Raw genomic sequence first — 57671 nt, 5'->3', positions numbered from 1 at the left:
CGTCGCGCTGATGGTCGCGCCGATCCAGTGCTCGGTGATGCGCGAGGTCTTCTCCCAGGCCCCCGCCGGTGAGCGCGAGGGCGCCTACGCGCTCGGCGCCACCCGCTGGGGAATGATCCGCAGCGTCGTCCTGCCGTACGGCAAGGGCGGGATCATCGGCGGCACCATGCTGGGGCTCGGCCGGGCACTCGGCGAGACCATCGCGGTCTACCTGATCATCTCGCCGGTCTTCGTCATCCAGCCGCACATCCTCCAGACCGGCTCCAACTCGGTCTCCTCGCTGATCGCCCTGCACTACGGCGACTCCTCCGAGTTCGGCATGTCCGCGCTGATGGCCGCGGGCCTGGCGCTGTTCCTGCTCACCCTGGCGGTCAACTTCACAGCCTCCTCGGTTGTGGCCCGCTCCCGGTCCGGCGCGCAGAGCGAGGCATGAGATGACCGTTCTGGAAAAGACTCCCGTCCTGGTCGCCGAGCCCGCGCCGCCGGCGCCCGCGCTGCCACCCGCCCAGCCGCGCCGCATCGGCGGCGTCAGCCGCTCCGGCGTCCTGGCACTCACCGGCGCCGCCGCCTCCGGGCTGTGCGTCACGATCCTGCTCTTCGGCGAACTCGCTCCCTTCTCTGGTGGGTTGGGCTTCGCCGTCACGTCCTACCTCGCTTTTCTCATCATCTACGCGGTGTTGACAGGGATTGAGGAGGACCGGCAGGCCGTACGCGACCGGGTGATGACCGTCGTACTGTGGACGGCGGCCACGCTGCTGTTCACCGCGCTCGTCATGGTCGTCGGCTTCACGGCCTGGCGCGGCCGGGAGGCGCTGCCGCACGGCAACTTCTTCACCCAGGACATGCAGGCGGCGGGCCCGCTCGACCCGCTGACCAACGGCGGCATCGCCCACGCGATGCTCGGCACGCTCATCATGATCGCCATCGCGCTGGCGATCACCGTGCCGCTGGGCCTCGCCTGCGCGGTCTATCTGAACCAGATCCCGGGCAGGTTCTCGCGGTTCGTCCGCACCATCGTCGAGGCGATGACCGCGCTGCCCTCGATCGTGGCCGGCCTGATGGTGTACGCCACCTGGATCCTCGGCCTCGGCATGCAGAAGTCGGGGCTCGCGGCCGGGTTCGCGATCAGCGTGATGATGCTGCCGATCGTGATCCGCGCGGCCGACGTGGTGCTGCGGCTGGTGCCGGGGAACCTGACCGAGGCCGCCGAGGCGCTGGGCGCGCCCCGATGGCGGACCGTGTGGCACGTCGTGCTGCCCACCGCCCGCTCCGGGCTCGCCACCGCCGTCATCCTCGGCACCGCGCGCGGTATCGGTGAGACCTCGCCCGTGCTGCTGACCGCCGGCTACACGGTGGCGCTCAACGCCGACCCGACCAGCGGGCCGATGGTGTCCCTGCCGCTCGCGGTCTTCAACTTCGTGAAGTCGCCCGAACCGGCGATGATCGCCCGCGGGTTCGGCGCGGCGGCCGTTCTGATGGCCCTGGTCCTGGTGCTGTTCGTGATCGCCCGCGTGATCGGCGGTCGCGGTCCCGGCCACCAGACCAAGCGGCAGGCCCGTCGCACCGCCCGCGCCTCGCGCCGCGACGTCTCCCGCTTCGAGGACCTGCACGGGGCCGGCCTCTCGCTGTTCGAGACGCCGGAAGCCTTCGAGATGCCCAGGGTCTCCGAGGTCCCGGAACCCTCCGACGAGCCGCAGTCCTCCGACGCACCGGAAGCCTTCGAGTCACCCGGGGCCCCCGTCGAGCCGCAGTCCTCCGACGTGCTGGAAGCCTGCGAGTCACCGGAGCCCTCCGGAGCCTTCGAAGCACCGGAGCCCTCCGAGATGCCGGAAGCCCTCGAGGTCCCGGAGACCCTGGCGCCCGCCGGCGGCACCCCGCCCGGACCCGCCGCCACCCCGCCGGGGGCCGCCACCCCCGGCCCCGCCCCGTCCGCTCCCGCCGCCCCCACCCCCGTCCCCGGAGAGAACGACTGATGCGCAGCCACCTCACCACCGCTCTTCGGCCCCTGCGGGCGCTGGGGACCTTCGGCGCGCTGCTCGGCATCATCGCCGGGCTGCTGGCCGGTCCCGCGGCCGCGCCTGCCGCGGCCGAGAGCTACACGCCGATCGCCGGGGCCGGTTCCACCTGGGCGGAGAACGCCGTCGACGAGTGGCGCCGAGCCGTCAACCAGTACGGAATGCGGATCAGTTACGCCGGTGGAGGTTCCTCCGACGGACGCCGTCAGTTTCTCAGCGGAACCGTCGACTTCGCGGTCTCGGACATCCCCTTCCAGACCGACCCGACCGACGGTTCGGCCGCCGAGCACCCCGCTTCCGGGTCGTACGCCTACATGCCGATCGTGGCCGGCGGGACCGTCTTCATGTACCACCTCACCGTCAACGGCAAGAAGGTCACCAACCTCCGGCTCTCCGGAGACGTGGTCACCAAGATCTTCACCGGTGTCGTCAAGACCTGGGACGACCCGGTGATCAAGGCCGACAACCCGGGGCTCCAGCTGCCGCACCGCACCATCGTGCCCGTCGTCCGCTCCGACGGCTCGGGCTCCACCGCCCAGTTCACGATGTGGATGGCCAACCAGCACAAGTCGCTGTGGCAGAACTACTGCGGTCGCGTCGGCCGCTCGGGCGCCTGCGGTCAGACCTCGTACTACCCGACCGTGTCCGGCATGATCGCCCAGTCCGGCGACCTCGGCGTGGCCGGATACATCGCCCAGAACTACGGCGAGGGTGCCATCGGCTACGTCAACTACTCGTACGCCAAGAACGCCCACTATCCGGTCGCCAAGGTCCTCAACCGCGCGGGCTACTACACCGAGCCGACCCCGGAGAACGTCGCGGTCTCGCTGCTCAAGGCGAAGATCAACACCAACAGGAGCTCCGCGGACTACCTCACCCAGAAGCTCGAAGGCGTCTACAACGACACCGACAAGCGCAACTACCCGCTGTCCAGCTACTCGTACATGATCCTGCCCCTCAAGGAGCAGGGCACCTTCACCAAGGCCAAGGGCAAGACGCTCGGCGCCTTCTCGTACTACTTCATGTGCCAGGGCCAGCAACAGGCGCCCAAACTGGGCTACTCACCGCTGCCGATCAACCTGGTCCAGGCGGGCTTCGACCAGATCCGCCGCATCCCGGGCGTGCAGACGAAGAACATCAACATCAAGAACTGCAACAACCCGACCTTCACCACCAGCGGCCGCAACAAGCTGGCCGAAACCGCGCCCTACCCCGCCGCCTGCGACAAGAAGGGCGCCGCGCCCTGCACCACGGGCAGCGGGGGTGCCAAGTCGGGCTCGACGTCGGGTGGTTCGACCGGTGGGACGGGCAACTCCGTTTCCACCGGCGGTACTTCGGCGGGCGGGGCCTCGGCCGGTGGCTCGGCCGGGAGCGGTTCGACGGGCGGCGGTGACGCGGCGAGCGGCGGAGGGAAGGCGTCCGTCGATCCCGACACCGGACAGACCCTGTCGCCGGACGGCTCCGGAGCGACCGGCGCCGCCGGGGGAACGGCCGCCGACGGCACCGTCGCCCTCGCCCAGCCGGTCAGCGTGGCCGGGCGGACCGGCTGGACCGGCACCCAGACGCTGATGCTGCTCGCCGCCGCCCTGATCCTCGGGCTCATCCTGCTGCCCTCCCTCGTCTCGCGGGCGATCACCGGGCGCGGTGACGGCACGGGGAGCGGCGGCACCAGGGGCAACCAGGCCGGCAAGGGTTCCGGAGACTTCCAGGACCTCACCGACGGGAGTTCGCGATGAGGACGAACCGGATACGCGGCCTGCTGGTGCGTCTCGTCGCCGGCGCGGCCGTGGGCGCCCTCGCGGGGCTCGCCGTCGCGCAGACCGCACAGCCCGCCACCGCGGCGAGCGGCGACCGGAACACCGAGTCCGCCGTCACCGTCTCCGGACGCGAAGAGTTCAAGGACATGCGGTTCACGGTCGGCCAGACCACCCACCTCACCAGCCAGGCGATCAACGTCTCCTGGACCGGCGGCACCCCCAGCACCTTCGCGGGCACGGCGTTCAACACCGACTTCGTGCAGATCATGCAGTGCTGGGGCGACGACGACGGCACCGTGCCGGACAACCCGGGACCCTCGCGCACCCAGTGCCAGTACGGCGCCTCCCCGACCACCGGCCGGGGCAGCTGGCCCGGCAACGACTTCGACGACACCCGCCAGGTCTTCCACAACCCCGAACCCACCGTCTACGGCGAGGACAACCGGTACGGCGCCGGCAACTCCACCGGCGTCGGCGAAGTGCCCTTCAAGGCCGTCGACGGCACGCTGATCACCACCAACACCCAGAACAACGCACTGTTCAACTACAACACCACCAACGAGGTCGACTTCGCCCGCACCAGCGCCGACGGCACCGGGCAGGAGTTCTTCGAGGTGCAGACCGCCAACGAGGCCCCGCACCTGGGCTGCGGAACTCCGGTGACGAAGGGCGGCCGTACCACCCCCCGCTCCTGCTGGCTGGTGATCGTCCCGCAGGGTCACCTCGACCTCGACGGCAAGCCGTACGCCGACGCCAGCAAGGTCAACGCCGGCTCACCGGTCTCCTCCACCAACTGGCAGAACCGGATCGCGGTCGAACTCGGCTTCAACAGCGTGGGCGTCAACTGCGCCCTCGGCTCCGACGAGCGCGCCACCACCGGCAGTGAGCTCGCCGCCGACGCCATGACGAGCTGGCAGTCGGCCCTGTGCCCGACCGGCAGGGTGTACGGCTACACCGAACTCGGCGAACCCGACACCCGCGCCCGCCTCATCGACGACGGCTCCTCCGGACTCGCCTTCACCACCCGGCCCCTCGGCGCCGACGAGGGCACCACCGCTCCGGGCGACACCACCGTGTACGCCCCGACGGCGCTGTCCGGCACGGTGATCGGCTTCACCATCGAACGCAGACCCAAGCCCGCGGCCGCCTCGGACGCGATACGCGAACTCGCCGGAACCAAGGTCCAGTCCATCGACCTCACGCCCCGGCTGGTCGCCAAGCTGCTCACCGAGTCCTACCGCAACTCCCCCTGGGGAGCGGTCGCCGGCTCGACGGTCGCGGACGGCTACGGCTGGGCGAAGAACAACCCGGCGGGCCTGGCGACGGACCCCGAGTTCGTCGCGCTCAACCCGGAGTTCGCGGAACTGTCGGTGGCCGAGACGCCGGCGACCGACACGGACCTGCTCACCGCGCTCGGGCACAGCGACTCGGCGCGTGCGGTGTGGCAGTGGATCGTCGCGGACAAGGACGCCCGCAACTTCCTCGCCGGTGTCTCCGACGACTACGGGACGCACGTCAACCCGTACTACAGCACCAACGTCGACCTGAACCCGACCGGCTTCGCCTTCGACCCGGCGGACACGGACACGTACCCGAAGAGCGATCCGTGGTGCATGGTCCCGGCGAGTACCGGCGCCACCGCCCAGCAGTGCATGATCGATTTCCATCCGTACGTGGAGGACATGCACTCCGGCGCGCTGCACACCCGTCGCACCGACACGTTGTGGAAGGCCGTCTGGGACCCGCTGGCCAGCCCGCCCGCGTTCAAGAGCCCAGGCCCGCAGACGGTGGGCGACCGGTTCGTGATCACCGTCACCGACGCGGCGTCCGCCGCGCGTTACGGGCTCCAGACGGCGCGGCTGCGGAACGCGGTGGGGGAGTTCGCCGCGCCGACGAACGCCTCGCTCACCGCCGCGGCGGCGAGCGCGTCCGGGGACAAGGCACCCGAGATCAGGCCGGCCACGGCGACCGCGAAGGCCGCGTACCCCCTCGCGCAGCTCGTCTACGCCGCCGTACGCCCCGCCAAGATCGACTCGGCCGCACGCAAGGACTACGCGGCCCTGCTGACGTACGTGGCGGGCGACGGCCAGGTCAGCGGCGCCGACCCGGGTCTTCTCCCGCCCGGCTACGCCCCGTTGTCGAAGACCCTGCGCGCGAGGACGGCCGCCGCGGCGGACACCCTCGTCCACTACACCGCGCCGTCCTCCGCCGAGGAAGGCTCCTCCGGCGCGGCGGGCGGGGGCGGTACCGGTGGCTCCGACGACACGTCGGGCGGGGGAGTGTCCGGCGGCGGCACGGGGGGCGACGGCGCCGTGGCGCCGGACGGCGGCGGGAGCGCGAGTTCCACTCCCAGCGCCGGGCCCTCCTACGACGGTGGCAAGGCCGTCGAGACCACCGCGGCCGGCACCACACCCGCCGACCCCGCGAACGCCCTGCGCTACGCCGTCCCCGTCGGTGCCGCGCTCGGCGCCGTGGCCGGTGCGGGCGCACCCTTCGCGGGCGGCAGCAGGGCGCGCCTCCCGCTACGAGTCCCGCTCCCCGGCGGGCGCGCTCTCACCATCCCCGCGCTCACCCTCCCGGAACGGCTGCGCAGGCTGCTGCCACCGGGGCGGGGCTGAGCCCCTGGGCCACGGCCCCCGAGGCCCACGCGGGAGGGAGCCGACCCGGTCGGGCCGAGGGCTCCTGCATGAGGGAGCAGGCCCTCGCGGGCCGGCTTCCCACAGGACGGAGCAGGCCCGACGGGGCCGCGACTCCCCACGGACGGAGCCAGGCCTTGACCGGCCGGGGTTCCCGCAGGACGGAGTCTGGCCCGTTCGGGCCGAGGGCTCCTGCACGAGGGAGCCGGGCCGACCGGGTCGGGGCTCCCGTTGGACGGAGCCGGGCCTTCGCGGGCCGGGGTTCCCGCTGAAAGGAGCCGTGGCCCACGAAGGGCCCGGGTTCCCGCACCAAGGAGCCGGGCCTTCGCGGGCCGGGGTTCCCGAATCGCAGAGTCACGCGGCCCCTGGAGGCCGGGGGCTCTCCACAGGCGGCCGTCCGCCCCGAAAGGCAGTCGGGGCGGACGGCCTGCACCACCCTGCCAGATCGCAGACGCACCCGACGTACTACCTCAGGAGACCCTCGATGCGCAGAATGCGCCTCACCGCGGCCATGGTCGCCGCAGCCGTGGTGTCCGGCACGCTGGCTCTGGCGAGCCCGGCGTCCGCCGACCCCACCCCCGCCGGGACGTTCCGCAAGCTCGTCGGCGTGGGTTCGGACACCACGCAGGACGTGCTCAACGCCCTCGCCGGCGACGTCGTCAACGGCACCGACTACGCCCCGACCGCCGTGAAGTCGGCGTCCGGCGCGGGCGTCGCCTCGTACGACGCGATCGTCACCGGGTCCACCACCATCCAGACCCGCTCCGGCGGCCCGACGTTCACGCGTCCCAACGGCTCCGGCGCGGGCCGCACCGCGCTCAGCATGGCGCTGACCGGCGACCTCTACCCGGCTCCCGCCACGGGCGTCTCCGTCAAGGGCCAGGTCGACTTCGCCCGGTCATCGAGCGGCCCGAGCGTCTCCGGCAACGCCCTCACCTACATTCCGTTCGCCCGGGACGCGGTGGGCGTCGCGGTCCGCGGGTCGGGCCTCGACAACCTGACGGTCGACCAGCTGCACGAGATCTACAAGAAGGGCGGCGACCGTGTACTGAACGGTCAGGCCCTGCACCCGGTCATTCCGCAGGCCGACTCCGGTACCCGCAAGTTCTTCCTCGCGGCCATCGGCCTCACCGCGACCACGGTCGACGACCAGCTCCCGGTCGTCCAGGAGAACCAGGGCGACGCCGCGCTCACCCAGGACGGCGCCCTCGTGCCGTTCTCCGTGGGCAGCTGGATCGCGCAGTACAACGGCATCGCGCCCAACAACAGCGAGGACGCGGTCGCCGCCGGCGCCCGGCTGGCGAGCGTCACCCTGCCCAGCCAGACCGGCGCCACCAGCCCGGTGACCACGGTCAACGGCAAGCTCACCCCGGTCAGCGGCTACTACGAGAACGCCACCTTCGGCCGCGACGTCTACAACGTCGTCCCGACCCGGGCGATCGACCCGAGCAGCATCTTCTTCGACAAGGACCTCTACGACGTCTTCGTCACCAGCGGCACCCACGAGGCGGCCCTCGCCTCGGAGAACTCCGAGAAGGTCATCGCCGACTTCGGCTTCCTGAACGAGTCGTACAACGGCTCGGTCAGCCAGGCCAAGCACGCCAAGGTCGGCGGCCTGGAGCTCTCCACCCCGCCCGCCGTGCCCGCCAAGCCCGCCACCCTCGCGGCCACCCTCGGCGACGCGAGCGTCAAGCTGACCTGGACGGCGCCCTCTCCGGCCCCCGCGCAGCCCGTCACCGACTACCGCGTCACGCTGAAGGACGCGGAAGGCGTGGTCGTCGCCACCAAGGACGTCCCGGCCACCACCAAGAGCTACACGTTCACCGGCCTGGCCAACGCCAAGTACACGGCCACCGTCGCCGCGGCCAACGTCGCGGGCACCGGCGCCGAGGCCTCCTGGACCGGCGTCGCCAAGTACGCGAGCACCACCAGGGCGAGCGCCGCGACGACCGCGTACGGCAGGACCCCGAAGGTCGCCGTCAGCGTGACCGGTACGCACGGTGTCGTCGCCACCGGCAAGGTCACCGTCAAGGAGGGCTCCACCACCCTCGGCACGGGCACCCTCAGCGCCGGCAAGGTCTCCGTCCCGCTGTCTAACCACCTCAAGGTCGGCTCGCACAGCCTGACCGTCTCCTACTCGGGCGGCAGCAAGCTCAACGCCTCCGCGACGACCGCCAAGCTGACGGTCGGCAAGGCGACGCCGACCGTCACCAAGACGGCGCCCGCCTCGGTCAGCCACACCGCCCGCGCCAAGGTCGCCGTGAAGGTCACCGCGACCGGCACCACGCCGACCGGCAAGGTCCGCATCTACGAGGGCTCCCGGCTGATCGCCACCGCCACGCTCAGCGCCGGCAAGGCGACCGTCACCCTGCCCAAGCTCGGCAAGGGCAGCCACACCCTGCACGCGAACTACGCGGGCTCCACGACGGTGAACGCGCGCAACGGCGCCAACTTCGTCATCAAGTCCACCTGATCCACGGCCAGTCGGCAGACGCCCCCCGGGGAGACCGCGACCGCGGCCTCCCCGGCGGGCCCCGCCGAACGCACACCAACGAAGGAGACGGGCCGCCGTGACGGTCGCCGTACAGACCACGCTCGCAACCCCCGTGCCACGGCCGCGCGTCCGGAGCATCACCGCCGTCCGGCACCTCGCCCGGGGCGGCCTGCTCACCCTGGCCGCCCTGCTGCTCGGCCTCACCGCACAACTGCTGTTGGTCAGCGGCCTCCAGGAACGGGCCGCCCAGCACGCCGCGTTCGACGAACTTCGCGCCCAACTCGCCCTGGGCACCGCCCCGGTGTCCCAGACCGACCAGCAGGGGCACCTGCTCGCGCCCGGCACTCCGGTCGCGCTGATCGACATCCCCGCCGTCGACGTCCACCAGGTCGTCCTGGAAGGAACCGACTCCGCCGTCCTCACCGACGGCCCCGGCCACCGCCGGGACACCCCGCTGCCCGGTCAGACCGGCACCAGCGTGCTGATGGGCCGCGCGGCCGCGTACGGCGGGCCGTTCGGCCGGCTCTCCGAACTCGCCGCGGGCGACACGTTCACCGTGACCACCGGTCAGGGGAGGGCGACGTACCGGGTCCTCGGCGTGCGCCGGGCCGGCGACCTCGCGCCGGGCACCGTGGCCGCGGGCAAGGGCCGCCTGGTCCTGGTCACGGCCACCGGACGGGGCTTCATGCCGGGCGGTCTGCTGCGCGTCGACGCCGACCTGGTCTCCGCGCCCGCGCGGACCCCGGCCGCCGTCATCCGCCCCGGCACGCTCCCGGAGGCCGAGCAGCCGCTGGCCCGCCCGGCAGGCGTGCCCTGGCCGCTGGTGATGTGGCTCCAGACGCTGGTCGCCGCCGCGGTCGCCGCGGTGTGGACCTGGCACCGCTGGGGCCGCCACCAGACCTGGATCGTCTTCGCCCCGGTCGTCGCGGTCCTGGGCCTCCAGGTCGCCGTACGCACCACCGAGCTGCTGCCCAACCTGCTGTGAACCTCCCCGAGACCCACGATCACCACGAGGTGTGCGACGTGACCGAAGCGACCGCTTCTCCCTACACCGCGGTGCCCGCCACCGCCGGCACCGCTTCCGCCAGGACAGGGGTGGCGGGCACCACCGACACCGCCGTCCTGCCGCCCGTCGCGGCCACCGGGACCGCGGCCCCGGCCCCCGCCACCCTCGAAGCGCGTGCCGTCTCGGCCTGGTTCGGCGACCACCAGGTCCTGGAACGGGTCTCCCTGACCATGCCCGCGGGCCAGGTCACCGCGCTGATCGGCCCCTCCGGCTGCGGCAAGTCGACCTTCCTGCGCACGCTCAACCGGATGCACGAGCTGATCCCTGCGGCCGCGATGGGCGGCGAGGTGCTCTTCGAGGGGGAGGACATCTACGCCCCCGGGCGCAGGCTGACCGACGCCCGCCGGCTGATCGGGATGGTGTTCCAGAAGCCCAACCCGTTCCCCGCCATGTCGATCTACGACAACGTGGTCGCGGGCCTGCGGCTGACGGGCACCCGGGTCGGCCGTGGCGAGAGGGACGTACTGGTCGAGGAGAGCCTGACCCGGGCAGGTCTGTGGAAGGAGGTGCGGGACCGGCTGCGGCAGCCCGGCGGCGCGCTCTCCGGCGGTCAGCAGCAGCGCCTGTGCATCGCCAGGGCCCTGGCCGTACGCCCCCGGGTGCTCCTGATGGACGAACCCTGCTCGGCGCTCGACCCCACGTCCACCCGCCGGGTCGAGGAGACCATCCAGGAACTCGCCGGCCAGGTGACCGTCGTGATCGTCACCCACAACATGCAGCAGGCGGCCCGCGTCTCCCAGCGGTGCGCGTTCTTCCTCGCCGAACAGGGCACCCCCGGCGGCATCGTCGAGCACGGTCCCACCGGCCACATCTTCGGCACCCCCGAGGACCGGCGCACGGCCGACTACGTGGCGGGCCGCTTCGGCTGAGGCCCCACGGGGGAGGGGCGGTCACGTTCCGTGTCCGCCCCGCACGGCCGCGGTGACGTTCCGGGGCCCGCAGGTGTGCTGTGAGACCGTGGGGAAACCAGTACGGGAATGGGCCCGGCCATCCCGGGCGTTCACGCCGGGGAGTCCATGGGTGATCCCCGGCGGATCGATTCAAGATCCAAACGCCTGGAAAGCCGGGTGAGTTTACCCATTCCCATCGACAGCTATGCGCCGTGCGGCCAGATTTTCTTCCCCTAACGGGTTGAACTTTTGTTGATCGTGGGTCAGTTGGCCGCCCGATCGCCTTACCCTTCAGAGGGTGAACCAAGTGACGTCCCGAGAGTCCGAGGCCGATCTCCCCGGGGAAGCCGTGCTCCCCGGCGCGCTGCCCGAGCTGCTGCGCGCCGAACTCGTCGCGTTCCGCCGCGACTTGCACATGCACCCCGAGCTCGGCAACCAGGAGTTCCGCACCACCGCCGCGCTCAAGGCCCGCCTGGAACTGGCGGGCCTCAAGCCGCGCGTGCTCGACACCGGTACCGGGCTCATGTGTGACATCGGCGACCAGGACGACGTACGTCCCATGCTCGCCCTGCGTGCGGACATCGACGCGCTGCCCATCCCGGACACGAAGTCCGACTGCGCCTACCGGTCGACCGTGCCCGATCGCGCGCACGCCTGCGGACACGACGTGCACACCTGTGTCGTGCTCGGCGCCGGTCTCGTACTCGCGGAACTGCACCGCCAGGGGCGGCTGCCGCGCCCGGTGCGGCTGATCTTCCAGCCCGCGGAGGAGGTGCTCCCCGGTGGCGCCCCCGACGCGATCGAGTCGGGCGTCCTCGAAGGCGTGGGGCGGATCATCGGCGTGCACTGCGACCCGAGGGTCGACGCGGGGCGCATCGGACTGCGGCACGGCGCGATCACCTCCGCGTGCGACCGGCTCGAGGTCGCACTCGACGGCGCGGGCGGCCACACCGCGCGCCCGCATCTCACCACGGACCTCGTCACCGCCGCCGCCCGGGTCGCCACCGACGTCCCGGTCCTGGTCGCGCGCCGCACCGACGCGCGCAGCGGGCTCGCCGTGACCTGGGGACGCATCGAGTCCGGGCACGCCTGCAACGTGATCCCGAACCACGCGGAGCTCTCCGGGACCGTGCGCTGCCTGGACCTCGCCACCTGGCGCGCGGCGCCCGACCTGGTGCACGCGGCGATCGACGAGATCGCCAACCTGTACCGGGCGAAGTCGGAGATCAACTACATCCGCGGTGTTCCGCCGGTCGTCAACGACCCGGCCGTCACCGACCTGCTGCGCGACGCCATGACCGCCCGGCGCGGCGCGCACTCCATCGAGGACACCGAGCAGAGCCTGGGCGGCGAGGACTTCTCCTGGTACCTGGAGCGGGTGCCCGGCGCGATGGCCCGGCTCGGCGTGCGCACCCCCGGCGAGCGCGCTCCCCGCGACCTGCACCAGGGCGACTTCGACGCCGACGAGTCGGCGATCACGGTGGGCGTGGAGCTCTTCACCGCGGCGGCCCTGCTCGACGGGACGCCCGTCCTCGACCTCGGAGCGTGACGGAAGGGAGGGGCGCGACCCCCGTTCGCCCGCCGGGTCGCGCCCTTCCCGCAGGTGTTCGCGGCCCCGCTCCGGTAGCGCGGCGCACCCCTCCGTCGTAGCGTGGTGAGCGGCCGGGCAGCACTGCCTGCCCAGTCACACACAGCGCGTGACCGGCACACGGATCGTCACCGACGGAGCAGGTGCTCTGTCCCCAAGTGCACCCTTCGACCCCATAGTTCACAGGGACGTAACCGGCCATCGGCACGAATGGATAACGGCCAGGCGAAACCCCGTTCCCTGGAGGGTCTACGCGCGTTAATGTGCGCCGAACTCAGCACCCACTGCGGGGCTTTGGAGAATGGGGAACCTTCAGATGCGTCGGATATCCAGACTGACCCGTGTCGCGGTGGGGGTCGCGTCGCTCGCACTCGCGGCCACGGCCTGCGGCGGTACCAGTGACGAAGCGGACAGTGACAGCAGCAGCGCGAGCAGCGGTGGCAAGGGTCTCGCCATCGCCTACGACATCGGCGGCAAGGGCGACCAGTCCTTCAACGACGCGGCGTTCTCCGGGCTGGAGAAGGCGAAGGCCGAGTTCAAGTACGAGACGGCCGACATCGAGCCCACCGACGGCGAGACCGACGCCGACAAGGAGCAGCGGCTCGCCTCACTGGCCAAGCAGGGCTACAACCCGGTCATCGGCATCGGCTTCGCCTACGGCCCCGCGCTGACCGCCGTCGCGTCGAAGTACCCGGACACCACCTTCGGCATCGTGGACTCGGTGGTCGAGGGCGCCAACGTCGCGTCCCTGGTCTTCGCCGAGCAGGAGGCCTCCTACCTCGCGGGTGTCGCCGCCGCCAAGGCCACCAAGACCAACACCGTCGGCTTCGTCGGCGGTGTGGACATCCCGCTGATCCACAAGTTCGAGGCCGGCTACAAGCAGGGCGTCCAGGACACCAACCCCAAGGTCAAGGTCCTCTCGCAGTACCTGACGCAGACCGCCGAGGAAGGCGGCTTCTCCAGCCCCGACAAGGGCAAGGCCGCCGCCGAGGGCCAGCTCGAGAAGAACGCGGACGTGGTCTACCAGGCCGCGGGACTCTCCGGCCAGGGTGTGATCGAGGCCGCCGCCAAGGAGAAGAAGTGGGCGATCGGCGTTGACTCCGACCAGTACAACCAGGCCGCCCTCGCCCCGTACAAGGACTACATCCTGACCTCCGCGCTCAAGGACGTCGGCGGCGCCGTGTACGCGCTCGCCAAGTCCGTCGAGGACGGCAAGCCGCTGACCGGCACGCAGACCTTCGACCTGAAGGTGGACGGCGTCGGCCTCGCCGACAGCAACCCGAAGATGGCGGAGATCGCCGGCCTCACCGACGCGGTGGCCAAGGCCAAGGCGGGCATCATCGACGGCTCGATCAAGGTCAAGACCGAGTAACGGGCCCCCTGTACGGGCGAACGCGAACAAAGTCACACAAGGCGGGCGGGTGCCGGAAGGCGCCCGCCCGTCGTCGTGTCCGCGCCGCAGGTCACCCACCGCCACCGCGCCTTTGCGGTCGGCAAGACCGGACCCGGCGAAAGGGTGCCGTCGGGCACAGCCGGATAACAAGGTGGACAGAAGGGGTTTTCTAGAAGGTCTACGCGCGTTAATCTGCGGCGAAGCCAGCGCCGAAGCCGTTCCGTCAGGCGCTTGTACGACAGGAGCACAACTCATGCGCCGGGTTCCCCGCATCGCGCTCGCAGGCGCCGCGACCGCGTCTCTCGCCCTCGTCATCTCCGCCTGTGGTGGTACCTCGACCTCGTCGGGCTCGTCGGAGTCGAAGGGGGACCTCGGTCTCGCCATCGCGTACGACGTCGGCGGCAAGGGCGACCAGTCCTTCAACGACGCCGCCTACGCGGGCCTGGAGGACGCGAAGAAGGAGTTCGGTTACAAGACCGCCGACGTGGAGCCCACGGACGGTGAGACGGACGCCGACAAGACGCAGCGCCTTGTCTCGCTGGCCAAGCAGGGCTACAACCCGGTCATCGGCATCGGCTACGCCTACGCGCCGGCCATCAAGGAGGCCGCGGCGAAGTACCCGGACACCACCTTCGGCATCGTCGACGACTCCACGGTCGAGACGGCGAACGTCGCGGACCTGGTCTTCTCCGAGCAGGAGGCCTCCTACCTCGCGGGTGTCGCCGCCGCCAAGGCCACCAAGACCAACACCGTCGGCTTCGTGGGCGGCGTGGACGTGCCGCTGATCCACAAGTTCGGCGCGGGCTTCGAGCAGGGCGTCAAGGACACCAACCCCAAGGTCACCGTCCTGTCGCAGTACCTGACGCAGACCGCCGAGGAGGGCGGCTTCTCCAGCCCCGACAAGGGCAAGACGGCCGCCGAGGGCCAGATCGAGAAGAAGGCCGACGTCGTCTACGCGGCGGCCGGTCTGTCCGGCCAGGGTGTCATCGAGGCCGCCGCCGCCAACAAGGTGTGGGCGATCGGCGTCGACTCCGACCAGTACAAGCAGGAAGCCCTGAGCAAGTACAAGGCCTCCATCCTGACGTCCGCGACCAAGGACGTCGCCAAGGCGGTCTACAACCTCGCGAAGTCGGTCGAGGACGGTAAGCCGGAGACCGGTATCGTTCGGGGCGACTTGAAGTCCGGCGAGGTCGGCCTCGCCGACTCCAACCCTGAGTTCAAGAACGACACCGCTATCCAGGACGCCGTAGAGGCAGCCAAGGAGAAGATCATCAGCGGCGAGATCACGGTCAAGACCAGCTGACGAAGCAGGACCTCAGGAGCAGCCGAGCGGCTCCGGGGAAGTTCAGGAAGGCTCTTTCGGGCCGCCCGCTCTTCCCCGGAGCCGCTTGGTAACCGCGGGGTTACGTCCGCTCAACGGGATACGGGGAGTCTGGCTCTCCGTATCCCGTTCTCGCGGCTCGCCGCCCCTCAAGTTGCCGTAGGGGCGCTACGCGCGTAGACGACCCCCCTTCCCTCAGGAGATGCGCCATCAACGCGTCCAGCAGCCCTCCGGCCGGCGCGGTCAACGGCCAGGTGACCGCAGTCGAACTCGCCGGGATCACCAAGCGATTCCCGGGCGTCGTGGCCAACCACGACATCCACCTCAGCGTCCGCAAGGGCACGGTCCACGCCCTCGTCGGTGAGAACGGCGCCGGCAAGTCGACGCTGATGAAGATCCTCTACGGCATGCAGAAGCCGGACGAGGGCACCATCGCCGTGGAAGGCGACCAGGTCACCTTCTCCTCGCCCGCTGACGCCATCGCCCGCGGCATCGGCATGGTCCACCAGCACTTCATGCTCGCCGACAACCTCACCGTCCTGGAGAACGTCGTCCTGGGCAGCGAGAAGCTGTACGGCATCGGCGGCAAGGCCCGCCGCAAGATCCTGGAGCTCTCGACGAGGTACGGCCTCGGCGTGCGCCCCGACGTCCTGGTCGAGGAACTCGGCGTAGCCGACCGGCAGCGCGTGGAGATCCTCAAGGTCCTCTACCGCGGCGCCCGGATCCTCATCCTCGACGAGCCCACCGCGGTCCTCGTCCCGCAGGAGGTCGAAGGGCTCTTCGCCAACCTGCGCGAGCTCAAGGCCGAGGGCCTGTCGGTCATCTTCATCTCGCACAAGCTGGGCGAGGTCCTCTCCGTGGCCGACGACATCACCGTCATCCGCCGCGGCACGACGGTCGGCACCGCCGTCCCGTCCGAGACCACCCCGCGCCAGCTCGCCGAGCTGATGGTCGGCAGCGAACTGCCCACCCCGGAGACGGCCGAGTCGACGGTCACCGACCGCCCGGTGCTCACCGTCACCGACCTGCGGCTGGTCGCCCCCGGCGGCAAGGCACTCCTCGACGACATCACCTTCACCATCCACGCGGGCGAGGTCCTGGGCCTCGCCGGTGTCGAGGGCAACGGCCAGACCGAGCTCATCGACGCGCTGATCGGCCTCAAGGGCGCCGACTCCGGCACCATCACGCTGGCCGAGGAGGAGATCACCACCTGGGCCACCCGCAGGCGCCGCGAGCAGGGCATCGGCTACATCCCCGAGGACCGGCACCGTCACGGCCTGCTCCTGGAGGCCCCCCTCTGGGAGAACCGCATCCTCGGCCATGTCACCGAGAAGCCCAACGCGAAGGGCGTCTGGCTCGACATCAAGGGCGCCCAGGCCGACACCCGCCGGATCGTCGAGGAGTACGACGTCCGCACCCCCGGCATCGACGTCACGGCGGCCTCGCTCTCCGGCGGCAACCAGCAGAAGCTGATCGTCGGCCGGGAGATGAGCTCCAAGCCGCGCTTCCTGATCGCCGCCCACCCCACCCGCGGTGTGGACGTCGGCGCGCAGGCCCAGATCTGGGACCAGATCCGGGAGGCCCGTCGCGAGGGTCTCGCCGTCCTGCTGATCTCCGCCGACCTGGACGAGCTGATCGGTCTGTCCGACACCCTCCGGGTGATCTACAACGGCAAGCTGGTCGCGGACGCCAACCCGGCCACCATCACCCCGGAGGAGCTCGGCACGGCGATGACCGGCGCCGCCACCGGACACCTGGAGAACGAGGAGCTCGCCGAGCAGGTGGAGCTCGAAGAGCAAGCCGGGCAAGCCGAACCCCGGCAAGCCGCCGATCGAGCCGAGACCACGGCACAGACCCCGGACGCCCCGGAAGACGAGGCCCGCTGATGAAGAAGTTCGACAAGGAGCGCCTGCTCCTCGCGGTGGCCGGACCGGTCATCGCGCTCGTCGTGGCCGTGGCGCTGACCTCGGTCGTGCTGATCGCCTCGGGGAAGAACCCGATCGAGCCCTACACGCTCATGTTCGAGCAGGCCGGGTTCGCCGACATCCAGGTCCTGATCATCAACCAGGCCTCGATGTACTACATCGCGGCCCTCGCGGTGGCCATCGGCTTCCGGATGAACCTGTTCAACATCGGTGTGGACGGCCAGTACCAGCTCGCCGCCATGATGGCCGCGGTCGTCGGCGCCCATGTCGCGCTGCCCGCGGTCCTCCAGGTCCCGCTGCTGATCCTGACCGCGGTCTGTACCGGCGCGTTCTGGTCCGGCATCGCGGGTGTCCTCAAGGTCACCCGAGGGGTCAGCGAGGTCGTCGCGACGATCATGCTGAACGCGATCGCGACCTCCGTCATCGCCTACCTCTGGCTGCCCAGCGTCTTCGGCGTGAAGGTCGGCAACAACAACACCACCGGCGAGATGGACAAGTCCGGCTGGGTGCCCGGCTTCGACATGGGTGACGCGGGCGAGATCTACGGGCTCGTCGTCCTCGCGGCGCTGCTCGGCATCGGCTACTGGATCGTCCTCAACCGGACCCGCTTCGGCTTCGACCTGCGTGCCTCCGGTGCCTCGGAGACCGCCGCCGCGGCCAGCGGTGTGAACCCCAAGCGCATGGTGCTCACCGCCATGCTGGTCTCCGGCGGTCTGGCCGGCCTCGCGGGCCTGCCGATCCTGCTCGGCGACTCGCACACGTACAGCCTGAACTTCCCCACCGGCATCGGCTTCCTGGGCATCGGCATCGCCCTCCTCGGCCGCAACAGCCCCACCGGTATCGCCTTCGCGGCCCTGCTGTGGGCCTGGCTGGACAAGGCGTCCCCGGAGCTCGACTACAACGGCTACGACAAGGAGATCGCGGTCATCATGCAGGGCCTGATCGTGCTCTCGGTCGTCGTCAGCTACGAGGCCGTACGCGAGTGGGGTCTGCGCCGCCAGCAGCGTCGCGTCGGCGCGGAACTGGCCGCCGGCCACGTCCTCGGCGCCTCCTCCGACAACAACACCCAGAAGGAGGTGGCGGGCCGATGACCACCGCAACCGACGTCAACCAGCCCTCGCTGAAGACAGAGGCCCCCAGCGGCCGCCGGCTGTCGCTCCCCGTCCTCCTGCTGGTCATCGCGGGCGGCCTGGCGCTGACCTCGATCGTCCGCATCATCACCGGCGCCGACGGCATCACCAACGTCAGCCAGATGTCGACCGCCCTCGAACTGGCCGTCCCGATCGGTCTCGCCGGTCTCGGCGGTCTGTGGGCCGAGCGCGCGGGCGTCGTCAACATCGGCCTCGAAGGCATGATGATCCTCGGCACCTGGTTCGGTGCCTGGGCCGGCTACCAGTGGGGCCCGTGGACCGGCGTGCTCGTCGGCATCATCGGCGGCTGCATCGGCGGTCTGCTGCACGCGATCGTCACCATCACCTTCAACGTCAACCACATCGTCTCCGGTGTGGCCATCAACATCCTGGCCCTCGGCGCCACCCGCTACCTCGCCCCGCTGGCCTTCGAGGGCGTCCAGGGCGGTTCGGCCAAGCAGTCCCCGCCGGTCGACTCGCTCGGCAACTTCACCGTGCCAGGGCTGTCCGACTGGCTCACCACCCTCAACTCCAAGGGCTGGTTCTTCCTCTCGGACATCGCGGGCCTGCTCGGCGGACTGGTCACCAACGTCTCCTGGCTGACCCTGATCGCCATCGCCCTGATCCCCGCCACCTGGTGGATCCTCTGGCGCACGCCCTTCGGCCTGCGCCTGCGGTCCTGCGGCGAGAACCCGGTCGCGGCCGAGTCGCTCGGCGTCAACGTCTACAAGTACAAGTACCTCGCCGTGATCATCTCCGGCGGACTGGCCGGCCTCGGCGGCGTCTTCCTCTCCATCGTGGCCAACCCCTTCTACCTGGAGGGCCAGACCAGCGGGCGCGGCTACATCGGTCTCGCCGCGATGATCTTCGGCAACTGGATGCCGGGCGGACTCGCCATCGGCGCGGGCCTGTTCGGCTACACCGACAGCCTCAACCTGCGCGGCGGCTCCGAGAACGTCCACGCGCTGCTGCTGCTCGCCGCCATCCTGCTGGTCATCGGCGCGGTCTGGCTGGTGATCAGGAAGAAGTACGTGCCCGCCGTGATCACCCTGGTCATCGGCGTGCTCGTGTTCCTCTGGTACGCCCTCACCAACGAGGTCCCCAACCAGGTGGTCTCCGCGACGCCGTACGTCATCACGCTGCTCGTGCTCGCGCTGTCCGCGCAGCGCCTGCGGATGCCGAAGGCGGACGGTCTGCCCTACCGCAAGGGGCAGGGCAAGTGACGGCCGCCGTCGACTGGGACGCCCTGCGGGAGGTGGCCCGTGCGGCCATGTCCCGTGCGTACGCGCCGTACTCGGGGTATCCGGTCGGCGTCGCCGCCCTGGTGGACGACGGCCGGATCATCTCGGGCTGCAACGTGGAGAACGCCTCGTACGGCATCGGGCTGTGCGCCGAGTGCGGTCTTGTCTCCGAGCTGCACAACACCGGCGGCGGCCGGCTGACGCACTTCACCTGCGTCGACGGGCGGGGCGAGATCCTCGTCCCGTGCGGGCGCTGCCGTCAGCTGCTGTTCGAGTTCGGCGGTCCTGATCTGGTCCTGGAGACCCCGGCCGGGATCCTGCCGCTCTCCGAGATGCTGCCGCAGGCCTTCGGGCCGGAGCACCTCACCAAGTAACTCCGTGCGGCCCCTCGCGACCGGCCGATCGACTGATCGACCGGTCGGGTGAGGGGCCGTTCACCTTTCGGAAGGAAAGCCATGACTGTGTTGTCGATGGATGCCGTCTCCGTCATCCGCACCAAGCGGGACCGCGGTGAGCTCAGCGACGAGCAGATCGACTGGGTCATCGACGCGTACACCCGAGGCGAGGTCGCCGACTACCAGATGGCCGCCCTCAACATGGCGATCCTGCTCAACGGCATGGACCGCCGCGAGATCGCCCGCTGGACCGCCGCCATGATCGCCTCCGGCGAGCGGATGGACTTCTCGGCGCTGTCCCGCCCGACCGCCGACAAGCACTCCACCGGCGGCGTCGGCGACAAGATCACGCTCCCGCTGGCGCCCCTGGTGGCGGCCTGCGGCGCGGCGGTCCCGCAGCTGTCCGGGCGCGGCCTCGGCCACACCGGCGGCACCCTGGACAAGCTGGAGTCGATCCCCGGCTGGCGCGCCCTGCTGTCGAACGAGGAGATGCTCTCCGTACTGGACGGCGTAGGCGCCGTGATCTGTGCGGCGGGCGACGGTCTGGCCCCCGCCGACAAGAAGCTGTACGCCCTCCGGGACGTCACCGGCACGGTCGAGGCGATCCCGCTGATCGCCTCCTCGATCATGTCGAAGAAGATCGCCGAGGGCACGGGCTCGCTGGTCCTGGACGTGAAGGTCGGCACCGGCGCCTTCATGAAGACGATCGAGGACGCGCGTGAACTCGCCTCCACGATGGTCGGCCTCGGCACCGACCACGGGGTGAAGACGGTCGCGCTGCTCACGGACATGTCGACGCCGCTGGGCCTGACGGCGGGCAACGCCCTCGAGGTCCGCGAGTCGGTGGAGGTCCTCGCGGGCGGCGGCCCCTCGGACGTCGTCGACCTCACCATCGCGCTGGCCCGCGAGATGCTCGACGCGGCTGGCGTCAGGAACGCCGACCCGGCGAAGGCACTGGCCGACGGCTCCGCGATGGACGTCTGGCGCCGCATGATCGCCGCGCAGGGCGGTGACCCGGACGCCGCGCTGCCCGTCGCACGCGAGCAGCACGTGGTGACGGCCCCCTCCTCCGGTGTCCTGACCCGCCTCGACGCGTACGACATCGGCATCGCCGCCTGGCGCCTGGGCGCCGGCCGCGCCCGCAAGGAGGACCCGGTCCAGGCCGGAGCGGGCGTCGAACTCCACGCCAAGCCGGGCGACACCGTCACCGCGGGCCAGCCTCTGCTGACCCTCCACACGGACACCCCGGAGCGCTTCGAGTACGCACTCCGGTCGGTCGAGGGCTCCTACGACGTCGCGGCACCGGGCACCGACTTCAAGGCGACGCCCGTGGTGCTGGAGCGCATCGCCTGAGCAGGCGTTTCCTCGCGGAACCGGCGGGCGGTACCCCCTGCGGGGGTGCCGCCCGTCCGGCGCGGATTCCGGGCACCCCGATGAGTTCCGCGCCTCCCGAGGGTCTACTCACCGTGGATGCCAATACACCCGCCGTACTCGTGCTGCCGCGGCCCGTCACTCGCGACGAGCTGCCGGGGCTGTGTGATGACGTGCGGGTGCGGCTGGAGGCGTCCGGGGGCGGGGTCGTGGTGTGCGACGTCGCGGGGCTCGGGCCGCCCGGGCTGGGGGCCGTGGACGCGCTGGCCAGGCTGGAACTCGCCGCGCGGCGGGCGGGGGGACGGGTACGCCTGCGGAACCCGGCCCCGTCCCTGCGCGCCCTACTCGACCTGGTCGGCCTCCGCTTCGAGATGGAGGGGCAGCCCGAAGAGCGGGAACCAGCGGGGGGTGTCCAGGAAGCAGTGGAACCCGGTGATCCGGCCCTTTGAGATCTCCAGCACCTGCACGGCCCAGGGCGAGAAGCCGCCCTTCTCCGGATCCGGCTTGTAGTGGGCGAAGCCCGGGAGGCCGTTGACCTCCACCGGCACCAGGCGCGAGTTCGCGCAGCCGGCGCCCAGGGTCGTCATGAAACCGGTGATGTCCTCCGTGCCGACCAGCCACAGGTCGAACGGCGGCATCGTCATGATCGCGTCCTCGTGGAGCAGCGCCGTCAGCGCCGTCATGTCGTACCCCTCGAAGGCGGCGACATAGCGCTCCAGGAGCTTCTGCTGCTCCTCGTCGAGCGGGTCGGAGGTGGCGGCGTCCGCCCCGGCCCCCTCGCTCTCCGCGAGGGTCGCACGGGCCCGCTGGAGCGCGCTGTTCACCGACGCGACCGTCGTGCCGAGCAGCTCGGCGACCTCGGCGGCCTTCCACGCGAGGACCTCGCGCAGGATCAGCACCGCGCGCTGTTTGGGCGGCAGCTGTTGCAGGGCGGCCATGAAGGCGAGCCGCACCGACTCCTTCGCCACCGCCGCCTCGGCCGGGTCGGTGGTCTCCGGCAGGACGCGGGCGCTGGGCATCGGCTCCAGCCAGGTGTGGTCCGGGAGCGGGTTGAGGGCGGCCTGTGCCAGTGGTGAGGGTGCCGTCAGGTCCATGGGGCGCGCCCTTTTGTTGCCCGCGTTCAGCATGTCCAGGCATACGTTCGTCGCGATCCGGTAGAGCCAGGAACGCATCGAGGAGCGGCCCTCGAACTTGTCGTAGCTGCGCCAGGCGCGGACCATCGTGTCCTGGACCGCGTCCTCCGCCTCGAAGGAGGAGCCGAGCATCCGGTAGCAGTACCCGGTCAGCTCGGTTCGGTGTTTCTCCAGGCGGACGTCCAGGTCCGTCGTCGTCGCTGTGCCGTCGCTCATAGCCAACCCACCCCTGTGGCCGTTTCCGCCGCGCCTTCGCGACGTACCTCGGAAGCTACCGCAGCCCACTGACAATGGCCTGGGGAGTGGGGAAAGGCGCAGGTCAGATGGGGGCGCGGTCAGCTTTTTGTCGCCCCCTCCGCCCCTTCCCGTCCCGTTCCTGGGGGCTGCGCCCCCAGACCCCCCTGTCGCGCTTCGCGCTCGTCCTCAAACGCCGGACGGGCTAGTGGATAGCCCCTCCGGCGTTTGAGGAGCGGGGGTTCGGGGGCGGAGCCCTCGAGTGACGGGACGGGAAGGGGCGGCGGGGGCGAGGAAGGCCTCTACCGTGCCAGCGCCGGCCTCCGCCGGGCCTGTACGCGGGCCGCGTGGGAGCCAAGCACCGTGATCGCGACGACGCCGAGGACGGCGAGGAGGCCGAGGGAGACCGTGCCCGCCCAGCCGCCGGAGTGGTATGCCACCGCGCCGAGCGTGCTGCCCGCGCTGGAGCCGACGTAGTAGGCGGACTGGTAGAGCGCGGAGGCCTGGGCCCGCCCGGAGGTCGCCGTGTGGCTCACCGACGACGAGGCCACCGCGTGCCCCGCGAAGAACCCCGCGGTGATCAGCACCAGACCGAGCAGGATCAGGGGGAGGACATCGGCCAGGGAGAGCAGAAGACCCGCGGTCGTCGTACCGCCCGCCAGGTAGAGGGCACCCCGGCGGCCGAGACGGGCGACCAGCTTCCCCGCCGTCGACGCCGACACCGTACCGACCAGGTACACCAGGAAGATCGAGCCGATGATGCCCTGGGGGAGCGAGAAGGGCGCGTCGGTGAGGCGGTACCCGATCACCGTGTAGACCCCGCCGAAGACCATCATGAACAGCGCGCCGATCGCGTACAGCCGGCGCAGCAGCGGGTTCGAGAGGTGGTCACGGACCGTGTGTGCCAGCACGCGGGGCCGCAGCGACCCGGTCACGAAGTGCCGCGGAGCGGGCAGCAGCAGGCGGAAGGCGACCGCGCACGCCACCGCGAGCAGACCGATCACTCCGACGGCGACCCGCCAGCCCCACTCCTGCGCGATCCAGCCGGTGATGACCCGGCCGCTCATGCCGCCGACGCTGTTGCCCGCGACGAACAGACCGATCGCGGTGATCAGCGCCTTGGGCCGGACCTCCTCGGCCAGATACGCGGTCGCCGACGCAGGCAGACCCGCGAGGGCCGCACCCTGCACGGCCCGCAGCGCGATCAGCGTGCCGATCGACGGGGCGAAGGGGACCAGGAGTCCGACCGCCACGGCCACCACCAGCGACGCCGTCATCAACGTACGCCGCCCGAACCGCTCCGACAGCGCGCTCATCGGCAGCACGAAGAGCGCCAGCGCACCGGTCGCGGCCGACACCGTCCAGCTCGCCTGGCTCGCGCTCACCGTGAAGTCGTCCGAGATGAGGGGGAGGAGGGCCTGCGTGGAGTAGAGGAGCGCGAAGGTCGCGACGCCGGCGAGGAAGAGGGCGAAGCTCATCCGGCGGTAGCCGGGTCCGCCCGGCGCCAGACGGGAGTCGGGGGCGTCGGGAGCGGGGGTGGAAGGAGCGGCGGCGGGAGCGGGGACGGACGAGGAGGCGTCCAGGGTGGTGGACGCCCCGGTACTGGCGGAAGGCATGCTTCGAAGCTAAAGTCCCGCCGCTCATCCGTCCAATGCACGAAAACGCCATAATCGTTCCCGTGATGCATGAGCAGAGGTCAGAAGCGCACCTGTCACCGTCCAGTGACACAGAAGACAACGCGGACATGGCGAGACTGCTCGCCCCGCGCCTCGCGTACTTCGCCGGAGTGGCCCGCACCGAGCACGTCACACGCGCCGCGCAGGAGATGGGCGTACCGCAGTCGACGCTCTCGCGGGCCATGGTCCGGCTCGAAAAGGACCTGGGCGTCGACCTGTTCGCGAGAAGGGGACGGACGGTCTCGCTCACCCCGGCCGGCCGTACGTTCCTCGGCTCCGTCGAACGTGCCCTCGGCGAGATCGAGCGTGCCGCCGACGAGGTGCGCGCGGACGCCGACCCGGCCACCGGGAAGGTCGCCTTCGGCTTCCTGCACACGATGGGCTCGGAGACGGTCCCCGAGCTCATCCGCGCCTTCCGCGCCGACCACCCCCGGGTCCGCTTCAGCCTCGTCCAGACCTACGGCGAGGCGATGCTGGAGCGGCTGCGCTCCGGAGAGCTCGACCTCTGCCTCACCTCACCGGTGCCGGACGCGCCCGACCTGGTGGCCCGCCGCCTCGACGAGCAGAAGCTCCGGCTGGTCGTCCCCGCCGACCACCGCCTCGCCGCCCGCAAGCGGATCCGGCTCGCCGAGGCCGCCGACGAGACCTTCGTGACCCTCGAACCCGGCTACGGCCTGCGCCGTATCACCGACGCCGTCTGCGGGGAGGCGGGCTTCAAGCCGCGGGTCGCCTTCGAGGGCGAGGAGGCGGAGACGCTGCGCGGACTCGTCGCCGCCGGCCTCGGGGTCGCCCTGTTGCCGCCACCGGCCTTCGCCCGCCCGGGAGTTGTCGAGCTGACGGTCACCGCCCCGCGCGCGGTGCGCGAGATCGGCGTCGCCTGGCTCGACGGCCACCCGGACACCCCGCCCGTCGCCGCCTTCAAGAGGTTCCTGCTGTCACGGCGGGGTCATCTGCTGCCCGACTGAACCCTGTCGGTAGGTGTCGTACGCGGCGGAAGCCGGCGCCTACCGCCGCAGTGACTGCCCGAAGCCCGCCGCCAGCGGCATCCGCAGTCCCAGTGGCGGCGGCGCGGCGAACGCGTCCTCGACCGGGCGGGAGAAGGAGCGGCCGAACAGTGAGCCCAGGACGAAGTCCTCGGCGAGGGCCAGGACTTCACCGCGGTGCTGTTGCAGCGCGTGCCCGTCGGAGTGGACCTCGAAGCGGCAGATGTCGCGGTTGGCCTTCTTCGCGCGCGCCGCGAGACGGAAGGACAACTCCGGGTCGGTGCGCTCGTCGTTCGTGCCGTGCACGATCAGCACGCGCCGCCCGGCGAGCTGTTTCACCGGTTCGGGTGGCGCCGCCACATCCTCCTCGGGCAGCCAAGGGGCCAGCGCGAGCACGGAGTTGACGGCGGCGTGACCGCCCGCGCGCAGCGCCGCGCGCCCGCCCATGTCGACGCCGGCCAGGCACACGGGGACGTCTCCGTACCGGCGTACGACCTCGTCGGCGCCCCAGGCCGCGTCCGCCGCCAGTTCCGCCTCGCTGCCGTTCCAGCCCCGGACCCGGTAGTGCACGACATGCGTGACCAGGCCCTCCGTGCGGCCGGCGCGCGTCAGGCGACGCCCCAGCGCGTGGACGGAGGCGGCCGCCCACATCGAGGACGGTCTGCGGGCGGAGATCTCCTCGCCGCCGGGGAGCAGCAGGACGACCCCGCTGACCGACGTCGGCTCCGAGCCGAGCGCCCTCCCCAGCCGTGCCCTGCGAACCGGCGTCGCTTGGTGTGCCATGACAGAACAGTCTCAGAAGCGGCGGTGTACGCGACCCGTCCGCAGGGTCACCGTTACGTATCGACGGTTCTGCCCGGCGAGAGATCTACGCGCGTAGGGGCTAGAGTGCGGAAATGACGAGCCAGATCCGGAACACCCCGAGCTCGGAGCAGATCCGCCGGGCGCCCAAGGTCCTGCTGCACGATCATCTCGACGGGGGTCTGCGCCCCGGGACGATCGTCGAACTCGCCCGTGACACGGGCTATTCCGGTCTCCCCGAGAGCGACCCCGACAAGCTCGGGGTCTGGTTCCGCGAGGCCGCCGACTCCGGTTCCCTGGAGCGGTATCTGGAGACCTTCGCCCACACCTGCGCCGTCATGCAGACCCGCGATGCGCTCGTCCGGGTCGCGGCCGAGTGCGCCGAGGACCTGGCCGAGGACGGCGTCGTGTACGCCGAGGTGCGTTATGCGCCCGAGCAGCACCTGGAGGCCGGACTCAGCCTCGAGGAGGTCGTCGAGGCGGTCAACGAGGGCTTCCGGGAGGGCGAGCGGCGGGCCCGCGAGAACGGCCACCGCATCCGCGTCGGCGCCCTGCTCACCGCCATGCGGCACGCCGCCCGCGCGCTGGAGATCGCCGAACTCGCCAACCGTTACCGGGACCTGGGCGTCGTCGGCTTCGACATCGCCGGTGCCGAGGCCGGGTTCCCGCCCACCCGGCACCTCGACGCCTTCGAGTACCTCAAGCGCGAGAACAACCACTTCACCATCCACGCCGGAGAGGCCTTCGGGCTGCCCTCGATCTGGCAGGCGCTCCAGTGGTGCGGCGCCGACCGGCTCGGGCACGGGGTGCGGATCATCGACGACATCAAGGTCCAGGAGGACGGCTCCGTACAGCTCGGACGGCTCGCCTCGTACGTACGCGACAAGCGCATCCCCCTTGAGCTGTGCCCCAGCTCCAACCTGCAGACCGGTGCCGCCGACTCGTACGCCGCCCATCCGATCGGGCTGCTGCGGCGGCTGCATTTCCGGGCCACGGTCAATACCGATAATCGGCTCATGTCCGGTACCAGTATGAGCCGGGAATTCGAGCACCTTGTCGATGCGTTCGGTTATTCGCTCGACGACATGCAGTGGTTCTCTGTCAATGCTATGAAGTCAGCATTCATTCCTTTCGATGAACGACTGGCCATGATCAATGACGTGATCAAGCCCGGCTACGCCGAACTGAAGTCCGCATGGCTGTTCCAGCAGACCGCTTCCACCAGCGGTTCTGTGGAGGACGAGAGCTGACCGGACGGGACGGGAAGCGGTCGGGTCTTCACTGGTTCTCCATGACTCGGCCGTTTCTCGATGTTTGCGGAAGGCCGCTTCGCGTGTTTACGGTCTTGGACCGCTCACATCCCTGTCTCACGTATCCAAGGACGCATTCAAGATGAAGCAGTCTGCTGCCAAGACCCTCGGCGTCGCCGCTCTCGGTGCCGCTTTCGCCGCCGCGGGCGCGGGTGCCGCGAATGCCGCTCCGGCCGTTCCGGACCTCTCCTCGGCCCTGGACACCGTCACCTCGACGCTGCCCGCGGAGAACGTGGCCAAGGCGCTCCCCGGTGCGGGCGAGGCGCTCACCCAGGGACAGGGCGCGCTCGGCGCCGGTGTGGCCGCCGCTGGGCCGGCCGCCGCCCGCGTCCTCGCCGACGGTCCGACCGCGCCGGTGGCCGGGCTGCTCGGCGGACTGCCGCTGCAGGGTCTGCCCACCCACGGCCTGCCGGTGAACGGCGTGCCGCTCGGCTGAGGCAGCCGCACAGACGAACGCCGGTGGGGCGCACCCGATCAGGGTGCGCCCCACCGGCGTTTCGCCGTGCGGGCGGGTGACTACCAGGACGTGGCGCGGGCCTTGTCCTCCGAGGGGAACAGGAACCACAGCGCGATGTAGAGCAGGAACTGCGGGCCGGGCAGCAGACACGACACGACGAAGATCACGCGCATCGTGGTCGCGGAGGTGCCGAAGCGCTGTGCCAGCGCTGCGCACACTCCGCCGATCATGCGGTTGTTGGTCGGGCGGGCAATGGCGCTCATCGGATCTCCTTCGCGAACCGGGGGCCAGGCGACCTGTTCGCCGTGGCGGCTGGGACTCTGTTGCTCTGAGGCCGAGTGACTCTGTGGCCGAGTGACCCTGTGCCTACAAAGCTACGGAGGCGAAGCCCGCGACGCGTCGCTCTACGGTGCGATCCGGACCCTGGGAATCGTCGGGGTCCGCCCCTGAGCCATGTCCTCCCGTTGGAGCACGGCGCGTCGTCGCCTCTGCTCCCGGCGGCGTAGACCGGACCGGACGGCGGGTACGACCGCGAGGTGGGCCAGGGCGACACCGGCCGTGTTGAGCAGCAGCGAGTCGACGTCCACCACCTGACCGGGCACCCCGGTCTGCAGGAGCTCGATGCCCAGGGACAGCAGGGCACCGGCGGCGACCGTCCGGACGAGGGAGCCGAGCGGCGAGCCGGCGAGCTTGCCGCCGGCCAGCGGGAGCAGGACACCCAGCGGGGCCAGCAGCGCCAGACCCTCGCCGATCCGGCAGACCGCCTCCCGTGGGCTCAGCGCGAGATCCGCCCTGATACCGGCGAAGGGCCGCAGGTTGGCGGCGCTCACCCAGGGCACGTCCAGGGGACGCAGCGTGATCCAGGCGACGAGGACGAGATGTGCGACGAGGAGGACACCTCCTGCCACACGGACGCGGATCGCGGCACTGCCGCCGCCTGAACCTTCACGCTGCACGCTCCCCAAGACGCGAGGCGCGGCGCGATCGGTTCCGCCTTGGTGGGGAGGTTGGGGCTGAGGCATACGCCACACACGCGTTCGCCGGGTCCTGGGACTCCCCGGGACGCGGCGGCGCCTTCGGACTCCCCGGGACTCAGTTCTCCACCGTCGTCGAGGGCGGCGACTGCGTGCCCGGGCTCGAGCGGACGTCGCCGGTGCACTCGTAGCGCCGGAGCTGGCTGGTTTCCGGGCCGCCGAGGATGACAGAGCCGTCGTCCTGGGCCGCCGCGGAGTCGGCGAAGGTGCAGACGATCTGGGCGAGGGCGAACCGGGTGAGGTCGTCCGGCGGGGTGCTCAGCCGGAGGGTGTCCTCGGGGTCCCTGGCCTCGGGGCCGCTCACCGTCATGCCGCCGCGTACGTCCGAGGCGTAGCCCGCCTGCCGCTCGGCCGCGGACGGCGTCTCGGCGAGCTCGTCCAGCAGCCCCTGGGCCACCAGGACACGCCGCGCCTCCTCCGCCGTACCGGCCGGGATGGCGACGGACCGGTCGACCGTGACGAGCTGCGCGGAACAGAGCAGGAAGACCTGGACCGGGACGCCCCCGGAGGTCTGCGTGGAGATGTCGCCCGACAGGGCGCACGGGACCCGGGACGGCGCGGGGCCGAAGTCCGTGGGCACCTGGGTGGGGCGGATGCCGCAGCCCGCGAGCAGCGCGGCCAGCAGACCGAGGGCCGCCCAGGGGCGGACGGACCGGCGTCGTACGGTCGTCATCCGGCGGTCGCCTCCGTGCCGTTCCCGTCCTCGTCGTCCGGGTCGTCGTCGAGCAGTACCGGCGCGTCCTGCGGGAGGCGGAGCGTGAAGACCGCGCCGCCCTCGGGGGCGTTCGCCGCGGTGATCCCGCCGCCGTGGATGTGCGCGTTCTCCAGGGCGATGGACAGCCCCAGTCCGCTGCCCTCCGAACGGGGGCGGGACGCGCTCGCCTTGTAGAAGCGGTCGAAGACGTGCGGCAGTACGTCCTCGGGGATGCCCGGACCGTGGTCCTGGACCTCGATCAGCAGGGCGTCGGCCTCGACGCGCACCGAGACCCGGACCGGCGAGCCGCCGTGCTTGAGCGCGTTGCCGATCAGGTTCGCCAGGATCACGTCCAGGCGGCGCGGGTCCAGACGCACCATCACGCCGCGCTCGGCGTCCAGGTCCACCGCGTCCAGCCAGGCGCGCGCGTCGATGCACGAGGTGATCAGGTCGGCGATGTCCACGTCGTCCACGACGAGCCGGGCGGTGCCCGCGTCGAAACGGGTGACCTCCATGAGGTTCTCGACCAGGTCGTTCAGCCGGCGGGTCTCGCTGACGACGAGCCGTACGGCCGGCTCGATCATCGGGTCGACGCTGCCGGTCTCCGCGTCCAGTTCCTCTTCCAGGATCTCCGTCACGGCGGTGATCGCGGTGAGCGGCGTACGGAGTTCATGGGACATGTCCGCCACGAAGCGGCGGGAGGCCTCGTCGCGGGCGCTCATGTCGGCCACGCGTTTCTCGAGGGCCTCCGCGGTGTGGTTGAACGTCCGGGAGAGGTCGGCGAGTTCGTCCGTACCGGAGACCCGCAGACGGGTGTCGAGCTTGCCCTCGCCCAGGCGGCGGGCCGCGATGCCCAGGCGGTGGACCGGCTTGAGGACCGTGGTAGCGGCGGCCTGCGCCAGCAGCGCCGAGCCGATCAGGGCCAGACCGGTCGCGATACCCAGGGACCAGGCCAGGGAGTTGAGATCCTTCGCCTCGGGTTCGAGGGACTTGAGCAGGTAACCGGTCGTGGTGCCGCCGATCACCTTCGCGCCGCCCACCAGATACGGCTTGTCGTCGTCGGAGACGCGCTGCCAGTACAGGTGGTAGGCGGACTTGTTGTTCGAGGAGAGCGACTGCTTCTTGTTCACCGCCTTCTGGAGGGACTTGGGTACGTCCTCCAGGGTGAAGGTGTCCAGTGCGGAGTTGCCGGTGATCCGCCTGCCGTCGGCGTCCTCGGCGACCAGGAGCACGCTGAAGCGCTGGCTGCTGGCCGACATCTGCCCCGCCGTGCGCTGGAGTTCGGCCTGCGCCGGGTTCACCGGGAGCATGCTCGCGCGGTTGTTCATCTCCTGCTGGAAGTCGCGCAGCACCGCGTCCTGCGTACGGGTCAGCACCGCCTCGCGGTTGAGCCAGTACGCGATGCCCGACGCCGACACGGCGGCCGTCAGCGCGACGAGTCCGAACACCACCACCAGACGCAGCCGCAGACTGGTGAAGCGCAGCCCGGACATGATCGCCTTGCGCGCCGCGGCCCAGCCGCGGAGCTTGTCCTGCGGTTTGGTCACTGAGGATTGTCCAGCCGGTAGCCGACTCCCCGGACGGTACGGATGAGCGTGGGGGAGGAGGGCACGTCCTCGACCTTGGCGCGCAGCCGCTGCACGCACGCGTCGACGAGACGTGAGTCACCGAGGTAGTCGTGCTCCCACACCAGCCGCAGCAACTGCTGCCGGGACAAGGCCTGTCCGGGCCTGCGGCTCAGCTCCAGGAGCAACCGCAGCTCGGTGGGCGTCAGTTGCAGGTCCTCGCCGTTCTTGGTGACCGTCATGGCGGCACGGTCGATGACGAGGGAGCCGAAGGACGCCGAGTCGTTCGCCTCGCGCTCGCCGCGGCGCAGCACGGCACGGATCCGGGCGTCGAGCACCCGGCCCTGCACGGGCTTGACCACATAGTCGTCGGCGCCGGACTCCAGCCCCACCACGACGTCGATGTCGTCGCTGCGCGCGGTCAGCAGGATGATCGGCAACTGGTCTGTGCGCCGGATGCGTCGGCACACCTCGAATCCGTCGATGCCCGGCAGCATCACGTCCAGCACGATCAGGTCGGGCCGCTGCTCACGCAGCAGCTTCAGACCGTCCTCGCCGGTGGCAGCGGTGGCGACACGGTGCCCCTGGCGGGTCAGCGACAGCTCCAGGGCCGTGCGAATGGCGTCGTCGTCTTCGATCAGCAACAGGGAAGGCACGGACGTCATTCTGGCCCATCGAACGGTGGTGTATCGACCTCCCCCGAACTTCGTTCGGGAGGACTCCGCCGCTCCTGTCCATCTCCCGCACACGAGGAGTCCTCGAACCGGCCCCGGATCGGTCATCGCGTAGCGCTACCGCTCTTCTCTGTGACCGGCCTGTATCCCCGCCCTGCCGCGCCTGCGGACGGGCCCTGTGACAGGTCTGTGACAGTCGGGGGACACCGTCATGAAGTGGCCCGGGCAAGCTTCTCGACACAAGCAGGACAGCACGACGGACGAACCGAACAACCGGGACTCCACGACGGGGGGCGCGAGATGAACACGCTGCACAGCACCAGCACTAGCGCAGTTGTCACGCGTCTGCACGACGTCACCGCATCCCGGAACACGGAGAAGTCCGGTGCCGTGAGCGGGCGGGGGTGCGCTCGCGGCGCCGGGCGTCAGCACACCGGGTCGTACATGACGGTGGTTGACGCGGGGGGACAGGCTCACGGGGGAGCCGCGTACGGGGAGGTCACAGGGGAGCGGCACTCGGTGTCGGAGGTGGAGTTCACCGCCTACGTACAAGAGCGCCGCGCCTCCCTGTACGCAACCGCCTATCACCTGACCGGTGACCGCTTCGAGGCCGAGGACCTGCTCCAGAGCGCGCTGTTCTCGACGTACCGGGCGTGGGACCGGATCAGTGACAAGGCCGCGGTCGGGGGCTACCTCCGCCGCACCATGACCAATCTGCACATCAGCGCGTGGCGCCGCCGCAAGCTGAACGAGTACCCGACCGAGGAACTGCCGGAGACCGCCGGTGACACGGACGCGATGCGCGGCACCGAGCTGCGCGCCGTGCTGTGGCAGGCGCTCGCCCGGCTGCCCGAACTCCAGCGCACCATGCTGGTCCTTCGTTACTACGAGGGCCGCACGGACCCGGAGATCGCGGAGATCCTCGACATCAGTGTCGGCACGGTGAAGTCCAGCATCTGGCGGTCGTTGCGCCGGATGCGGGAGGACGAGGTCCTCAGCTTCGGACGTGACGAGGAGGAGTCCTTCGGGGAGTTGGTCGCCTGAAGGTCTGGGGGGGGGAACAGCGGGGGAGCGGTTCCGGGGGGAACCGCATGGGGTCGGGGGACCCCACCGAGGCCGGGGGGCCTCGGAGCGGTACGGGGTCGGGGGACCCCGGGCACGACAGGGTCGGGGGGCCCTGAGCAACACGGGGTCGGGGGACCACGGGGGAAACGGGAAAGGTCCAGGCGGACGGGGGGTCCGCCTGGACCTCTTTTCGTTGTGCGCGCACGCCCGTCGACGATTGCGTCCGTGCGTCCGTGCGTATGTCGTCCCGCGCGGCGCGTGTCCGTCCGTGCCGTTACGCCGCCGCCGGGCGCGGGGTCGCGCACCGGCCGGCGGCCGCGGCGGTCAGGCGGCCCAGGGCCTCGTCCTTGTCGCAGGGGTGCGCGCCCAGAGCGGTCTGACGGGACACGATCGAGCGCTCGGCGCGCATCAGACGCCAGCCGCGGCGCAGCAGGAAGAGGACCGACTTGCGGCCCTCCCGCAGATCCCGCAGGAAGCGTCGGCGGAACGTCGTCACCGGCCCGCGGGACAGGCACAGCGCGTCGGCCAGCACCCCCAGCTCCCGGCAGCGTCCGACGATCTCGGCGGCGAAGATGCCCTCCGCGATGAACAGCGGAGTCCGCTCGACGCGCAGCGCCTCCCTGCCCGTACGGGCGCTCAGCGAGATGTCGTACACGGGGACGGTCGTACGGCCCGTGCGGCACAGCTCCTCGATCGCGGTGACCGCGGCGCCCGCGTCCCAGGACAGCGGGTGGTCCCAGTCGATGTCCGCGCTGTCCTCCACCAGGGGCAGCGTCGGATCCGTGCCTTCCTTGTAGAAGTCGTCGAGGCGGAGCACGGGGAGTCCGGAGTCGGCCGCGAGAAGGGACTTCCCGGAGCCGGAGGGGCCGCAGAGCAGCACCACGCGGGTGGGTATCGGGGGATGGGAACCCAATTCTCTGTACCTTCTGTGACTCGACCTGGCCTCGCCGCCTGCCGGCAACGTCCCGGACATTATCCCTGTCCCGGGACCCCGCTCCGGTCAGGGCGACGAGGTCTCCGTCACGACGCGGCGGCGGGCTCCGTCACGAACCGGACCGACGCGTCCAGTTTCCGGGCCAGTGCCTGCGCCTCCTCGGCGGTGTCCGCGCCGACCGCGATCAGTGCCACGCGGTTGCCGACCGAGCGGTGCGGCTCGATGACGTCGCCCACGGAGACGGTCAGCTCGGAGTGGATCACCGAGGGGTGGGCGACGACCTCGTCCCAGCCCTCGATCGCGGTCAGGCGTCCCGGGGGCGGGGTCAGGAAGCGGATCGCCGAGCCCCGCACCGGCTTGAGGGCGTTCCGGTCGACGGGACGGCCCAGTACGTCGTCGTAGACCAGGCCGAACCACTCCAGGCCGGGGATGACATGGGCGAGCATGCGGTGGATCCAGCCTCCGGCGTTGCGGATGTGGACCTCGCCGAGGACGACACCGCCGGTGGTCCACCACAGCTCGACGTGGAACTGGCCGTAGCGCAGCTCCAGGGTGGTGAGGGCGGCGGAGACCTGCTGTTCGATCTCCTCCCGCTGCGCGTCCGGCACGATCGCCGGGATGACGTACTCGATCTCGAAGAAGTTCGGCGGCGGCAGCAGTTCCTTCGAGGTGACGGCGAGGATGTGCGGCACCCCGTCGAGGAAGACGCCCTCGGCGCTGTACTCGGGGCCTTCGATGAACTCCTCGACGATGAACGCGGCCCTGTCCGGCAGGAAGTCGAGCGCGGCCGGCAGCTCGTCCGCGCCGTCGACGCGGGTCACGCCCTCGCTGCCCATCGCGTCTCGCGGCTTGACCACCCAGGGGCCGGTGGAGTGCGTGAGGAAGTCGGCCGCCTCCGACCGGTCCGCGCAGACCCGGAAGAGGGGCTGGCGGAAACCGGCCGCGGCCAGGGCCGCGCGGGCCTCGTCCTTCGTACGGATCCGGTGGACCGCCTCCGGCGGGTTGCCGGCGACGCCGAGCGCGTCGGCGACCTCGGCGACCGCTTCCTGGGCCATCTCCCGTACGCCGAAGACGATGTCGAACCTCTCCCCGGCCGCGACCCGCTCCCGGGCCCAGGCCGCGCTGGCGCCGCGCTCCGCGAAGTCCACGGCGGACACCGCGTCGGCCTGCGCCGAGATGGTGGGGGTGGCGGCGAGCGTGGCTTCCTGGTTGGTGATGTGGACGTCCAGGCCGCGCGCTCGTGCCTGGGTGAGGGCGTCCGTCACGACGTCCACGGCGAGGGTGGCGTCCCCCGCTCCGCCGACGAAGAGGAGTTGCGGGCTGCTGGTCGGCTCGGCCATCTGTGCTCCTGTGGTGGTGGGTTGAGAAGGTCGGGGACGGGGTCAGGGCGTCAGCAGCAGCTTGCCGGTGGTGGCGCGGCTCTCCAGCAGGCGGTGTGCCTCGGCGGCCTCGCTCAGCGGGAGGGACGCGTGGATGCGGGGCCTGAGGACGCCGTCGGCGACATAGCCGAAGACGGCGGCGCCGGCGGCGCGCAGCGTCTCGGCGTCGTACACGTGGTCCTTCATGGTCGGCCGGGTCAGGAACAACGAGCCGCCGCCACGCAGCAGTTCGACGTCCAGCGGGGGCACGGCGCCGCTGGACAGGCCGCAGATCGCGAGCGTGCCCCGGCGGGCCACGCTGCGCAGGCTGGTGAGGTAGGTGGCGGCGCCCACCGAGTCGTACACGACCTGGGCGCCCTTCCCGTCGGTCAGTTCGCGGACGGCCTCGTCGAACCTGTCGTAGCCGACGGTGTGATGGGCTCCCGCCTCGCGAGCGATCCGCTCCTTCTCGGGGCTGGAGGTGACGGCGACGACCGTCGCCCCGCGGGCCGCGGCCAGTTGGACGAGTAGGCGGCCGAGGCCGCCCGCCGCGGCGAGCACCACCACGGTCTCGCCCTCGGCGACGGCGTGCGTCTGGTGGGTCAGGTAGTACGCGGCGATCCCCTGGAGGGTGACAGCCGCTGCGTCGGCCAGGTCGACGTCGTCGGGCACCGGGATCAGCTTGTCCTCGGGGACCACGGTGTACTCGGCGTACGCGCCCAGTTGGCCCGCGTAGGCGACGCGGGCGCCCGGGGCGAACGCCGTCACGCCGGCGCCGACGGACTCGACCACTCCGGCGCCCTCCTGGCCCGGGGTGAAGGGGGTCTCGGCCGGATAGGTGCCGTTGCGGTAGTAGACGTCGATGAAGTTGACGCCGGCGGCCGTGTTGCGGACCAGGACCTGGCCGTTGCCGGGTACGGGCGACTCGACCTCCTCCGCGCGGAGTTCGGAGGCGTCGCCGGGCTTGGTCACGCGGATGGACTGCATGTTCTCTGCCAACTCCTGGGATGTGCGCGGGTGCTGTGAGGTGCTGCGGGTGCTCAGGACGGGACGGAGGGGCTCTCGCCGAAGACGTTCAGAAAGTGGTTGATGTCCGAGGTCAGGCCCTTCACCATGTCGCCGATCCGGGTGCCGTCGCCCGCCTCGAGGCCCTGTTCGTTGAGCCTGCGGGTGCGGGCCGAGAACGGCAGTGATCCACTGGCGAAATAGCGTATGGCACCGTCGGCCGCGCGGCGGGGAATGACCTCGGAGCGGGCGTAGCGGCTGGCGCTGAACGGGATGTCGAGCCGTCCCTCCTCGAAGGCGGTGGCGACGGACTTGTAGAGGTCGCCGTACGCGAGTACGGGTTCCACGATCTCGGCCACCTCGCGCAGGATCAACTCCCTTTCCCGCCCTATTCGTTCCTCGTCCAGCCGGATGAAGTCCAGGAGCCGGGAGTTGGCCCGGGAGGCGAGCAGCAGCCCGTCGACGTTGGCGCGGGTGTCGGGGATCCCGTACGCCTCCAGATACGTCTTGGTGATCAGCTTGGTGGCGCCGCCGAGCCGGGCGACCAGCGCGCCGTACAGGATGAGGTCGTCGGCGTGGGACCGTTCGCGGGGGAAGACGCCCATGAACTCGTGCAGCACGGCGTGGACTTCGACGTCCTCGGGCAGATAGCGGGCCGCGAGCGCGGGGACCGCCCGCAGCGCGGCCACGTCCTGCTCGAAGTGGCCGCCCTGCGGATAAGCCACCGAGACGCACTTCACGCCCTCGCGGGTCGCCGCCACCGCCTCCAGGACGCTGATGGCGAGGGAGATCGACGGCGGTACCAGTACGGCGGTCAGGGTGCCGAACAGCTCGCGGTCCATGACGAGTCCGCGCCGCGCGAGCTCCCCGCACAGCGCGTCGACCTCCCGCCAGGCGGCCAGCGACTCGCTCAGCGGAACGGCCTTGGAGTAGGGCAGGTTGTAGGAGATCCCGCCGCCCTCGAACGAGGTGATGCCGGACGCCACGGATGTACGGAACAGCAGCCGCGCGTCGGGCGAGCCGTGCCGGACCTCCAGCGGCGCCCGCACGGACTCGTTCAACTGGCGCCCCCTGACCCACCCGTGGGTGACCAGGGGGTAGCCGTTGAGGTCAGCCGGGTTGCGCAGCAGCGCCGCCCTGGCGTTGTCGAACCGCTTGAGCCGGGTGTGGGAGTCGATGGTGAGCGTGAGGATGTCCGGCGCGGCATGCCGCTCGAGGTCCTGCAACAGCGTCGTCATCTGCGCGTGCGAGCCGACACCGCAGCGTGGTTGCAGCGCGACGCGCCCCTCGGCGCGTGCGGAGTGCAGCACCTCGGCGGCGGTCGGCTTGCCCAACTCCCGCACGTACGCCAGGGACTCGTCCAGCGTGGGCAGTTCAGGAGGCTCGGGCGGTATGACGGGATCGGTCATGAGGCAACGGTCGGGCGAGCCAGGGCGCGTACCCGCAGCTCGTCCAGGGTGGCCGGCAGCAGCTCGGGATCGGACAGGATGACATCCACTCCGAGCAGCCGCAGCCGGTCGAGGTCGGCGCTCTCCTTGTGGCTGCCCACGGAGAGGTTGCCGCCGAGAATGACGGGGCAGTCCAGCAGGCCCTGGGCGCGGGCCGTGGGCAGTTCCTGGAGATCCTCGTACGCGTGCCCGTTGAGGCTGCCGATGATCACGGCCTCGGCCTCGGGGTGCTCGGTGCGGGCTTCGGCGAACTCGGCGACCGGGGTGCAGGTGCCGAGGTTGACGACATGGAATCCCTGCGCGCGCAGGGCGTGGGCGATGAGGTGGTTGGCCACGACGTGGCTGTCGCTGGCGGCCACGCCGAGGATGACGGTGCGCGTCTCTTCTGCCTGTGGTGCGTCTTCGTGCCGCATGGTTAACCCCCGGTGGACTATGGGCGGATGGCGCAGTGACTAGTCGTCGAAAGCCGCGAACAATTCCCGCTTGCTGACCTCACGCAGGCGTTTGATATCAAATTCCTCGGAGTCCGCGACGGAAAGGGAGTCGAAGACCAGGTTGATCGCGGGAACCAGCCCCCACGCCTGCTTGTAGGGACCCCACCCCGGGCTTCCCCGGTCGGCGTCCGCCTGCCGCTCGAAGATGTAGTTCGCCCATTTCGGAGTGGACGGATAACGGTGGTGGAAGTCGTGCACCACCGTGTCCCCGGTGAGCACCAGATAACGCGCCGGCGCGTGCACGAACAGCATGCGGGCGGCCCAGCCGGACCAGGCCGCCGTACGCCTCAGGAACGGCAGATCCGGGGAGGGTGCCGGCTCGCCGATGAATATCGCGTTGGTCAGGCTGCCGAAATACTCCTTGCCGCGCCGCACTTCGAGATGCGGCTCGGGGAAGGTGTGTTTCACGCACAGCCGCAGGGTGTTGCTGATCTGGAACAGCGGAAGCAGCGGGACGAACCAGACGATCAGCAGCGCCTGCCAGGTGCCCGTCGCCACGGTGGCCGCCACGGCACCGCCGTACAGCGTGAGACTGATCGCCTTCTCCGCCGGGGCGGAGTCGTGCCAGAACGAACGGGCGCGCGCCACCGTGAAGTTGAGGTGGAACCACGGCGAGAACATTTTGCCCAGGACCCGGCGCCACATCTGCCGGCGGGTCATCCCGGGGTGCAGGTTCAGGCTGACGAGAAACGCCTGAACAGTGGGGTCGCGGAGGGTCATGTGGTGGGCGGCGTGGTGGTCGCTGACGTGCTCGCGGCTGTAGCGGGCGAAGTTCTGGATGATCAGCAGGCTCGAGGTGGCCCGGCCGATCACCGTGTCCAGGCGCCGCTTGCGGTACATGTTCCGGTGCGAGCACTGGTGGTAGATCATCATGCGCAGGTTCCGCATGCCGTGCAGGGTCACGGCCCAGCCCGGCAGCAGAAGCAGCAGCCAGAAAGCGCCGAGAACAAGCGCGGTGGAGCTGATCGCCACGCCGAGGGCCATGGAGAGCGCGGCCGTCGCCAGATGAAATCCAGGTGTCCACCAGGACAGGGGTTTCTGCCCGGCGAGAGGTTTCCCGGTAAAGAGGGTGAGTGGGTACTGGGTGAACCGGGGCAGGGCGCGCATGGTTTCGCGGGGATCCAGGAAATCCGCAATGCCTTCGGTTCGGAAGCCACTGTCGATGGCTGCCATCGCACTCCTTGAGGTCAGGGAGTTTGTGAGTGCCTGAGATCGGGTCGGTGCGCCGATGATCCTGACAGGCACTCGCCGGTAAGGTCAACCTTTTTCAATCGTCAACTGAACGCGTTCATACTCGCGTCGGGGGAACTGTGAAATCCACGTGAAATCGTTTCGGGAGAACCGGTATTGAGCATTCCGAAAGGCATGCTGAAGCGGCTCTTGACCCGCGGATCCGTGGGTCCGCTGTTCCTTTCCCGTCCATCTGTGCCTTCGTGGATCCGCCGTCCGCGGATGCGCTGTTTCCGGTCGGTCTCTTGTTCCCGGCGGTCCTGAACAGGTCTGTTCAGGACCCGCTCAGGACTCCGGTGCGGGTGTTTTCTCGGCGCTGATCGTCTGTTGCTGCTCCGGCAGTTCGCGCCGGGTGCGCACCGGCGAGAGGAACACCGGGATGAAGGCGGTCGCCACGAACACCCCGCCCACCCACAGCGTGGCGTGCACGCCGATCAGCTCGCCCAGCACGCCTGAGATCGCGGCGCCGATGGCGAGCGCTCCGGTGAGGAGGAAGCGGAAGGTGGCGTTCATACGGCCGAGCAGCGAGTCGGCGGTCATCCGCTGGCGCAGGCTGACGCCGAGCACGTTGTCCATGCCCACCTTGAACATGGCGAGGAACCAGCCGGCTCCGGCGATGACCAGCCAGAACCCCCGGTCGACCAACGGGACCAGGAGTCCCGCGGGCGCCAGACACAGCCCGGCGATGCCGAGGGTGCGTCCGAAGCCCAGGCGGGCCGCGATCGGCCTGGCGCTGCGGGCGCCGACCAGCAGACCGGCTCCGCCGACCGCCCAGAACAGGCCCAACGCGGCGCCCGGAAGGCCCAGTTCACGCACGAACCAGATCGGCAGCATGGTGTTGATCACGGCCGAGCCGAGGTTGCCGAGGGCAGCGGTGAGTGCGAGCGCCCGCAGTTCCTTGTTGCCCAGAACATGCCGCACCCCCTCGGCGATCTGCGCCCGCAGTCTGGTGCCCTGGCCGGCCGGTGGTGCGGCCGGCGTCGGGGTCCGCCGCAGGAAGAGCAGGGCGAGGCCGGACGCCAGATGGCTGCCGGCGCTGAAGAGCACCGCCGCGGGCGCCGCGACCAGCGAGACGAGGCCGCCGCCCGCGCCGCGCCCGCCCACGTTCCCGGCGGCGATCAGGGTGTTGATGTCGGCGTTGGCCCGGACAAGGCTGTCCCGGCTGACCAGTTGGGGAAGCACGCTCTGCGAACCCACGTCGAAGAAGACCGTGGCACAGCCGTTCAGCAGGACGACCACGTACAACTGGCCGAGGGTGAGTGAATCCAGCCAATATGCCACCGGCACAGTGAGCTGGAGCAGTGCCCGGACCAGGTCGGCGACGATCAGTACCCGGCGGTGGCTCAGCCGGTCCACCCAGGCCCCGGCCGGCAGGCCGATGACCAGGAAGGCGATCGTGCTCAGGGTGGCGAGCGCGCCGACCTGACCGGGACTGGCGTCCAGCGCCGTGACGGCGACGAGCGGCACGGCGACGTAGCTGATGTTCGCGCCGAGCTGGCTGAGGGCGGATGCGGTGAACAGGGTGCGGAAGTCGGCTATCCGCCAAGGGGAGTTGGGCTGCATGGTCCGTTCGTCCGGTCGTCGGTCCGCGGGCGCCGTCGTGCGGCGGCCGGTCGGGTGGGGAGCCGTGGCCAGGGCGGGTCGGTGGACCCTCCGGCCGTTGGGCAGGCCTGCTCGGCGCAGGCTGTTACCGGTCCGCGGGCACTGCCGCGGTACACGCGGCGGGGGAGGACGGCGGTTGACAGAGACGGTCGGCAAGAATGGCCGATTCCGGCGACATACTGGCCGGAATGTTATCCGGCATTGAGTCAACCACCGGTGTTTCCTCCCCCTGGTCCAGGCCCCGGGCGTCGCCCGAGATGTCCAATTCTCCAGAATGTCTGTGGCTCCGGACTGGGTGGTCCAGAGCCATTTCATACCGTGTTCACACAGGTTCGGCGGTCGGTGTCCCATACTGCCGATGGTCGGACGGGCCGGTTATCGACCGTCGGCCGGATACGTCCGTCGGCAAGGATCAACGATATCCGGGCGGTTAGGCAAGTGGATGTGACCGAGTCGTGTCGCCCTGGCGCGATTGCGAACATCGGACGAACGGTTGTCCGTAACTCGTTGACACGGGCCAAGAGTTGCGTGATCGTCTAGGTGGAGCCGGGGGGTGCCAGACTCTCCCCTTGGCGCGTTTCGGCGTACGGGAGAAGTCGAAGGAAGCATTCCTCTTGAGGGAGAGTCATTCCTCTTGCTGAGGGGTCAATTCCTCTTACGTGTGAACCACTCCTGATGCGTCGTGGCCGAAAACCAGTCGGCTCGTTTTGGCATGGAGTTTTACCGAGCCACCCCCACAAGGGCCCTGCTCGTTCAGGGTCACCAACCCGGAATAGCCAAGGAATAGCAAAGTGACAGCACGTACTGCGCTCTTGATCGGTGCCGCCGGCGGAATCCTCTCGGAGGTGGCCCGAGGGCTGGCGGAGGAAGGGCATCCGCTCGTCCTCTTCGACAGGAACGAGGAGACGGTCTCCCGTCTCGCGGACGAACTCGCCGAACGCACCAAGGTCGATTTCGTCGTCGGAGACATCACCGACATCGCCGCCGCCGAGCGGCAGCTGACCGAAATCGTCGAGCGGCACGCACCCTCCGTTCTGGTCAACGGAGTCGGCGGAGACACCCGGGTCATCGGGTACGCGGACCTCACCCGCGACCACTTCGAACAGACCCATCTGGAGAACGTGATCAGCACCTGGATCGCGGTCAAGGTCTGTGCGCCGCGGATGGTGGAGGACGGCTACGGCCGCATCGTCAACTTCGCCTCCGCAGGTGGGCGCACGTACAGCCACTTCAACAACGCCGCGTACGTCGGCGCGAAGGCGGCCGTGATCGGCATGACCAAGCAACTGGGACACGAGCTCGCCGGCACCGGAGTGGTGGCCAACGTGGTCGCCCACGGGCCCATCGCGACGGCCCGGGTCGCGGGTGCCTTCGAGCGCCGCGACGAGGCGGCGAAGAAAGCCGTACTCGCCGCGCTGCCGATGGGCCGATACGGCACGGTCGCCGAGGCCGTCGGCAGCGTGCTGCACCTGTGTTCCGAGAGCGCCGGCTACTCCACGGGCTCCGTCATCGACATCAACGGCGGCCTCTACATGTGATCCACGATCGACCCCGCCGCGTGGAGCCGAAATGCCGTGCGGCTTCTTCGTGATGGGCGCGATTCCCCGACGCCCGTCCCCGGTGCGCGGTCTCCGGAAAGCGGGTTCCGGGGCGGCGGGAAGACACAGTACAAGGAGCTTGGTGTGACGAAGTTTGTCGTCGAATTCGAGTACAACGTCGACCGGGCGGGCCGCCAGGGCCTGCACCCGGCGCACGCCGAGAATCTCTACCGCCTGGCCGACAGCGGCGTACTGCTGCTCGGCGGCCCCCTCGTCGGCGAAAATGCGGGACTTCTTCTCTACGAGGCGGAAAACCGTGCAGAACTCCAACGGATTCTCGACGAGGAGCCCTATGTCACGGGCGGCGTCGTCGCAAACATCCGGATCCGGGAATGGAGCCCCGGAAAGGGGAGCCGGGTGGCCGCGCTGAACGGCCGCTCCCCGGAACTCTCCGGCACCGCGACCGGTACCGGCACGGAAGGAGCCAGCTGAAAATGCCTTCGTTCGATCAGGCTTCGTTGCACGCGGGCATTGCCGACCCCGAGATGGATTCCATGCGGATCCTCAGCGAGACGGCACTGCGGTTCCCCGACGCGCTGTCCTTCTCGTCGGGAGCTCCCTACGACGGGAACCACGACCTTTCCGGACTCACCTTCTACATCGACCGCTACATCAAACATCTGCGTGACCGGGGCGTGCCCGAACAACGCATCACCCGGCTGCTTTTCCAGTACGGACCCGTCAACGGCCTCATCCAGGACGAGGTCGCCCTGATGCTGAAGCGGGACGAGCAGATCGACGTCCCGGTCGAGGCCATCATGATCACGCACGGGTTCCAGGAGGCCGCGCTGATCGCCCTGCGCGGACTCTTCGCCTCACCCGACGACGTACTCCTCGCGGTCTCGCCCGCCTACGTCGGCATCCGCGGCGCGGCCCGCATGCTCGACATCCCCGTACGGGGAATTCTGGAGGGCCCGGACGGGCTCGATCCCCAGGCGGTCGCGGAGGCGGCCCGCGCGGTACGGGCCGAAGGCAAACGCGCCGCCGCGCTCTACCTGGTGCCGGACTTCAACAACCCCTCCGGGACGGTGCTGCCCCGCGCGGCCCGCGAGCGGCTGCTCGAAGTCGCCGCCGAGGAGGACTTCGTGATCCTGGAGGACAACCCGTACGGGCTCTTCGCCCGCGAGGGCGAGACACAGCCCACCCTGAAGGCCCTGGACACCGACGGCCGGGTCATCTACCTCGGTTCGTTCGCCAAGTCCGCCTTCCCCGGCGCCCGGCTCGGCTATCTGGTCGCCGAACAGGAGGTCGTCGACGCCTCCGGCACCGTCCGCACCCTCGCCCAGACCCTGTCCAAGGCCAAGGCGATGTTCACGGTCGGCTCCTCCACCCTCTCGCAGGCGGTGATCGGCGGCTATCTCGTCGAGCACGACCATGATCTGCGGTCCGCCACACGGGAGTTGGCCGCCGTGTACCTGGAGCGGCTGGACGCGACGCTGGCCGCGCTCGGCGAGCACTTCCCCGCCGGAGCGGACCACGGCGTCAGCTGGAACACCCCGCGCGGCGGGTTCTTCCTCACCCTGAAGGTCCCCTTCACCGCCGACCTCGCCGCGATGGAGCGGTCCGCGCGGGAGTACGGGGTGAGCTGGGCGCCGATGAGCATGTTCTACCTCGAAGGCGGCGGCGACCGGGAGATCCGGCTCGGCTTCAGCAATCTGGCGCCCGAAGCGATCCGCGAGGGCATCGCGCGTCTGGCCCGTTTCATCGACGCGACCCCACGAGACATACCTGACGTATCCGAAGGACAGGCATGAGCAGCCCCGCACCCACCGCCGTCGTCGTCGACGGCTACTCGGCCGGCAACTTCTACCCCGCCGCCTTCACCGCGGCCGGCGCCCGCGTCATCCATGTGCAGAGCACGCCGGAACTGATCCCCACGATGCTCGCGCCCGACCTCACCGCCTACGCGGAGAACATCATCGCCTCCGACGAGACCGAACTCGTCGAGCTGCTGCGCCCCTACGACCCCGTCGCCGTCATCCCCGGCCAGGAGTCCGCCGTCCAGCTCGCGGACCGGCTCAGCGAGGCGCTCGGCGTGAAGTCCAACGGGACCGCGCTCTCGGCGGCCCGCCGTGACAAGTTCGAGATGATCGAGGCGCTGCGCAGGGCCGGGGTGCGCTGCGCGGACCAGTTCAAGAGCGACGACGCCGCGGCGGTCGTCAAGTGGGCCGAGGACCGGGGGAGTTGGCCGGTCGTCGTCAAGCCGCTGAGTTCGGCCGCCTCGGACGGCGTGTTCATCTGCGAGGCCGCCGACCAGGTGCGCGACGCCGCCGAACACGTCCTCGCCGCCCAGGACATCTTCGGGCGGGCCAACACGGAGGTGCTCGTCCAGGAGTACCTCAGGGGCACGGAGTACGTCGTCGACACGGTCAGCAGCAACGGGCTGCGGTTCGCGTGCGGTGTGTGGGTGTACGAGAAGACGCTCCTGCCGTCGGGCCAGAACATCTACAACCGGGACATCCTGATCTCCCCGGACGAGGAACCCGTGCCGGCGCTGATCCCCTACGTACGCGAGGTCCTCGACGCCCTCGCGGTGTCCTGGGGTCCCGCGCACGCCGAGGTGATCGTCACCGAGCGGGGACCGGTCCTGGTGGAGATCGCCACCCGGCTCAACGGGCAGCTGAACCCCGGCTTCCAGAAGCTGTGCCTCGGCCACGACCAGGCGGGGCTGACCGCGCTGGCGTACACGGACCCGGAGGGCTTCGCCCGTTCGTACGGCGGGCGCGTCTACCGCAAGCTGCGGTCCGCGTACAGCTACAACACCCCGACCACGCTCGACGGGATCGTGGCGGCGGTGGACGAGGAGACCGTCGCGGCTATCAACGCGCTGCCGAGTGTCTTCCTCACGAGCGTCAAGTACCGGCCGGGGGCCCGTATCCGGCCGACCACCGATCTGCTGACGGCGGCCGTACGGATCTATCTCACCTCCGCGGACGAGGAGGCTCTCGTCGCCGACTACGAGGAGGCGCGCCGGCTCAAGGACGGGGTGTACCGGCTGGAGGAGCCCGCGCACTGACGACAGATCTGAGCACCGAACTCCCTTTTGCCTGAACCATCTCGCTGGAGGAAACCCGTGCACAGCCGTATTGGCCTCTTTCTCTCGCCCGTCCACGAGACGGGCCAGGATCCGCATCTGGCGATCCACCGTAATCTTGATCTTGTGGAGCACGCCGACCGCCTCAACTTCGACGAGGCGTGGTTCGGCGAACACCACACGCTGGGCTGGGGACTTGTCGGAGCGCCGGAGACGCTGATCGCCGCGGCGTCCCAGCGGACCCGGCAGATCCGGCTCGCCCACGGTGTCGTGCCGCTCTCCGGGCACCACCCCTTCCACGTGGCGAGCCGCGCTGTCCATCTGGACCACCTCAGCCGGGGCCGGTACATCCTGGGCGTCGGTCCCGGAGTCCCGTTCGAGGCCGGGATGTTCGGCCTCGACGGGAAGGAGCAGCGCAAGCGTCTCGACGAGGCGCTGCCGACCCTCCTCGAACTGGTCAACGGGGAGGAGCGGGTCACCCAGAAGACCGACTGGTACGAACTCAGGGACGCCAAGCTCCAGTTGCCGCGCTTCGGGCCCGGCCCGCTGGAGGTCGCCGTGGCCACTTCCGGTACGTCGGTGACCAGCCCTCGGCTGATCGGGCGGTACGGGCTGAGCATGACCTCGTTCGCACTGCCCTTCGCGCTGCTCACCCCGGGCACCCAGGAGCACATCGGCCTGGCCCAGCAGTGGAAGCACGCGGAGGAGGCGGCGGCGGAGTACGGGCAGACCGTCAGCCGCGACGCCTGGCGCATCGCCCTCCCGGTCCATGTCGCCGAGACCAGCACGCGGGCGTTCGCGGAGGTCCGCGAGGGCTACGACCGCTGGCTGTTCGAGTACTTCAAGAAGGCGGCGGGACGCGACGTGCTGGCGCCCGGCGCGTCCAGGGAACACGCGCTTGAGGCCCGCGTGGAGGCCGGCGGCGCGCTCGTCGGCTCGGTCGACGAGGTGGTCTCCGGCATCCGTCGCCTCCAGGAGGCGACCGGCGGTTTCGGCACGCTCCTGGTGTACGTCGCGGACTGGACCTCGTACGAGAACACCAACCGCAGCCTGGAACTGCTCGCCCGGCAGGTCGCGCCGAGGATCACCGGCTCCGCCGCCCGCCCGCAGGAGGCCGTCGACTGGGCGATCGCCGCCCGGGGCCAGTAGCACCCCGCGCGGGACAGGCGGCCCGGTGAACCCGGGCAGGCCGCGTCAACCCACGCCCGGCCGACCCCGGGAGCAGCCGCGTCGGCCGTCCGGTGATCCCGGACGGCCGCCGCCCTTCCCTTTCGGAGATCCCAGTGGAAGCACCGCACGTACTGGAACAACACGCGCCGGAACGACACGCGCCGGAACGACAGGTGCGGGAAGAACACGCGCCGGAGCGGCAGCCGTCACCTCAGCCTGCGGCGGAGCGGCAACCGGCGTCTCAGCCCGCAGCGGAGCGGCAGCCGCCCTCGCAGCACCCGCCGGAGCGGCAGGCGCTGATACGGCACGCGCTGGAGCGACCCGCCCTGGAGCGGGCGGTTCCGGGGCAACCTGCTCCGGGACAATCCCAACTCGCTCCGGAGCGAGATGCTCCGGAGCAACCCGTCCTGAACCAGCGCGAGTTCAGGGACATCCTCGGGCGTTTCGCCACCGGTGTCGTGCTCGTCACCGCTCAGACTCCCGGCGGACCCGCCGGGATGGCCGTCAACTCCTTCACCTCCGTGTCGCTCGACCCTCCGCTGGTCGCCCTGTGTGCCGCCCACACCTCCACGACCTGGCCGGCCATCCGGGCCACCGGCAGCTTCGCGGTCACCATCCTCGGTGACCAACACCGCGAGCTGTGCCGCCTGTTCAGTGAGCACGGCGCCGACCGCTTCGCCGGCCACGACTGGGTGCGGAGCCCGTCGGGGCATCCGCTGCCGGCGGACGGCGTCGCCTGGCTGGAGTGCCGGCTCTCCGCGATCCACCCGGCGGGAGACCACGAACTGGTCATCGCCTCGGCGGGCGAGGGTGCCGTGACGGACACGGCGAACCCCCTCGTCTTCCACGCCGGGCGATTCCGCGGGCTGGCGGCCTGAATGCGCCCGCCCCGCAACCGCACCGCGCAGCCGTCCCATTCACCGTCATTGGCCTTGGCACCACAGGCAGAGAACAAGCTAGGGAGAAGCTGAAGCCGTGGGCACTACGCACCCGCACGAGGACACGCAAGAGGACACGTACCAGGACGCGCAGGAGCACCGGCAGGACCACAGACACGAGAAGGGGGAGGACGACCGGCAGGAGCGGTGGAAGGCGCACTGGAACGCCCGCCGGATCCCCTTCGAGCAGGAGTGCCAACGCGCCCGCACGGCGTTGCTGGCCGACCTGAAGGACCCGGAGTCCGCCCAGGAACGGGTACTTGAGGACATCGTCGCCCTGTGCGCCGACTCGCTGCACTGGAAGGAGCGCGGCTACGACGCGGTCGCCGCCGACCCCGCCGGTCTCTTCCGGTCCGTGCTCCCCGTCATGCGCTACACCGACTTCGCCGCCGAGATCGACCGGGAGACCCGCACCAAGGGCGGTGTCCTGTCCTGCAGTCCGGTCCTGCGCTGGCTCAAGACGAGCGGCACCACGGGCACGCCCAAGCGGGTCCCGTACACGCTGCACTGGCTGCTGACCTACCGGATCCCCGCGATGCAGGCCATGTGGGGAACGTACATCGAACACCATCCGGAGATCCTCGACCACCCGTACGCCACCCTGGACACCCAGACCGTCCACGAGCGGGTCGACGACTACCTCAACGGCGTCCAGTACCAGGCGATCAGCAACCGCCATCCGCGGATCAACAGCCGTGACTGGAACCCGCCGTGGTCCGCGGCCCCCTGGTTCGGCACCGAGGCGCCCTCCTCGCACGCCGGCCGGATGTACCACCGCATCCGTCATCTCGTGGGCGAACGGCTGCACTTCGTCTCGGCGATCAACCCGAGCACGCTCGTCTCGCTGCGGGACCTCATCGCCGAGCACGGTCCGGAACTCGTCCGGGACCTGCGCGCCGGCACCCTCGAAGGCAGGCCGTACGGCGATCCGGACCCGGAGAGCGCCGCGCACCTGCAATCCGTCCTCGACAAGGGCGAGTTCGGCCTCAAGGACGTCTGGCCGTCGCTCACCCTCTACAGCTGCTGGCTGTCCTCCTCCGCGGGGCTCTACCAGTCCAAGCTGGACGCGCTGCTGCCGGGCGTCCGCGCGATGCCGTTCATGAGCTGCGGTACGGAGGGCGTGACCACCATTCCGGTGGACGGCTCGCTGGACAGCCAGCCGCTCGCGGTCAACCAGGCGTACTTCGAGTTCGTGCCGGCCGAGGTGGAGCTGGGCGCGCTCGTCGACGCGGGCGAGCGGGTCGACACCCTGCTGCTCGACGAGATCGAGCCGGGCCGGGACTACCACCTGATCATGACGCAGGGCAACGGCCTCTACCGGCTGTGGAGCGGCGACATCTACCACGTCGACCGGATCGTGGACGGCACCCCCTGGGTGCACTTCGTCCACCGCGACGGCATCTTCCACTCCTTCACCGGGGAGAAGATCACCGAGGCCCAGGTCACCCAGGCCATCGGCCAGGCCATGGCGGACGACGGCCTGGCAGGCGGTCTGTATCTCTGCGGGCCGAAGTGGGGCGAGCCGCCGCACTACATCGTGGTGTGCGAAGTCCCGGCGCCCGACGGGGAGTTGGACCGGTCCCTCGCCGACGCCATCGACCGCCGGCTGAAGACCATCAACATCGAGTACGCCTCCAAGCGGGACAGCGGACGGCTGGGCCCGATCGAGGTCCACACGGTCCCGCACGACTCCATCGCGGCCTACGCGGAGGGCCGGCGCCAGCAGGGCAACGCCACCCAGTACAAGTACAAGCCCTTCCAGCAGGACACCGACTTCGTCGACGACCTGGTCGGCGCCCGGTCCCGGAGCACACCGAGAACCGAAACCGCGGGAGCCCACCGATGATCGAGACCAAGAGGCCGCCGCAGAACATCCGCCGCGAGATCATCACCCTCTCCTCCGGCGGCGGCACGGAGACCTCCGGTGGCACGGACACGCCAGGCGCCGCCGACACCTTCGGCGGCACCGACCTCGCGCTGCACCTGTGGCGGCCGCGCGGCGCGAGCAAAGGTGCCGTCTTCTACTTCCACGGCCTCCAGAGCCACGCGGGCTGGCTGTGGGAGGTCGGCCCCAGGTTCGCCGACAACGACATCGCCTTCTTCGTCCTCGACCGGCGCGGCAGCGGCATCAGCGGCGGCGAGCGCCGGGACATCCCCGACGTCGGGACGATCGTCGCGGACTACGTCAACGCCCTTGCTTACGTGCGGAACTGGCTCGGCGACGACGCCCCGCTCTCCCTCTTCGGGCACTGCCTGGGCGGCTCCTTCCTCGCGGCCCTGATGCACCACCCCGACTTCACGGTTCGCTACGACGCCGCGATCTTCTGCTCGACCTGGCTGGGCCGGCTGCACGCGGTGCTGGGAGAGGAGGAGCGCACGGCACTGGCGGCGGAGCGCGGCCAGGAGCTCTGGGACGCGGGCCTGAAGGCCACCGACTTCACCTCCGACCCCGCCTACCAGCACTTCATCGACCACGACGACCTGGCCGTACGGCAGTTGACGCGCCGCTCCCGCGCCACCCTGCTCGCCCTCGAACGCCTCTACCTCTACCCGGAGCGCCAACTCCCCCAGGTCCCGGCGGCGTTCGTCTCCGGCCACACCGACCCCATCATCGACCTGGACGCGACCCGCCGGGTCTTCCACCAACTGGTTCCCGGCCGAGGGCTGGCCGTCCAGTTCCCCACCGACCGGCACTACCTCTTCTACACCGACGTCCGCGACGACCTGGTCGACTGGGCGTCGGCCTACACGCTGCTCCAGGGCGTGGACCGCGATGCCTGACCCGGCCGGGACATCCGCGGCACGGCTCTACCGTGTGGCGCTGCCGATGAGCGTCGGCTTCGACCACCCCGCGGCCCGCCGCACCACCAGCGACAGCCTGGTGCTCGCCCTCACGCTCGACGGCGTGACCGGTGTCGGGGAGTGCGCGCCCCGGGCGTACGTCACCGGCGAGACGAGCGGAAGCGTGTCCGAGGCACTGCGGAGGGTGCCGCTGGACAAGCTGTTCGCCCGGCTGCGCACCACGCCGCCCCGGCAACTCCTCGACCGGCTGCGGGAGGACGGCTTCGAGTCCACGTTCGGCGTGGACGGCGGCAACAATCTCGTCTGCCTCCTGGAGACGGCCGTACTGGATCTGATGGGAAATCAGCTCGGCTTACCGGCAGGCGAGTTGGTGTGGCCGGGAACCCCGGAGGCAGACAGTGTCGCGATCTCCCAGGTGCTGGATCTGAGCATCGGGGCCGAGGAGTTCCTGGACACCCGTGGCCCCTTCCACTTCGTGAAGGTCAAGGCGTCCGAGGACATCGAGCGGGACGTCCGCACGGTGACCGCGATACGGGAACGGCTCGGGCCCGCGGTGCCCGTGATGGTGGACGCCAACATGAGCTGGACGCCCGCGACCGCCGTCCCCTACGCGCGGAGACTGCGCGCCGCCGGGATGACCCTGGTCGAGGAACCGCTGCCACGCCGCTCCTGGGACGACCTGCGCACCCTGCGCCGCGAGACCGGGGTCGGCGTCCTCCTCGACGAGTCGGTCTGCACCCTCGACGACGCCCGTGCGGCCGTGGCCCACGAGGCCTGCGACGCCGTGAACGTCCGGGTCGCCAAGAACGGCGGCCTGCTCCACTCGGCCCGGCTGATCGAGTACGCACGCTCGGCGGGGATCGGCTTCCAGGTCGGAGTCCAGGTCGCCGAGACCGGCCCCCTGATCAACGCGAGCCGGGCACTCGCCCTGCGCGCCCCGGACGCCCTGGCCGTCGAGGGCGGCCAGTCCGACCGCTTCTTCCCCGAGGCCGCCACGATCGTCTCGCCCCGCCCGGCCGTCGACCGCGCGGCCAACACCATCGCACCGGCCGAGGGGCCCGGCTTCGGCCTGCGCCTCAGGGACACGGCGGAGCGCTGGGCCTTTCTCGACTGGACGCACGCCGACTGGCACCCCACGACCTCCGAGGAGACTTCCCCATGACGGCTCTCTACGAAGCAAGCCACGAGGGCGAGCGGTACGTCGGCTTCAGCACCCCCGAGGACGCCACGGCCCACGGCGCCGTACTCACGCTCTATCCGCTGGGCGGCACCGATCTGCGGGCCCAGGTGCTGGCCGCGGACGGCGACTCCGCCGCGCTGACGGCGGCCGTGACAGCGGGCCGCGCGCCGCGCGCCGTACCGGCGGACGAGGTGCGGCTGCTGCCCCCGCTGCTGCCGGACTCCCTCGGCGACGCGCTGGTCAGCGGCTTCATGCAGACCCACAACGTCAAGGTCGACGCATCCACCCAGTCCCAGCCCAACTGGTTCTTCAAGGGTCTCGGCGACTCCCTCAAGATCTCCGGCGACCGGCTGCGCGCACCACGCGGCGCGGTGGCGCTCACGGAGGAGGCGGAGGTCGTCCTCGTGTACGTCACCGACGAGGACGGCACCCCGCAGTACGCCGGCTACACCTTCGGCAACGACCTCACCGACATCGGCCGCTTCAAGCGCCACGCCGGGCATCTCTCCTACGCGAAGCTCTGCGACGCGGGCGTGGCGCCCTGGCTCTTCCTGGGCACACCGCCCAGCCAGGTGACCGGGCAGGTCGTCATCGAGCGGGGGTCGGCCGAGGTCTGGCGCGGCAGCTTCACCACCGGCACCAAGGCCCTGCACTACGGGCTGCGCGACATGATGTCCGAGCTGTTCTCCTACGAGGGGCTCAGCCACCCCGGCCGGGTGCACTACGTCTATCTCGGCGCCGACCGCAGCAGTTTCCACAGCGGTTTCACCATGGCCGACCAGGACCGGATCGAGATCCACTTCGCCACGCACGGGGTGACGCTGACGCACACGGTGGACTGGCGCTGACGTTTCAGCGCGGACCGGCGCTGATGTGCCGGTTGGGCCGCACAGGCGAATCACTCGTTCGGGCGGCTCGCCGGAGGGGTCGAGTCAACTACTCTGCGTGCTAATAGAGTTGCTCTCCGCTTTCGAAGAGGAAAACCTGATGGTGCGACACGCAGCCCAGCAGCACACCCTGGCCCGTACGACCGCGCGCGTCGCAGCAGCGCTCGGTGTGGTCGCCGCCGGCGCGTCCGCCGCCGCCCCGGCCGTCGCGAGCACGGACCCGGTGGTGGACGTCGTACGCACCCGGCCCACCTCGCTCGGCAACATCGACCCGCAGGCGGGCCTGGGCGCCCTGACCGGCACGGTGGGGTACGTCACCGGTCCCGTCGCGGGCCTGAAGCCCAATCCGCTGGCGGGCACCGGGGTCGACCCCCTCGACAACGGGGTCGTCACCCAGCTCGCCGACTTCAAGCCGCTGTCCTCGCAGGCCCTCACGGGTCCGCTGGCCCAGGCCCCCTCGGTGGGCAGCATTCCGGTGGTGGGCCAGGTGGCGGGGCTGCTGCGCTGACCGGCGTGCCGCCGGCCGGCTGGAACCCCGCACCGCGCACCGCACATGGAGAGAGCCGCGCTTCCCCCGGACGGAGGGGAAGCGCGGCTCTCTCGTGAAGGGGACCCCGGGGACACGGATCGGGGCCCCCGGACTCAGTAGGACGATCCGGAGACGCCCAGCGCGCCCGTCGGGTGCCAGACCGTCTTCGTCTCCAGGAAGGCGGTCAGGCGCTCGGTGCCGGGTGTCCGGGAGTAATCCACAGCCTGTGGACGAAGAACTCGCTTCAGGTTGTCCGCCGCCGCGATCTCCAGCTCCTTCGCCAGTGCGTCGTCCGCGCCGGCGAGGTCGATCGCGTTGACGTCCTGGTGCGCGGCGAGCGGGGCCGCGATCTCCGCCGTACTGCCGGACAGGATGTTGACGACGCCGCCGGGGAGGTCGGAGGTCGCCAGGACCTCGCCCAGGGAGAGCGCCGGGAGCGGGGACTTCTCGCTCGCGATCACGATCACCGTGTTGCCGGTGGCGATCACCGGGGCGATCACCGAGACCAGGCCCAGGAACGAGGACTCCTGGGGGGCCAGGACGGTGACCACGCCGGTCGGCTCCGGGGTGGAGAGGTTGAAGTAGGGGCCCGCGACCGGGTTGGCGCCGCCGATCACCTGGGCGATCTTGTCGGTCCAGCCCGCGTACCAGACCCAGCGGTCGACAGCCGCGTCGACGACGGCCGAGGCCTTTGCCTTCGAGAGCCCCTCGGAGTCGGCGACCTCGCGCACGAACTGGTCCCTGCGGCCCTCCAGCATCTCGGCGACGCGGTAGAGGATCTGGCCGCGGTTGTACGCCGTGGCGCCGGACCAGCCGCCGAACGCCTTGCGCGCGGCGACGACCGCGTCGCGGGCGTCCTTCCGGCTCGACTGCGGGGCGTTCGCCAGCCACTTGCCCTTGGAGTCCGTCACCTCGTACACCCGGCCGCTCTCGGAACGCGGGAACTTCCCGCCCACGTACAGCTTGTAGGTCTTGAAGACGCTCAGACGCTGCTGCTCGGACTTCTCGACTGCGCTCATCTATCGCTCGCCTTCCGGGCTCGACGGGGCGAGATACGCCTCCAGGCCGTGACGACCGCCCTCGCGGCCGAAGCCCGACTCCTTGTAACCGCCGAACGGCGAGGTGGGGTCGAACTTGTTGAACGTGTTGGACCAGATGACGCCCGCGCGGAGCTTGCCCGCGACCGCGAGGATGCGGGAGCCCTTCTCCGTCCAGATACCGGCGGAGAGGCCGTACTGGGAGTTGTTGGCCTTGGCCACCGCCTCGTCCGGGGTACGGAAGCTCAGGACGGACAGCACCGGGCCGAAGATCTCGTCGCGGGCGATGGTGTGCGCCTGGGTGACGTTCGTGAAGAGCGTCGGGGCGAACCAGTAGCCGGACGAGGGGAGTTCGCAGGCCGGGGACCAGCGCTCGGCGCCCTCCGCCTCGCCCTGCTCGACGAGCGTGGTGATTCGGGACAACTGCTCGGCGGAGTTGATCGCGCCGATGTCCGTGTTCTTGTCGAGGGGGTCGCCGAGGCGCAGGGTGGAGAGGCGGCGCTTGAGGGAGTCGAGCAACTCGTCCTGGATCGACTCCTGGACCAGCAGGCGGCTGCCCGCGCAGCAGACCTGGCCCTGGTTGAAGAAGATGCCGGTGACGATGCCCTCGACCGCCTGGTCGATGGGAGCGTCGTCGAAGACGATGTTCGCGCCCTTGCCGCCGAGTTCGAGGGTGACCCTCTTGTCCGTGCCGGCCACCTGGCGGGCGATCGCCTTGCCGACGGCGGTGGAGCCGGTGAAGGCCACCTTGTTCACGTCGGGGTGCGCGACGAGCGCGGCGCCCGTGTCGCCGTACCCGGGAAGGATGTTGACGACGCCCCGGGGAAGGCCCGCCTGGCGGCAGATGTCCGCGAAGAAGAGCGCCGAGAGAGGGGTCGTCTCGGCGGGCTTGAGAACGACCGTGTTGCCCGTCGCGAGCGCCGGGGCGATCTTCCAGGCCAGCATCAGGAGGGGGAAGTTCCAGGGGATGACCTGGCCCGCGACGCCCAGGGGTCGCGGGTTCACGCCGAAGCCGGCGTGGTCCAGCTTGTCCGCCCAGCCCGCGTAGTAGAAGAAGTGCGCCGCGACCAGGGGGAGGTCCGCGTCGCGCGTTTCCCTGATCGGCTTGCCGTTGTCGAGGGTTTCGAGGACGGCGAGCTCGCGGGAGCGTTCCTGGATGATCCGGGCGATGCGGAACAGGTACTTGGCGCGCTCGGAGCCGGGCAGGGCCGACCACTTGCCGAACGCCTTACGGGCCGCCCGCACGGCGCGGTCGACGTCCGCCTCGCCCGCCTGGGCGATCTCCGAGAGGACCTCCTCGGTGGACGGGCTGACGGTCTTGAAGACCTTGCCGTCGGCCGCCTCGGTGAACTCTCCGTCGATGAAGAGGCCGTAGGAGGGGGCGATGTCGACGACCGCGCGGGACTCGGGCGCCGGTGCGTACTCGAATGCGGATGACCGCTTTTCCATGGTCATGGTGATCAGTCCACCGTCACGTAGTCGGGGCCGGAGTAGCGGCCGGTGGCCAGCTTCTGACGCTGCATCAGCAGATCGTTCAGGAGCGAGGACGCGCCGAAGCGGAACCAGTGGTTGTCCAGCCAGTCCTCGCCCGCGGTCTCGTTGACCAGCACCAGGAACTTGACGGCGTCCTTGGTCGTGCGGATGCCGCCGGCGGGCTTCACACCGATCTGCACGCCGGTCTGGGCGCGGAAGTCGCGCACCGCCTCCAGCATCAGCAGCGTGTTCGCCGGGGTCGCGTTCACGGCCACCTTGCCGGTGGAGGTCTTGATGAAGTCGGCGCCGGCCAGCATGCCGAGCCAGCTCGCCCGGCGGATGTTGTCGTACGTCGACAGCTCGCCGGTCTCGAAGATGACCTTCAGGCGGGCGGCTCCGCAGGTCTCCCTCACGGCGGTGATCTCGTCGTACACCTTCAGGTACCTGCCCGCGAGGAACGCCCCGCGGTCGATGACCATGTCGATCTCGTCGGCGCCCGCGGCGACGGCGTCCCGCACGTCGGCCAGCTTGACCTCCAGGGCGGCCCGGCCGGCCGGGAAGGCGGTGGCGACCGAGGCGACCTTCACGCCGGAGCCGGCGACGGCCTCCTTGGCGGTGGCCACCATGTCGGGATACACGCAGACCGCGGCCGTGGCCGGCGCGCTGCGGTCGGTGGGGTCGGGGCGGACCGCCTTGGCGCCGAGCGCCCGGATCTTGCCCGGGGTGTCCGCGCCTTCCAGCGTCGTCAGGTCGACCATCGAGATCGCGAGGTCGATGGCGTACGCCTTGGCCGTGGTCTTGATGGAACGGGTCCCGAGCGAGGCGGCGCGCGCCTCCAGGCCGACCGCGTCCACGCCGGGGAGCCCGTGGAGGAAGCGGCGCAGCGTGCTGTCGGACGCGGTTACGTCGCCGAGTGCGTGTGCAGCAGGGGGTGCAGTGGTGGGCATGGTCACCAGACGAGCATATCTACGCGCGTAGCGGCTTTACAACCCCGGGGGCGTCTGTGGGGGCGGCTCTGGGTGCGGCTGCGGGTGTAGCTCCGGGTGCGGCCTCTGGGGGGCGTTATCGGTGGCATCCCGGGGCAGCTGCGGGGGCGTTACCGGGTGCAGCTCTGGGGGCGTCTCCGGTGGCATCTCAGGGGTGTGGCTCGAGGGGCGTCTTCGGATGACATTTCGGGGTGTAGCCCGGGGGCATCTCCGGGTGCGGCTCCAGGCGCTCGTCCAGAGGGCCCACCGCGCATGAGCGCCGGTACGGGCGTCGGGCAGAATCTTCGTCATGACCACCCCGGATCACCAGTCACCCACGCCGGACGCCTCGCGACCCGAGGCGAAGGACCGGATCTACCGGTCGCCCGCCGGTATGGCGGGCGGCGTCCTGCTGCTGGGCCTCGTGGCTTGGCTCGGCATCGACGCGATCGTCTCCGGCGAGGGCCGCACGCCGTGGCTGGCGCTGGCCGCGATGCTCCTCGTCGTGCCGCTGTTCGTCGCCTTCACCCTGCGGCCGGCCGTGTACGCCAACGCCGACCGGCTGCACGTCCGCAATCCGCTCCGTGTGATCACCCTGCCCTGGGGGCAGGTCTCCGCGCTGCGCTCCAGCTACTCGAACGAGATCGTCGACAAGGACGGGCGGAAGTTTCAGCTCTGGGCGGTGCCGGTGTCGCTGCGTGGGCGCAAGAAGGCGGCCCAGCGGCAGGCGCGGGATGCCGCCGACGCGTCAGGCAAGCGGAGGGGCGGCGGGGGGCGGACCGGCTTCGGTGGCTTCGGCTCCCTCGGCGGGGTGGCATCGGAGGCGTCCGGGCCGGCGCGCGCGGAGGCGGACCGGGTCATGGACGAACTCCGGGAACTGTTCGAGGCCCGCCGGGAGGCGGAGAGTGCGCAGGGTGAGGTGACGGTGCGGTGGGCTTACGAGCTGCTGGCGCCGGCGGTTGCCGGGGCGGTGCTGTTGGGGGTTCTGCTGGGGGTGGGGTGACGCCGGGTTCGCCGTTCGGCGTCCGGGCTGTGGGTGGGTGGGTCGGGGCCCGGGGGCCGGACAACCCCCCCCCCCCCCCCGCCCCCACCCCCCGGGGGGGGGGGCCGGGCCCCCGACCCGGGCGGACCCCCCCCGC

General features: G+C 70.5%; 50 protein-coding genes (1 of these 50 running past the window's edge). 32 read left to right on the top strand and 18 right to left on the bottom strand.

Features of this window, described 5'->3' with window-relative positions:
- From pstC to ACIBLC_RS26715, 16 genes are all read left to right on the top strand, one after another.
- Nucleotides 1-433 carry the end of a phosphate ABC transporter permease subunit PstC gene (gene pstC / locus ACIBLC_RS26790; protein WP_399213747.1) on the top strand. The gene continues 632 nt to the left of window position 1, outside the view, so 433 of the gene's 1065 nt are visible here — the last part of the coding sequence; its start codon lies off the left edge, out of view; it ends in the stop codon at nucleotides 431-433.
- A gap of 1 nt (nucleotide 434) precedes the next feature.
- Nucleotides 435-1973 (top strand): phosphate ABC transporter permease PstA, encoded by a 1539-nt coding sequence (pstA, locus tag ACIBLC_RS26785; RefSeq protein ID WP_399213746.1) that lies wholly within the window; start codon nucleotides 435-437, stop codon nucleotides 1971-1973.
- Complete coding sequence (gene pstS, locus ACIBLC_RS26780) at nucleotides 1973-3751, top strand: phosphate ABC transporter substrate-binding protein PstS (protein WP_399213745.1); 1779 nt, start codon at nucleotides 1973-1975, stop codon at nucleotides 3749-3751. Before pstA ends, pstS begins: the two co-directional genes overlap by 1 nt.
- Nucleotides 3748-6390 (top strand): hypothetical protein, encoded by a 2643-nt coding sequence (locus tag ACIBLC_RS26775; RefSeq protein WP_399213744.1) that lies wholly within the window; start codon nucleotides 3748-3750, stop codon nucleotides 6388-6390. The genes pstS and ACIBLC_RS26775 overlap by 4 nt, the downstream gene beginning before the upstream one ends.
- 502 nt (nucleotides 6391-6892) lie before the next feature.
- Nucleotides 6893-8881: an Ig-like domain repeat protein gene (locus ACIBLC_RS26770; protein ID WP_399213743.1), complete on the top strand. Its 1989-nt coding sequence runs from the start codon at nucleotides 6893-6895 to the stop codon at nucleotides 8879-8881.
- Between the two features lie 97 nt (nucleotides 8882-8978).
- Nucleotides 8979-9887 carry a sortase gene (locus tag ACIBLC_RS26765; protein ID WP_399213742.1) on the top strand — a complete coding sequence of 303 codons (909 nt, stop codon included), beginning with the start codon at nucleotides 8979-8981 and terminating at the stop codon, nucleotides 9885-9887.
- A 137-nt stretch (nucleotides 9888-10024) separates the two neighbouring features.
- A complete protein-coding gene (locus ACIBLC_RS26760) occupies nucleotides 10025-10837 on the top strand; it encodes a phosphate ABC transporter ATP-binding protein (RefSeq protein WP_399213915.1) in 813 nt (270 codons plus the stop codon).
- 319 nt (nucleotides 10838-11156) lie between these two features.
- Nucleotides 11157-12407, top strand: a complete 1251-nt coding sequence (locus tag ACIBLC_RS26755; RefSeq protein ID WP_399213741.1) for an amidohydrolase — start codon at nucleotides 11157-11159, stop codon at nucleotides 12405-12407.
- 355 nt (nucleotides 12408-12762) lie between these two features.
- Nucleotides 12763-13818, top strand: a complete 1056-nt coding sequence (locus ACIBLC_RS26750) for a BMP family protein (protein WP_399213740.1) — start codon at nucleotides 12763-12765, stop codon at nucleotides 13816-13818.
- Nucleotides 13819-14092: 274 nt separating this feature from the next.
- Complete coding sequence (locus ACIBLC_RS26745) at nucleotides 14093-15142, top strand: BMP family protein (protein ID WP_399213739.1); 1050 nt, start codon at nucleotides 14093-14095, stop codon at nucleotides 15140-15142.
- A gap of 272 nt (nucleotides 15143-15414) precedes the next feature.
- Nucleotides 15415-17046: an ABC transporter ATP-binding protein gene (locus tag ACIBLC_RS26740; RefSeq protein WP_399213738.1), complete on the top strand. Its 1632-nt coding sequence runs from the start codon at nucleotides 15415-15417 to the stop codon at nucleotides 17044-17046.
- A complete protein-coding gene (locus tag ACIBLC_RS26735; RefSeq protein ID WP_383682706.1) occupies nucleotides 17046-18176 on the top strand; it encodes an ABC transporter permease in 1131 nt (376 codons plus the stop codon). Before ACIBLC_RS26740 ends, ACIBLC_RS26735 begins: the two co-directional genes overlap by 1 nt.
- A complete protein-coding gene (locus ACIBLC_RS26730) occupies nucleotides 18173-19438 on the top strand; it encodes an ABC transporter permease (RefSeq protein ID WP_399213737.1) in 1266 nt (421 codons plus the stop codon). Before ACIBLC_RS26735 ends, ACIBLC_RS26730 begins: the two co-directional genes overlap by 4 nt.
- A complete protein-coding gene (locus ACIBLC_RS26725; protein ID WP_399213736.1) occupies nucleotides 19435-19830 on the top strand; it encodes a cytidine deaminase in 396 nt (131 codons plus the stop codon). The genes ACIBLC_RS26730 and ACIBLC_RS26725 overlap by 4 nt, the downstream gene beginning before the upstream one ends.
- Before the next feature lie 90 nt (nucleotides 19831-19920).
- A complete protein-coding gene (locus tag ACIBLC_RS26720; RefSeq protein ID WP_399213914.1) occupies nucleotides 19921-21204 on the top strand; it encodes a thymidine phosphorylase in 1284 nt (427 codons plus the stop codon).
- A gap of 80 nt (nucleotides 21205-21284) precedes the next feature.
- Nucleotides 21285-21671, top strand: coding sequence for an STAS domain-containing protein (locus ACIBLC_RS26715; RefSeq protein ID WP_399213735.1), 387 nt, complete (start codon nucleotides 21285-21287; stop codon nucleotides 21669-21671).
- Here ACIBLC_RS26715 and ACIBLC_RS26710 read toward each other — a convergent pair.
- Both ACIBLC_RS26710 and ACIBLC_RS26705 read right to left on the bottom strand, forming a co-directional pair.
- Nucleotides 21564-22571 carry a sigma-70 family RNA polymerase sigma factor gene (locus ACIBLC_RS26710; RefSeq protein WP_399213733.1) on the bottom strand — a complete coding sequence of 336 codons (1008 nt, stop codon included), beginning with the start codon at nucleotides 22569-22571 and terminating at the stop codon, nucleotides 21564-21566. The two genes, ACIBLC_RS26715 and ACIBLC_RS26710, sit on opposite strands and share 108 nt — an antisense overlap.
- A gap of 320 nt (nucleotides 22572-22891) precedes the next feature.
- The gene (locus ACIBLC_RS26705; protein WP_399213732.1) at nucleotides 22892-24205 is read right to left on the bottom strand and encodes an MFS transporter; all 1314 of its coding nucleotides are present in this window, start codon (nucleotides 24203-24205) and stop codon (nucleotides 22892-22894) included.
- A gap of 65 nt (nucleotides 24206-24270) precedes the next feature.
- On the opposite strand from ACIBLC_RS26705, the gene ACIBLC_RS26700 reads away from it, so the two are divergent.
- On the top strand, nucleotides 24271-25230 hold the full coding sequence (locus tag ACIBLC_RS26700) for a LysR substrate-binding domain-containing protein (RefSeq protein WP_399213913.1): 960 nt from the start codon (nucleotides 24271-24273) through the stop codon (nucleotides 25228-25230).
- 39 nt (nucleotides 25231-25269) lie between these two features.
- On the opposite strand, the gene ACIBLC_RS26695 is transcribed toward ACIBLC_RS26700, so the two are convergent.
- Nucleotides 25270-26031: an alpha/beta hydrolase gene (locus ACIBLC_RS26695; protein WP_399213731.1), complete on the bottom strand. Its 762-nt coding sequence runs from the start codon at nucleotides 26029-26031 to the stop codon at nucleotides 25270-25272.
- Between the two features lie 113 nt (nucleotides 26032-26144).
- On the opposite strand from ACIBLC_RS26695, the gene ACIBLC_RS26690 reads away from it, so the two are divergent.
- Both ACIBLC_RS26690 and ACIBLC_RS26685 read left to right on the top strand, forming a co-directional pair.
- The gene (locus ACIBLC_RS26690; protein ID WP_399213730.1) at nucleotides 26145-27299 is read left to right on the top strand and encodes an adenosine deaminase; all 1155 of its coding nucleotides are present in this window, start codon (nucleotides 26145-26147) and stop codon (nucleotides 27297-27299) included.
- Between the two features lie 142 nt (nucleotides 27300-27441).
- Nucleotides 27442-27795 carry an ATP-binding protein gene (locus ACIBLC_RS26685; RefSeq protein WP_399213728.1) on the top strand — a complete coding sequence of 118 codons (354 nt, stop codon included), beginning with the start codon at nucleotides 27442-27444 and terminating at the stop codon, nucleotides 27793-27795.
- A gap of 80 nt (nucleotides 27796-27875) precedes the next feature.
- On the opposite strand, the gene ACIBLC_RS26680 is transcribed toward ACIBLC_RS26685, so the two are convergent.
- The 5 genes from ACIBLC_RS26680 to afsQ1 form a co-directional block, all read right to left on the bottom strand.
- Nucleotides 27876-28079: a PspC domain-containing protein gene (locus ACIBLC_RS26680; protein WP_399213727.1), complete on the bottom strand. Its 204-nt coding sequence runs from the start codon at nucleotides 28077-28079 to the stop codon at nucleotides 27876-27878.
- A gap of 141 nt (nucleotides 28080-28220) precedes the next feature.
- On the bottom strand, nucleotides 28221-28772 hold the full coding sequence (locus ACIBLC_RS26675) for a VanZ family protein (RefSeq protein ID WP_399213726.1): 552 nt from the start codon (nucleotides 28770-28772) through the stop codon (nucleotides 28221-28223).
- A 136-nt stretch (nucleotides 28773-28908) separates the two neighbouring features.
- Complete coding sequence (locus ACIBLC_RS26670) at nucleotides 28909-29523, bottom strand: hypothetical protein (protein WP_399213725.1); 615 nt, start codon at nucleotides 29521-29523, stop codon at nucleotides 28909-28911.
- Nucleotides 29520-31091, bottom strand: a complete 1572-nt coding sequence (locus ACIBLC_RS26665; RefSeq protein ID WP_399213724.1) for an ATP-binding protein — start codon at nucleotides 31089-31091, stop codon at nucleotides 29520-29522. Before ACIBLC_RS26665 ends, ACIBLC_RS26670 begins: the two co-directional genes overlap by 4 nt.
- Complete coding sequence (afsQ1, locus tag ACIBLC_RS26660) at nucleotides 31088-31765, bottom strand: two-component system response regulator AfsQ1 (RefSeq protein ID WP_037625670.1); 678 nt, start codon at nucleotides 31763-31765, stop codon at nucleotides 31088-31090. Before afsQ1 ends, ACIBLC_RS26665 begins: the two co-directional genes overlap by 4 nt.
- A 318-nt stretch (nucleotides 31766-32083) precedes the next feature.
- Between afsQ1 and ACIBLC_RS26655 the strand changes: the two genes are divergently transcribed.
- Nucleotides 32084-32827 (top strand): SigE family RNA polymerase sigma factor, encoded by a 744-nt coding sequence (locus ACIBLC_RS26655; protein ID WP_399213723.1) that lies wholly within the window; start codon nucleotides 32084-32086, stop codon nucleotides 32825-32827.
- Between the two features lie 295 nt (nucleotides 32828-33122).
- On the opposite strand, the gene ACIBLC_RS26650 is transcribed toward ACIBLC_RS26655, so the two are convergent.
- The 7 genes from ACIBLC_RS26650 to ACIBLC_RS26620 form a co-directional block, all read right to left on the bottom strand.
- Nucleotides 33123-33761 (bottom strand): uridine kinase, encoded by a 639-nt coding sequence (locus tag ACIBLC_RS26650; RefSeq protein ID WP_399213722.1) that lies wholly within the window; start codon nucleotides 33759-33761, stop codon nucleotides 33123-33125.
- A gap of 107 nt (nucleotides 33762-33868) precedes the next feature.
- Nucleotides 33869-35122 carry an ATP-grasp domain-containing protein gene (locus ACIBLC_RS26645; protein WP_399213721.1) on the bottom strand — a complete coding sequence of 418 codons (1254 nt, stop codon included), beginning with the start codon at nucleotides 35120-35122 and terminating at the stop codon, nucleotides 33869-33871.
- A 42-nt stretch (nucleotides 35123-35164) separates the two neighbouring features.
- Nucleotides 35165-36127 (bottom strand): quinone oxidoreductase family protein, encoded by a 963-nt coding sequence (locus ACIBLC_RS26640; RefSeq protein WP_399213720.1) that lies wholly within the window; start codon nucleotides 36125-36127, stop codon nucleotides 35165-35167.
- Between the two features lie 53 nt (nucleotides 36128-36180).
- Nucleotides 36181-37554, bottom strand: a complete 1374-nt coding sequence (locus ACIBLC_RS26635) for a methylaspartate mutase (RefSeq protein WP_399213718.1) — start codon at nucleotides 37552-37554, stop codon at nucleotides 36181-36183.
- Nucleotides 37551-38006: a cobalamin-dependent protein gene (locus ACIBLC_RS26630; protein ID WP_399213717.1), complete on the bottom strand. Its 456-nt coding sequence runs from the start codon at nucleotides 38004-38006 to the stop codon at nucleotides 37551-37553. Before ACIBLC_RS26630 ends, ACIBLC_RS26635 begins: the two co-directional genes overlap by 4 nt.
- Nucleotides 38007-38045: 39 nt before the next feature.
- Complete coding sequence (locus ACIBLC_RS26625; RefSeq protein ID WP_399213716.1) at nucleotides 38046-39260, bottom strand: fatty acid desaturase; 1215 nt, start codon at nucleotides 39258-39260, stop codon at nucleotides 38046-38048.
- A 342-nt stretch (nucleotides 39261-39602) separates the two neighbouring features.
- On the bottom strand, nucleotides 39603-40880 hold the full coding sequence (locus tag ACIBLC_RS26620) for an MFS transporter (protein ID WP_399213715.1): 1278 nt from the start codon (nucleotides 40878-40880) through the stop codon (nucleotides 39603-39605).
- An 830-nt stretch (nucleotides 40881-41710) separates the two neighbouring features.
- Here ACIBLC_RS26620 and ACIBLC_RS26615 point away from each other — a divergent pair.
- The 11 genes from ACIBLC_RS26615 (at nucleotide 41711) to ACIBLC_RS26565 (ending at nucleotide 53036) form a co-directional block, all read left to right on the top strand.
- On the top strand, nucleotides 41711-42457 hold the full coding sequence (locus tag ACIBLC_RS26615; RefSeq protein WP_399213714.1) for an SDR family NAD(P)-dependent oxidoreductase: 747 nt from the start codon (nucleotides 41711-41713) through the stop codon (nucleotides 42455-42457).
- A 144-nt stretch (nucleotides 42458-42601) separates the two neighbouring features.
- A complete protein-coding gene (locus ACIBLC_RS26610; RefSeq protein ID WP_399213713.1) occupies nucleotides 42602-42949 on the top strand; it encodes a YciI family protein in 348 nt (115 codons plus the stop codon).
- Between the two features lie 2 nt (nucleotides 42950-42951).
- Nucleotides 42952-44271: a PLP-dependent aminotransferase family protein gene (locus tag ACIBLC_RS26605; RefSeq protein ID WP_399213712.1), complete on the top strand. Its 1320-nt coding sequence runs from the start codon at nucleotides 42952-42954 to the stop codon at nucleotides 44269-44271.
- Complete coding sequence (locus ACIBLC_RS26600) at nucleotides 44268-45533, top strand: ATP-grasp domain-containing protein (protein ID WP_399213711.1); 1266 nt, start codon at nucleotides 44268-44270, stop codon at nucleotides 45531-45533. The genes ACIBLC_RS26605 and ACIBLC_RS26600 overlap by 4 nt, the downstream gene beginning before the upstream one ends.
- Before the next feature lie 57 nt (nucleotides 45534-45590).
- Nucleotides 45591-46700: an LLM class flavin-dependent oxidoreductase gene (locus tag ACIBLC_RS26595; protein WP_399213710.1), complete on the top strand. Its 1110-nt coding sequence runs from the start codon at nucleotides 45591-45593 to the stop codon at nucleotides 46698-46700.
- Nucleotides 46701-46894: 194 nt separating this feature from the next.
- Nucleotides 46895-47599 (top strand): flavin reductase, encoded by a 705-nt coding sequence (locus tag ACIBLC_RS26590; protein ID WP_399213709.1) that lies wholly within the window; start codon nucleotides 46895-46897, stop codon nucleotides 47597-47599.
- 97 nt (nucleotides 47600-47696) lie between these two features.
- On the top strand, nucleotides 47697-49505 hold the full coding sequence (locus ACIBLC_RS26585; RefSeq protein ID WP_399213708.1) for a GH3 auxin-responsive promoter family protein: 1809 nt from the start codon (nucleotides 47697-47699) through the stop codon (nucleotides 49503-49505).
- Nucleotides 49502-50440 carry an alpha/beta hydrolase gene (locus ACIBLC_RS26580; RefSeq protein WP_399213707.1) on the top strand — a complete coding sequence of 313 codons (939 nt, stop codon included), beginning with the start codon at nucleotides 49502-49504 and terminating at the stop codon, nucleotides 50438-50440. Before ACIBLC_RS26585 ends, ACIBLC_RS26580 begins: the two co-directional genes overlap by 4 nt.
- Nucleotides 50433-51623, top strand: a complete 1191-nt coding sequence (locus tag ACIBLC_RS26575; RefSeq protein ID WP_399213706.1) for a mandelate racemase/muconate lactonizing enzyme family protein — start codon at nucleotides 50433-50435, stop codon at nucleotides 51621-51623. Before ACIBLC_RS26580 ends, ACIBLC_RS26575 begins: the two co-directional genes overlap by 8 nt.
- Nucleotides 51620-52489 (top strand): FAH family protein, encoded by an 870-nt coding sequence (locus ACIBLC_RS26570; RefSeq protein WP_399213705.1) that lies wholly within the window; start codon nucleotides 51620-51622, stop codon nucleotides 52487-52489. The genes ACIBLC_RS26575 and ACIBLC_RS26570 overlap by 4 nt, the downstream gene beginning before the upstream one ends.
- A 139-nt stretch (nucleotides 52490-52628) precedes the next feature.
- On the top strand, nucleotides 52629-53036 hold the full coding sequence (locus ACIBLC_RS26565; protein WP_399213704.1) for a hypothetical protein: 408 nt from the start codon (nucleotides 52629-52631) through the stop codon (nucleotides 53034-53036).
- Between the two features lie 134 nt (nucleotides 53037-53170).
- Here ACIBLC_RS26565 and ACIBLC_RS26560 read toward each other — a convergent pair whose 3' ends face one another.
- The 3 genes from ACIBLC_RS26560 to deoC are packed head-to-tail and all read right to left on the bottom strand — an operon-like array spanning nucleotide 53171 to nucleotide 56514.
- Nucleotides 53171-54076, bottom strand: coding sequence for an aldehyde dehydrogenase family protein (locus ACIBLC_RS26560; RefSeq protein ID WP_399213703.1), 906 nt, complete (start codon nucleotides 54074-54076; stop codon nucleotides 53171-53173).
- Nucleotides 54077-55543 (bottom strand): aldehyde dehydrogenase family protein, encoded by a 1467-nt coding sequence (locus tag ACIBLC_RS26555; protein ID WP_399213912.1) that lies wholly within the window; start codon nucleotides 55541-55543, stop codon nucleotides 54077-54079. It abuts the gene before it with no gap.
- A gap of 11 nt (nucleotides 55544-55554) precedes the next feature.
- Nucleotides 55555-56514 (bottom strand): deoxyribose-phosphate aldolase, encoded by a 960-nt coding sequence (gene deoC, locus ACIBLC_RS26550; protein WP_399213911.1) that lies wholly within the window; start codon nucleotides 56512-56514, stop codon nucleotides 55555-55557.
- A 328-nt stretch (nucleotides 56515-56842) separates the two neighbouring features.
- Between deoC and ACIBLC_RS26545 the strand changes: the two genes are divergently transcribed.
- Nucleotides 56843-57535 (top strand): PH domain-containing protein, encoded by a 693-nt coding sequence (locus ACIBLC_RS26545; RefSeq protein WP_399213702.1) that lies wholly within the window; start codon nucleotides 56843-56845, stop codon nucleotides 57533-57535.
- Nucleotides 57536-57671: the final 136 nt, after the last annotated feature.

This window comes from Streptomyces sp. NPDC050535 (assembly GCF_044457665.1).
GTDB lineage: Bacteria > Actinomycetota > Actinomycetes > Streptomycetales > Streptomycetaceae > Streptomyces.
The sequence above is the reverse complement of the archived record's forward strand: the minus strand, read 5'-3'. Positions and strand labels throughout refer to the sequence as shown.

Bases quoted from the DNA above. Each gene is read 5' to 3' on its own strand.
- ACIBLC_RS26770 (WP_399213743.1), top strand. From the start codon at position 6,893: ATGCGCAGAATGCGCCTCACCGCGGCCATGGTCGCCGCAGCCGTGGTG.
- pstS (WP_399213745.1), top strand. From the start codon at position 1,973: ATGCGCAGCCACCTCACCACCGCTCTTCGGCCCCTGCGGGCGCTGGGG.
- ACIBLC_RS26775 (WP_399213744.1), top strand. From the start codon at position 3,748: ATGAGGACGAACCGGATACGCGGCCTGCTGGTGCGTCTCGTCGCCGGC.
- ACIBLC_RS26745 (WP_399213739.1), top strand. From the start codon at position 14,093: ATGCGCCGGGTTCCCCGCATCGCGCTCGCAGGCGCCGCGACCGCGTCT.
- ACIBLC_RS26690 (WP_399213730.1), top strand. From the start codon at position 26,145: ATGACGAGCCAGATCCGGAACACCCCGAGCTCGGAGCAGATCCGCCGG.
- ACIBLC_RS26710 (WP_399213733.1), bottom strand. From the start codon at position 22,571: ATGAGCGACGGCACAGCGACGACGACGGACCTGGACGTCCGCCTGGAG.
- ACIBLC_RS26735 (WP_383682706.1), top strand. From the start codon at position 17,046: ATGAAGAAGTTCGACAAGGAGCGCCTGCTCCTCGCGGTGGCCGGACCG.
- ACIBLC_RS26730 (WP_399213737.1), top strand. From the start codon at position 18,173: ATGACCACCGCAACCGACGTCAACCAGCCCTCGCTGAAGACAGAGGCC.
- ACIBLC_RS26600 (WP_399213711.1), top strand. From the start codon at position 44,268: ATGAGCAGCCCCGCACCCACCGCCGTCGTCGTCGACGGCTACTCGGCC.
- ACIBLC_RS26545 (WP_399213702.1), top strand. From the start codon at position 56,843: ATGACCACCCCGGATCACCAGTCACCCACGCCGGACGCCTCGCGACCC.
- ACIBLC_RS26645 (WP_399213721.1), bottom strand. From the start codon at position 35,122: ATGGCCGAGCCGACCAGCAGCCCGCAACTCCTCTTCGTCGGCGGAGCG.
- ACIBLC_RS26680 (WP_399213727.1), bottom strand. From the start codon at position 28,079: ATGAGCGCCATTGCCCGCCCGACCAACAACCGCATGATCGGCGGAGTG.
- ACIBLC_RS26620 (WP_399213715.1), bottom strand. From the start codon at position 40,880: ATGCAGCCCAACTCCCCTTGGCGGATAGCCGACTTCCGCACCCTGTTC.
- ACIBLC_RS26700 (WP_399213913.1), top strand. From the start codon at position 24,271: ATGCATGAGCAGAGGTCAGAAGCGCACCTGTCACCGTCCAGTGACACA.
- ACIBLC_RS26605 (WP_399213712.1), top strand. From the start codon at position 42,952: ATGCCTTCGTTCGATCAGGCTTCGTTGCACGCGGGCATTGCCGACCCC.
- ACIBLC_RS26575 (WP_399213706.1), top strand. From the start codon at position 50,433: ATGCCTGACCCGGCCGGGACATCCGCGGCACGGCTCTACCGTGTGGCG.
- ACIBLC_RS26715 (WP_399213735.1), top strand. From the start codon at position 21,285: ATGAGTTCCGCGCCTCCCGAGGGTCTACTCACCGTGGATGCCAATACA.
- ACIBLC_RS26555 (WP_399213912.1), bottom strand. From the start codon at position 55,543: ATGGAAAAGCGGTCATCCGCATTCGAGTACGCACCGGCGCCCGAGTCC.
- ACIBLC_RS26565 (WP_399213704.1), top strand. From the start codon at position 52,629: ATGGTGCGACACGCAGCCCAGCAGCACACCCTGGCCCGTACGACCGCG.
- ACIBLC_RS26695 (WP_399213731.1), bottom strand. From the start codon at position 26,031: ATGGCACACCAAGCGACGCCGGTTCGCAGGGCACGGCTGGGGAGGGCG.
- ACIBLC_RS26655 (WP_399213723.1), top strand. From the start codon at position 32,084: ATGAACACGCTGCACAGCACCAGCACTAGCGCAGTTGTCACGCGTCTG.
- deoC (WP_399213911.1), bottom strand. From the start codon at position 56,514: ATGCCCACCACTGCACCCCCTGCTGCACACGCACTCGGCGACGTAACC.
- ACIBLC_RS26580 (WP_399213707.1), top strand. From the start codon at position 49,502: ATGATCGAGACCAAGAGGCCGCCGCAGAACATCCGCCGCGAGATCATC.
- ACIBLC_RS26640 (WP_399213720.1), bottom strand. From the start codon at position 36,127: ATGCAGTCCATCCGCGTGACCAAGCCCGGCGACGCCTCCGAACTCCGC.
- ACIBLC_RS26560 (WP_399213703.1), bottom strand. From the start codon at position 54,076: ATGAGCGCAGTCGAGAAGTCCGAGCAGCAGCGTCTGAGCGTCTTCAAG.
- ACIBLC_RS26635 (WP_399213718.1), bottom strand. From the start codon at position 37,554: ATGACCGATCCCGTCATACCGCCCGAGCCTCCTGAACTGCCCACGCTG.
- ACIBLC_RS26750 (WP_399213740.1), top strand. From the start codon at position 12,763: ATGCGTCGGATATCCAGACTGACCCGTGTCGCGGTGGGGGTCGCGTCG.
- ACIBLC_RS26685 (WP_399213728.1), top strand. From the start codon at position 27,442: ATGAAGCAGTCTGCTGCCAAGACCCTCGGCGTCGCCGCTCTCGGTGCC.
- ACIBLC_RS26705 (WP_399213732.1), bottom strand. From the start codon at position 24,205: ATGCCTTCCGCCAGTACCGGGGCGTCCACCACCCTGGACGCCTCCTCG.
- ACIBLC_RS26625 (WP_399213716.1), bottom strand. From the start codon at position 39,260: ATGGCAGCCATCGACAGTGGCTTCCGAACCGAAGGCATTGCGGATTTC.
- ACIBLC_RS26570 (WP_399213705.1), top strand. From the start codon at position 51,620: ATGACGGCTCTCTACGAAGCAAGCCACGAGGGCGAGCGGTACGTCGGC.
- pstA (WP_399213746.1), top strand. From the start codon at position 435: ATGACCGTTCTGGAAAAGACTCCCGTCCTGGTCGCCGAGCCCGCGCCG.
- ACIBLC_RS26630 (WP_399213717.1), bottom strand. From the start codon at position 38,006: ATGCGGCACGAAGACGCACCACAGGCAGAAGAGACGCGCACCGTCATC.
- ACIBLC_RS26670 (WP_399213725.1), bottom strand. From the start codon at position 29,523: ATGACGACCGTACGACGCCGGTCCGTCCGCCCCTGGGCGGCCCTCGGT.